Raw genomic sequence first — 53,632 nt, forward strand, 5'->3', positions numbered from 1 at the left:
GCGCGGCCGGGCCGATCGGGTCCGTGGGTGCGGCTTGTGGGGCCTCCAGTAAGGGAGTTGGGGAGCGCGGGGCGCTCCCGGCGGGTCCGCTGCGCTCCCCCGCCTGACGGTCCTTCCGGCTGCGCCTCCAGTCCCTTGGGGCCCGCTGGCGCGGGCCGGGCTGGCTACGAGATGGGGGGTCGCTCGTTCGTGTGGGTTCTAGTGTACCGCGTGCATCGGGTTGATGCAGCATGTACCGTTGGCGGAAAAACGGGACACCCCCCAACCACCCGGGAACCTCCCCGGAATTCCGAGAGGAACGACCGCAGATGACCGGTCACCACGAATCTACCGGACCCGATCCGGCGCTGAGCAGCGATTCTCTGCGCCGGGTGACGCAGTACCAGACTGCGGCCGTGAACGCCCGGCTGCGCGTGTTCGCGCTCCTGGAGGCGCAGGGCGTGCCCGCGAGCGAGGCTGACGACCTGGTGGCCGCGCTGGAGGCCGGGGCGGTCGCCGGGGCGCAGTGCCAGGTGGTGGAGCTGGACGGCATGGCGCCGCGCCCTCGTCGCCCTGAGTTCGAGGACGGCTGGGACAAGGGTGTGACGGCCGTGAGCGAGGCTCTGGTGGGCATCGCGGACCGGGAGTGGTTCCGGCGCGGCGGCCGGTCGGCCGGGGCCGCTGAACTGGCCGTACACATCGCGGACGTGAGGCAGCGTGAGCGCGCCGACCTGGTGCGGCTGGAGAGGTACGTCCGGGAAGCCGTACTGCCGGCCACGTACCCGCACACAACCAGGCACCGCCAGGTCCTGGAGGCGCTGGGCGAGGCCGGCGGTCTGTGCACGGCCCGGACGGTCAACAGCGATGGGGACTACGTCGTCTGCACGCTCGATGCCGGTCACTACGACCCGGACGATAAGCCGCCCTTCAAGGACGGAAAGCCCGGCGGCTGGCACAAGGCGGATGCGTCGATCTGGAACGACATGGGCGCGGCCTGCATTCCGCACGCGGCCCTCTGAAAGACCGCAGAAATTCAACTCCAGGGGAGGCACGGAATGTCAGCGATTCGGCTCAAGGAACACCAGGTAGATCAGCGGTCCGCGTTTAGGAAGTGGGTGGGATTCCCTGCAAGGTCATCTGTGCCCCCGCAGGGTGCCCGGGGAACGATCGTGTCAGCGACCGGTTCGGGTAAGACGATCACGGCCGCCGCGTGCGCGCTGGAGAGCTTCGCGGACGGCCGGATCCTCGTGACCGTGCCGACCCTGGACCTGCTCGCGCAGACCGCCCAGGCGTGGCGCCTGGTGGGCCACCGGGCCCCGATGGTCGCGGTGTGCTCGCTGGAGAACGACGCGGTGCTGAACGAGCTGGGTGTGCGCACCACCACGAACCCGATCCAGCTCGCTCTGTGGGCCGGGCACGGGCCCGTCATCGTGTTCGCCACGTACGCCTCTCTCGTGGACCGTGAGGACATCGACGCTCCCGTGGGCCAGCGGAGGGTTCGCGGGCCGCTGGAGGCCGCTCTGGCGGGCGGGGAGCGCCTCTACGGGCAGCGCATGGACGGCTTCGACCTCGCGATCGTGGATGAGGCCCATGGAACCGCTGGTGATCTTGGTCGTCCGTGGGCGGCGATTCACGACAACGCTCGTATCCCGTCGGACTTCCGGCTCTACCTCACCGCCACCCCGCGCATCCTCGCCGCGGCCCGCCCGCAGAAGGGCGCGGACGGCCAGGAGGCGGAGATCGCGACCATGTCGGACGACCCGGAGGGAACCTACGGCGCGTGGCTCGCAGAGCTCGGTCTGAGCGAGGCCATCGAGCGGGAAATCCTTGCCGGATTCGAGATCGACGTGCTGGAGATTCGCGATCCCTCGCCGGTTCTCGGGGAGTCGGAGGAGGCGCAGCGGGGCCGGCGCCTGGCCCTGTTGCAGACCGCGCTCCTGGAGCACGCGGCGGCGTACAACCTGCGTACGGTCATGACGTTCCACCAGAAGGTTGAAGAGGCCCGCGCGTTCGCTGACAAGCTGCCGGAGACGGCTGCCGCGCTGTACCTGAACGACGCCTCCGACGCCGATCTGGCCGCCGCCGACAAGCTCCCCGCGTCGTCCATCGACGCGGAGTTCTACGAGCTGGAGGCCGGCCGCCACGTACCTCCGGACCGGGTCTGGTCGGCGTGGCTGTGCGGCGACCACCTCGTAGCCGAACGCCGGGAAGCGCTGCGCCAGTTCGCCAACGGCATCGACGCGGCCGGGCGCCGGGTGCACCGGGCGTTCCTCGCCAGCGTTCGCGTTCTCGGGGAGGGCGTGGACATCACCGGCGAGCGGGGAGTCGACTCGATCTGCTTCGCGGACACCCGCGGCTCCCAGGTGGAGATCGTGCAGAACATCGGCCGCGCGCTCAGGTTGAACCGCGACGGCTCCACGAAGGTGGCGCGGATCATCGTTCCGGTGTTCCTGGAGCCCAACGAGGACCCCACCGACATGGTCGCCAGCGCCTCGTTTCGCCCCCTTGTTGCTGTCCTCCAGGGTCTGCGCTCGCATGATGACCGACTCGTTGAGCAGCTCGCTTCCCGTGCGCTCACGAGCGGCAAGCGCAAGGTGCACGTCCAGCGTGACGAAGACGGGCAGATCGTCGGGGCCGGCGGCGCGGGCGACGGCGAGGACCAGGAGGACGACGACACCCAGGCCGCCGCCGAAGCCGCCCTGCTCCACTTCTCCAGCCCGCGCGACGCGGCGACGATCGCGGCGTTCCTGCGGACCCGGGTCTACCGGCCGGAGTCCTTGGTGTGGCTGGAGGGCTACCAGGCCCTGATCCGTTGGCGGGCGGAGAACGAGATCACCGGCGTGCACGCCGTGCCCTACGACGTCGAGGTCGAAGTGGGGGTCACGAAGTCGTTTCCGCTTGGTCGATGGGTGCATCAGCAGCGGAAGGCTCTGCGGGCGGGTGAGCTGGAGGAGCGGCGCAAGACGCTGCTGGACGCCCCGGAGGCCGGGATGGTGTGGGAGCCGGGCGAGGAGGCGTGGGAGAGCAAGCTCGCCGCGCTCCGGTCCTACCGCCGGGCCACCGGGCACCTCGCGCCCCGTCAGGACGCGGTGTGGGGCGAGGGCGAGGCGATGGTGCCCGTCGGCCAGCACCTCGCCAACCTCCGCCGCAAGGGCGGCCTCGGGAAGGACCCGGACCGGGCGGCGAAGCGCGCGCAGCAGCTCACCGAGATCGACCCGGACTGGGACTGCCCGTGGCCGCTTAACTGGCAGCGGCACTACCGGGTGCTCGCCGATCTGGTCGACGCCGACGGCGTGCTGCCCTACATCGCGGGCGGCGTCATGCACGACGGCGATGACATCGGCACCTGGAGGTGGCGTCAGCAGGAGCCGGGTACCTGGGCGCAGCTCCTGCCCGAGCAGCGCGAGCGGCTGACCGCCCTGGGCATCCGCGGCGCCACCCTCCCCCTGACCGCCGCCGCCCCGGCGGAGCTCCCCGCAGCGCCGGCCGACGCGGCCAAGGGCCCGAGGAAGGCCGGGAGCAAGGCGGAGGCGGCCTTCCAGCGGGGCCTGGCGGCTCTGGCGCAGTGGGTGGAGCGGGAAGGCGCGGACCGGCCCGTGCCGCGCGGGCACAGCGAGACGATCGTGGTCGACGGCGAGGCGGAGCCGGTGACCGTGAAGCTGGGCGTGTGGAATTCGAACGTCAAATCGAGGCGGGACAAGCTCAGCGCCGACCAGCTCGCCGCCCTCGCCGCGCTGGGCGTCGACTGGGCAGGAGCGGTCCGGGTCGCCCAGGACGCTCCGGCGCAGCCCGCCGCCGTGCAGGCCGCACCGCCTCAGCGTGACCACCACGATGAGTGCGACAAGACGCTCTACGCGGGCGGTACATGTACCTGCGACCTCATCGAGCAGTACGGGCCGCCCTCCGAGCGCGACGACTACTGACCGCTCCCCCGCTCCGACCGGACCCCGGGCTCGCCAAGGCCCGGGGTCTCGTGCTGTCGGTGGGCCGGCTGTCCGGCGCCGGATGTCTGTGAGGACCTGCAACGCCGGGTGCAACACGCGGGCCGTCCCGGCTCATTTCGGGTGTTCCCGCAGGTCAGATGTGAAACGCAGGGCGTTGCGCGCGGTGGTGTTGCACCGGGTGTTGCAGCCAGAACGGGCGAAGTGACACCGGCTCAGCCCCCGCTCGGTGCGACGCTCTCCGGGGCGGGTGCGGCCTCCAGGCGGTCCAGCCGTTCGTAGAGGGCGCGCACGAGGCGGGCGCGGTTCTGGACGCAGTGCACGGTGCCCTCCAGCGGCGCGGACAGCCGACCTTCCGCCTCGCGCAGGACGACGTCGGCGAGCGCCCGGCGCCCGCTGCTCTTGGGCAGCTGGTCGGCGCGGCGGCGGACGTCGGAGGCGACGGCGCGGGCGTGGCCGGTCAGCTGGAGGCCGATCTGCTCGTAGTCGCGTTCGGCGAGCGTGTCCTCGCCGGTCCACGCGAGCACGGCCTTGACGAGGCTCTCGTACGGTTCGCGGTCGAGCGGGAGCTCCGCCTCGATCAGCCCGTCGGGGTCGTACAGGACCGTGTGGCTGCTGGTATGCATGGCGGGCCTCGCTGCTGGGGCGTCTTCGCGCGGGTGGCCGGCGGTCACCGCTGGGTGTCCTCGCCGCCGTCGGCCCCGTCGTCCTGGTCCTCGTTCTGCTGGGCGAGGAACCGGGCGAAGCCGCGGTCCGCGCGGGCCAGCAGGGCCGGGGAGGGAACGCCGTAGGCGGGCGGCTGAAGGCCGCGGCCCTCCGGGGCCGGGGCGGTGGAGTCGGTGTGTGCACGCATGGGGACCCGCCTCTCCGGCTGGTGGTCCGTCGGTGCCGTCGACGCTACGCAGCTACGGGCGGCGCCCTCAACGAAGTTGCGGAGAATTGCGGAGGTTCACTCCAGGGCGTCGATCGCGGCCCGGATGAGCGTGCGGGCCCCGTCTCCGTACACGGCCATCTCCGCGAGGCCGGTGAACGCCTTGGCGTAGTCGGCGAGCTCGCGCGGCTGCTTCACCTTGATCTCCGCCGTCAGGGTCTCCACCACGACCTGGGTGTCGTCGTGGAGGTAGAACGCCTCCAGCGGCCACACGGTGCGCTGCGCGGTGAACGGGATGATCCCGAGCGAGACCGAGGCGAGCGGCATCACGGCCAGGAGGTGGCGCAGCTGCCCGCGCATGGCGTCGGGGTCGGCGGTGCGGTAGCGCAGGACGGATTCCTCCATGAGGACGACGTAGCGGTGGCCGCCCTCGTAGAGGAACCGGGAGCGGGCGACCCGGGCGGCGACGGCTTCGGCGACGTCGTTCGGCGTGCCCTGGAAGGTCGTGATCTGCCCCATGAGGGCGGTGGCGAACGCCGGGGTCTGGAAGAAGCCCGGCGGGACGTTGGAGACGTAGACCCGGCAGACGCGGGTCTGCTCGTGCAGGGCGTACCAGCCCTCTTGGACGGTACGCATCCCGTTGCGGTGCAGGCGGCGCCACTCCAGGTACATGGAGTCGACGGCGCGGGCGGTGGCGATCAGGTCCTCGGTCTGGTCGTCGGCGCCGCACGCCGCACACCAGGTGCGGATGTCCGCGTCCGAGGGCGGGGCCTCGCCCTTCTGGATCCTGGTCGTCTTCGCCGGATGCCAGCCGCACCGGGCGGAGAGTTCCTTCCCGGTGAGGCCGGCGTCCCTGCGCAGGTGCTGCAGCCGCACGGCGAGCGCCTCGCGGGCTGCTTGTGCGCTGGAGGATGGAGAGGCGGTCATGTGGCTGCTCAGGGGCCTAGACGGTGTACTTCTCGTGCGGGATGCCGCGCTCCCAGACCGTCTCGAACGCCGACGCGCACAGGCTCACCGCGGCCGGGTCCTCGGTGAGTTCACAGCCGGGGTCGACCCAGTCGCCGTCGCCGCTGAAGAAGTGGAACATCACCAGGCGGTCGTCGATCAGCCAGAAGTCGTTGCCCGGCAGGGCGATGTCCGAGGCGTTGCGGCGGGGCAGCCAGCGGACCTGTTCGCCGGCGCCCACGTTCAGCACGGTGGCGGCGTGCTCCCACCGGATGTAGTCGGTGACCGGCTCGGAGACGATCCGGGCGCGCCGCATCACCACTCCCCTGGCCAGGGTCTCCCTGACCAGTCCGAGCCACTCGGGCCACCAGCGGGCCGTGGGGTCCAGGTCGATCTGACCGGTCCGGGCGAACAGCTCGATCTCTTCGGCCTCATCGCCGACGCCGTAGCGGTCGCGCATCTCCAGGTGCACCGCGCTGTGCTGAGCGCCCCTCAGCAGTTCAGCGAAGTCCGGCACGCTGCTCTGCGACATTGCACGCCTCCCTCAGAATCGACGCCATCCGGACGGGGATACGGATCACCGTCTCGTGCGGCGGAATGCCCGCCGCGTGGCCGGGCACCCACTCGGTCCCGCCGACCATCGCCTTCAACAACGCTTCGGCTTCCTCGCCTTGAAGGATCAGGTCGGCGCTCTCTTCTTCCACCCACACCGTCGGCGATCCACCGCCTCCGGTGTTCGGGTCGATCCCGACGAACCGTAACGTCATGGCGCTCTCCCGTGTCGAGTCGGTTGCGCTTAGTTGCGCCGACCGTCCCGCGCCCCGGCCCCCTCGGTCAAGACCAGGGCCGGATCTGTCCCCCGTACGGTCAGCAGCGCGCCGAAAGCGACAGCCGGGTGGGCCGGACGGGTGGCCGACGGGTCCACGGCGTGCCGGGGCCGGCGGGCTGCCGGTTGTGCCGTTCAGCGGACCGATCGGCCCGCGCACGGGGTCACGTCTGCGAGGCACAGCATGGGACGTCACAAGCAGCACAAGCCACGCCGCTCACGGGGCGAGAGCGACCGCCCGGCCACGGAGTGGTTCGGCACCGCGTTCCACTCCACCGAGGGGATGCAGCACCTGGACGTTCGCCAGTCCGGCAACGGCATCCTGATCACCTCCTCCCCTGCCGAGATCGACGGCGTTCCGGCAGCCTGGCCGCTGCGCCTGCGCAACGACGTCGACGGCGGGCTGAACGAGGTGGGCGCGGCCCTCGCGGCCGGGCGCGGCCACGTCTTCGGTGTGACCGAGAGCCCCGGCCACAAGACTGTCCTGGCGTTCATGCCCGACCACCCGGAGGAAGGCGTCGGCACGCTGGCCCGGGTCCGCACCCCTGAGGACCCGGACGGCGACGTCGTCTTCGAGCGGAGCGCGGAACGGCCGATGGGCCTGTGGGCGGAAGCAGGGGAGAGCCTCCTGCGGATCGTGCCGGTGCTCGGTCCGGACGCACCGCCGGCGGACGACCTCGAGGACTGCCGCCTGTGCCCCGGCTGCTACCGGCCCGTCTACGAGAGCTCTTCCTCGCACACCCTGATCGGCGCCGGTCCGATGCCGGTGATCGGGCTGTGCAGGCTGTGCGCCGAAGGCACCACGCTGCGCTCGCTGCGCCAGGCCGACGTGCCCGTCGACCCGCAGCAGCGCGTCGTCCTGGAGACCGTGGCCGCCGCCATGGCGTAGCCGGGCCGCCCCCGGGCAAGCCCTCCCGCACCGAAGGGCTTGCCCGGCTCGGACGTCAGCGGCCGGCGGGCTCGGGGTAGCGCTCGCGGCGAACGTACGGGTCGTCGACGCCGATCTCGTACCAGGGATCGCCCCGCTGGAGCCTGGGCAGGGTGTTCGCCCACACCGCCACGGCGATGCCCTCCACGTCGGCGGCGAGCGCCTGGAGGCGGTTGTCGAGGAGGTGCTCCGCCTTTCCTGCCAAGACGACATGCAGCCGCGGGAAGGTCTTCGAGCGGGTGTAGCGGTGGCGCTGCCAGAACGGGAACGTGCCGCCGATCGTGCCGCGGGCGCCTTCCCAGACGCGGTGCCCGGCGTAGCGCTCGTAGTCCCAAACCTCACGTGCGAGCCGGGCCTGGGGCATGGTGCCGTTGTCGAGTTCGAAGAGGCGCACCTCGCTGGTCTTGGTCGGCCACGCGAGGACGGCGTCGGTGTTGAAGCTGAGGCCGGTCTCCTTGATGGCGTGGTTGACCTCCACCTGCCAGCCGGTCAGATGGTCCCGGCCGCCGAAGGCGAGGATCGTGTCCGTCACCGCGACCCCGTGCGGACCGAACCCGGCCTTCACCGCCTTCGCTCCGGTGCCGGCCTTCGGTCGGAGAGGCAGCTCGTTGCCGTCAGCCAGAGCCTTCTGCCCCGCCACCGTCAGGTTCCAGATCGGATGCTTGCCCGCCTTGCCGTTCGTCTCCGCCAGGCCGAGCTCCGCCAGCTTCTTCATCGCCCTGCGCACGTACGACCGACCATCCGCATCCTCCGCCGTGATCACCGAAGCCATCTGCCGAACCGTCGCTATCCGCACACACCCCAGCATCCGCAGCGCATCGGCCCGTACCTTCCCGGCCGTGGGAGTGGACTTCTTCCCCTTCGCCGACGTCTCAGGGAAAGGGAGAGAGGTGTCGGCGTGCTGGAGGGCACCCTGACGGGCGGTGTGAGCTGCGGTGATGGGCACGACGTTGGAATCGTTCGCGGCACCGTTCACGGCACTGGATTCCGGGTCGCCCGGAAGGTGCTCAGCACCCCTTGTCCAGGTCGGAAGCGGCTCCGGGTCGGGCTGCCGGGCGCTGCTGTTGTACGTCATGACGTGGCTCCTCACGCAGGTGGCGCGGGGGGCCGAATGGAATCCCCCCTCACTTGCTAGAGGTGTCGAGAAAGCCAACGGTGTGACGAATCACTGATCACCGTTACCGAGCCGTGATCATCCGGCGGGCGCCGCGCAGAGCTCGGAGACGATCGCGAACGACGTCGTCACCATCGGCACCGACATGGCCGGCGGCATCACCGCGTGCGTGGTCTGGCCGTGCACCAGACGGTTGCGGATCTTACGGCCGTCATCAAGGTACTCCGCCTGCCGGGCGGTCAGGATGCCCGCGTCGGCACCCTGCTTGATGAGCTGGTGCAGCGGCTTCTTGCCCGCGTCCGGGATCCGGTCGCGCAGCACGATCTCCACCGCGATCAGGGAGTGCATGACCGCCACGGTGGAGAACTCGTAGCAGTAGTACGACTGGCGCAGCAGCTCGCGGGCCGTACGAAGGACCGTCGCCGCAGCCTCGGGCACACCGTCGGGCACGACCAGGTCCTCAACGAGGTCGTGCATGTCGGCGTAGCCGGTGACGAAGTAGTGGGCCCGGTCGTCCGGGACCGGGAACGGCAGCCGCTGCGTGGTCATCCCCGCAGTCTCCCAGTGGCATGTCCCAGGCGGCAGCGCCTTTTCCCAGGTCGTCGCGCAGCGTGCCGGGACGGAGATTTCTCCCCCATCGAAATGGGCGGTATGTCGCACGTAGCCAACGTGGTCAAGGGAAAACGCGGCGCGGTGGCTACGAGGCAGTGCTCACCGTCGGTGCCCGGACTCTGTCCACAGGGCCGCAATTAGAGGCTCCTCTTGAGGCCGCCGCGATCAGCGTGGCGGGCCATCGATGAGGAGTTGTCATGCAGCAGAGCCCCGCCGATGCATTGTTCGAGCCGCTGACCGAGGAAGCAGTGGCGAGTGCCTTCAGGTATCTCCGGGCGATCCAGGCCGGTGACGCCCGGATAGCCGGCGAGCTCATCTTCGCCGAACCGCACATGTCAGCCCTCCTCACCGGCATCGCCGAAGGGATCGTCGAGGCGGGCACCTCTCTGCCCGGCCCGGACGACGACGCACCGACATGGGACTCCTTCGCCCTGGAGGCTCTCGGCAAGGTCTTCCTGTACGGCCTGTGCAACTGGCAGCAGGCCGGACCGGACGCCGCCCCGGGCATCGCCCAGACGATCCTCGTCTTCATCGCGGAGGTCCTCGTCGAACGCGAAAGCCGCGACAACATCGCCCACGCCCTGAACACCTACGAGTCGTGCGCGAGGGGCCGCCTGCTCCTGGACGCGCGGGCCGGCATCGTCCGCGGCCTGCCCGGTGGACACCACCGCCCCGTGACGCGCGCCAGGTGAGCCCCGCGCTCACCGCCCCGCGCCTCCCCCGCCAGCAATCACATCCTGCGGCCCTCCGATCAGCGAGACGGCCCGTACATGAGGAGCCACCTATGCCCGACACCACCACCATGCCGCTCGCCCCGATGACCCCGCACGCGGCCATCAGCGCCTTCAACTACCTCCGGGCCGTCCAGGCCGACGACGTCGACGCGGCCCGCGAGTTCGCCGGCGCCGAACCGCGGATGCCCGAGCTGCTCGTCGACGTCGTCACCCGGATCGTCGTCCCGGTCACCGCGCTGCCCGGTCCGCAGGCGGGCGAGCCGTGCGCGGACACGTTCGCCCTGGAGGCCCTCGGGCGCGTCTTCGTGACCTCGCTGCGGGTCTGGGCGCAGGCCGGGCCGGACGCGGCGGAGGGCATCGCCCGCGCGGTCATCGACTTCGCCGCGCAGTTCCTCACCGAGGACCACGAGGACGTCGCCGATGTCCTGCGCCAGCTGGAGGCCGTCGGCGTGGGCCAGGCCCTCGATGCGCACCCCGCACCGGCCGGTGCGCACCCGGTGCGCCTCACCGCCGTGTAGTGCGCACCGGGCCCGCCGGTGGTGCGCATCCGGTGCGCGCGCCACCGGGGGGAGGCGCGCGCGATGCGCACCGTGGACCGCGCCGCGCGCATCCGGTGCGCGCACCTCCCCGGAGGTGCGGTGCTCCGTGCGCACCGTGCATCGCGCCGCGCGCATCCGGTGCACCGCACCTCCCGGACGGTGCGGTGCACCCCGCGCGCCGCGCGGATCGAGTGCGCGCATCCGTCACGGTTCACCGTCCGCAGGCGGGAGCGGGCTCCTATATCACACAGCCCCTTGACTTTTGTCTGATCGAAAGCCGAGACCGGCTCTGACAAGGGGAAACGCTCCGCTATCCAACGTGGTCAAGGGGAAACGTGCGCCCGCCCCGACCTGGACAAGGGGTCACCGACCTCCCGCCTGGAGGTGGACAAGGGGTCGGGCCCGCCGATGCGTACGACCCGGGCGGTGCGCACCGGGTGGAGTCCGGAGCATCGGGTGCCGGACATCGTGGTGCGCGCGAGAGTGCCGGGCATCGTCGCGAGGCGCACCGGGTGCGGTGGCGGACATCGTGGTGCGCACCAGAGTGGCGTCCATCGTCATCCGGTGCGCACCACGGTGGAGTCCACTGGGCGGGCTCCACTGAGTGGACGCCACTGAGTGGGCTCCACCCGGTGGCGTGCATCGCCACCGGGTGCAGGACATCGTGAGTTCCACTCGGTGGACGATGCCGGGCATCGTCACCGCAGCCAGGCGTTGGAGTGCCGTACCCGGGACAGGGCGCGGGCATCGCGGCGCGCGGCCGCGTTGCCGATCCGGCTCTGCCGGGAGCGGGGCCGGCGCGACTCCCCGGCGGCGAGGCGGCGCTTGGCGGCGTCCTGGAGCCGCTCCCGCTGATCTTCCAGCTGCTTCTTCTTGGCTGCCTTCGACTTCGGTGTCCGGGGCCGCTTCCAGATCGGTTGCCAGCCCGCGGGCTTCTCGGGCTCGGGCTCCTGGTCCTCATGGAGCGCGGCGGCTATCTCCTCACTGGCTGCGCGGGCTCGGGCGAGGACGTCCTTCGGCTCCGGGATCTCGGGGGTCTCCGGTGTGGTCATGCGAGTCCTCCTGTGGGTGTCCGGCCAGGCGTCGGCTGCACGCCGGGCGGCGGGGTGTGTGACGGTGCCGGCGGGGTGGGCCGCTGCCGGGCGGCGCGGGCGGCGGAGCGGGCGGCGGCGCGCTCCCGGACTGTGTCCTGGAGCTTGGCGGCCATCTGGGCGACGGCCTCGATCGTGGCGCGGGTCTGCTCCAGCGCGGCAGCCTCGGTTCCTTGCTGCTGCTCCTGGGCGCGGTTGGCCTCCCGGTCCGGGCGCAACGGAAGCAGGCCGGACCTCGAGGTGCCGGGCACGGCGACGGTGTGCGGGCGGGCTCGGGAGCCCAGGCGCTCCGCACGGCGCGCCGCGTGCATCCGGGCCTTCAACGCGTCGGCGGCGAGGCGGGCCCGCGCGTAGAGAGGAAGCGTCCGGTTGCGGGTCAGCGGGCGCAGCACGGCCTGGTCGCTGGTGTCGCGCGGGTACAGGGCGTGCAGGTCGGCGGTCATCATCAGGCCCCGGGCGACGGGGCGGGTGTAGTCGTCGACCACGGTCTGCACGATCGTCTCGTCCAGGCCCGGCTGGTGGGGTCGGCCGCGCAGGACGTAGGAGAGGTAGCGGCGCGCTTCGGCGAGCAGGTGGTGGCGTTTGAACGCCCCGCGCATCACGTACACCACGGCGACGACGTCGACGGCCGCCAGGGCGACGTCGATGACCGGCCGCACCCGCGCCCACACCGCGGCGGCCGCCGCTCGCGCCCGCTGCGCCAGCCGGTTGATGACGTCGGCGCCGAAGGCGTCGATGGCCGACTCCCGCCACCGCTGGCGCAGTTCGGACAGCGGCCGTGGCTCCTTGCGCTTGGGCGGGCGTGTCCGGTCGGCGGCCCGGCAGGCCAGCCCGTAGGCGGCTTTCTCCCCCGGCTCGTGCCCGTGCTCTTCCACGTACTCGGCTGTGAGGACGAACATCGCTTCCTCGATCTGCTGACGGCGCGTGGACTGCCAGCCGATGAGCCGCTGGTCGATGCCCGCGATCTCCATGACGGGACGGCGGCCGGGTGTCACCTCGCGCGGCTCCCAGGCCCACCCGAGCCGGGCGGACACCTCTTCCATGAAGAACAGGAGGTACAGGGTGTCGGCGGCGACGATATGCGACAGCAGCGTGTCCGCCGACAGGTTGCCCCACGTGCCCTTGGCGTCCGGCCGGCGGGCGCGGATCGACACCACCGCATGATCGTGCAGCAGCGGCTTCGATTCCTCAGCTCTGGACTCGTAGTGCCGGAACACTGCGACGATCAGCCCGTCGCGGACCGGTGTGCGGTGCTTGCCGCCGCTCCCCGACCGGATCTGCGCGACCGACTCCCCCAGCCACTCCAGCGTCTTGTCCACGGCGATGTCCTGGCACAGCTCCAGCACCCGCCGTTCTTCGTCACCCATCAGCGCCCACGCGATGTGCGCCGTCGGCGGCGGCCGGAACACCAGGTCCATGCCCAGCCAGGGGACGCGTTCCTTGGCCTTCTCCGTCTTCGGCGACCGGTTGTGCTCGATGGGCCTGCCCAGCACGCCCGCCCGCCGGGCCTTCGCCGGATCGTCGCCCGCCTCCAGGCGCTCGCGCTCGATCCGGTCGGCGTCCGGGTGCCGGCCTTCCCCCAGGAGCAGTTCGGCCTGCCGCTCGCTCACCACGTCCCCGGCCGTGAGGCCGACCGCCTCCAGGCCCCGGCCCCGCCAGATCCCGGGCGGGACGCCGGCCTCGTCCTGGGCGTCGCGCAGCGCCGTGCCTGCGGGGCGGTGGCCGTCACCGACCATCACGCCGCGGAAGAGGTAGCGCACTCCGTCACCCGGACGGAGCGCCGATTTGCTGATCACCGGGCCATGGAACACCGGTCATGACCTGCATAAAAGCGCGATCCGGGGTCCTTCCCGCCGGGCGGGAGGCCATCACCAAGTCTTTACCGGAGCGCCCGCCAGGCGGGCTGTCCCGGCAGCCCGAGACGGTAAGCCGCCGACGTGTGCACAGTGCGCCGCATGAAAACGAATCTTCTCCACGAAGACCTCTGCCCGCTGTGCCGTCGCCCGCTCACGCGTCGCCCAAGGGTCGTCGTCCGCTCGGCTGGCGTGCCGTACCCCACACGGACCGACTACCTGCCCCACTGCACCCGCTGCACCAACGACCCGGTCATCGAGCAGAAGTGGAACGACCTGATGAACGACCGCGACGGGAGCTGACGGCGGCCGTGCGAATGCTGCGCACCGACAGCACCCCCCACTACGACATCCGCCTCCAGCCGACTCTCACGCCATCCAACGCGCACCAGCGCACCACTCCCCGGACCGTCAACTGCCGCTGAGCACACCAAGTCACCGACGCCCTTCAACACGAACAGCCACCACCGCCCCCGGCCGACCGGCCGGGGGCTTCGTGCGTCCTGGAGGTTCACCGTGCCCACGTACGAGACCCTGCCGCGCTTCGCCGCCGACCTGGACCGCCTCACCCCGGAACAACGCCGCAAGTTCCGCCAGACCGTGGCGGCCTTCGTCGAGGACCTGCGCGCCGGAGGACGCTTCCGCGCCGGCCTCCGCATCAAGCGCGTTCAACGGGCGACCGGGATCTACGAACTCACCTGGTCCATGGGCACCGGCCCCGCAGGGCGCGCCACGTGGCAATACGGACCAGCACGCCGCCCCGACACCCCGCACGTGATCTGGCGTCGCATCGGCACCCACGACATCCTCACCGGGCCCTGACGGCTTCGGGAACGCGGAAGGCCGGCCCCGGTGGTCTGGGGCCGGCCTTCGTCATCGACCTCGGAGGTCACTCCGCCTTCGGGAGCCTGATCGCCACGGCCCTGTCGATCTGCTGGAGCAGCGAGCCGATCTCCTGGATGAGCGGGACGGCGATGTCCGGCTGTGCTTCGACGGCCCGGCGTGCTGCCGACTTGTTCACCTTCTTCGCCGCCTCCTGGAGGGAGACGAGGGTGTTCTGCAGTCGCTCGATGTCCTTCGTCGCAAGGGGGTCCGCCTTGCTATTGCTGGGCTTCTGGCTCGACTCCCCATTTGGGGAGTCGTCGCCGAGCGAGCTGATGTCGGGGACACCGTCGTTCTTCTCGTCGGCGTCGGGCTTCTTCTCCGGCGCCTCCAGGAGCTCGCGGACGCGACGGCCAACGTCGGCGGGCTTGGCGTCCTTCGGGAGGAAGCCGAGGTCGCCCACCACCTTCTCCACGAGCTCCCCTGTGACGCGGGGGCTGCATCGGGCGATGGTGTCGTAGACCGTGATCGCGACCTTGTCGTTCGTCTGGCGGCGCAGCTCGGTCATCGCGCGGACGTGGGACTCCGGCGGCTTGTGCCCGAGGTTGGCGAGAGCTTCGCCGACGCGCCATTCGTCGATGAGCCGGTAGAGCTGGGATTCGGAGACCTCCCAGGTGTCCCAGACCCATGCCGCGTAGTTGGGGTTCTCCTCGCGGTGCAGCTTGGCCACGCTCATGGTCTCGAACGACTTGCCCGCGATCCAGAAGGCGTTGCGGAGGTTGTCGACCCCGGCCTTGCAGGCTTCGAGGTCCGCGCGCTCCTGGTCGGACAGCTCGTCTTCGCTGTGAGGCTGGTACGGCGCGGGGATCAAGGCGAGGGATGTGCCGGGCAGTGGCTTGACCACCACGCTCGCCGCACCGGCCGCTGCCGCCAGACCTCCGCCGAAGAGGCCGCCTGCGCCCTGGCCTTGCTGGGCTTCTTCGTCGACGTCGAACAGGCCCATCAGGCCCTCCTCCTGGTGTGGTCGAAGATTTCCTGGTTCAGCTCCCGCATCTCCTTGGCCAGCGGGACGATCGTGTCCGGGACGACGTCGGCCGACGTCGCGCGGCCGGCCTTCACGTCGTAGGTGGTCGCGGTCGTCGGGAGCAGGTCGGCGTACTCGCCGAACAGCAGGCCCTTCTTGCGGGCGTTGCGGGCGGGCACCTCTCGGTAGCCCACGATCGTCTCCAGGATCGGCGTGCCCTCGCCCAGAGCCGTGCGGATGTCTTCGTAGACGGCCGCGTGCATCAGCGTCGCCGCGCGGTTCGAGCCGTAGAGGAAGGCGCCGGCCATCTGGAGGTGAGGGTTCACCTGGGTCTTCACAAGCTTGAAGTTCTTGCTGATGCGCTCCATGCCGCGGACCGAGGAATCGTCGGAGCGGGTGGGCACGATGAGGTACTTCGCGGCGGCGAGCACCAGCTGCTCCAGGGAGTCCTTCTCCGGGGCGCTGTCGAAGATGATGCGGTCGTAGAGAGCCGCGATCGGGGCCAGGGCCTGCGCGAGCGACATGACGACGCCTGCGCCTTCCTGGAGCGTGCGCAGCATCAGGAGTCCGTCGATCTCGCCGACCTTGGGCCCGCCAGGCATCACGTCCAGGTTCGGGCGTACTTCCCGGATCGGCCGGAGCGGGGTGCGATCGTGTATGGCGCTGTAGAGACCCTCACCGTCTATGACGGACGGGCCCTCCGGGTGGATTCCGCGGTTGAACCGCTTGATGCCGAGGTCGTCGTCATCCTGCCCGGTCACGCAGATGAGGAGGGTCCGCTCCCCGGCAGCCGCGGATTCGCCGGCGAGGTGCGCGGCCACCGTGCTCTTGCCGACGCCGCCCTTCCCTGTGCCGACGACGGTACTTCCCTCGGGGGGTTCGATCGGCTGCGCTGCGCTTGGGTTCAGCACGGGGGGTGCCCTTCCTTGTTACTCATGCGTGGGCCGCACCGTGCGCGGCAGGGGCATCTTGGCACACCCAGAACCCTTGCCAGGACTGGCTTGCGAGCATCGCTCCCCATTTGGGGAGTCCATTTCCGGGCTCATGATCCATCGAGTGCCGGACGGCGCGGAGTTGACGGCTCTGACTCCAGAAACGAAAAAAGCCCTGCCTCCGGCACGGGGCCGGAGGCAGGGCTTCGGGTGGAGCAGAGGTCAGGTCGCCCAGGTCGCGGGCGCACCGTCTTCGTCGGGGTTGGGGAGGCCGGCGGCGGTCGCCGGGGCGGCGGGGTGTCGCAGGGCGGTGATCGGGATGGCGCCGGGCTCGGTGCTGGGTGCCCAGACCATGCGCCAGGTGTCGTCCCACTCGCATCCGCAGCCGTGTTCGGGGTGCGGGTGCCGTAAGAAGGCGCCGTGGGTGTGGACGGCGCGCGGGATGCGGGGGATGAGGACCGCCGGGTCGTCGCCAGGGTAGAGGTGCAGGTTCCGCCAGCCGTGGGTCCGGGACATGTACGCGGCGGCGGCCTCGATGGCGTCGGCCCACCGCTGGTGCCCGAGGACCAGGAAGCCGACCGGGTAAAGGTCATCGTCGGCTCCGTCGATCCCGGCGACGAACAGGCCCTGGTGGGCGATGAACCCGTGGTCGGCCGCGCCGTCGGCGCAGGGCGTCCAGAGCTGTTCGGCGGGGTGCGTGGTGCCGTCGTCGCTCTCGCTGGTCTCGATCTCGTACAGGGCCGGGGTGGTCATGCGCTCACCCCCGCGACGGCGGCGTCCAGGAGCGCGACGGCGTCGGCCTCGTACGGGTCGACGAACAGCTGATGGTCGCTGACGTCGAACGGCGCGTACCGCGCGGAGACGCGGAAGCCGGGCACCGCGGTGGTCTCCCGGCCCTCCAGCGTGGCGGTGAGCCGGTCGTAGTCCTGCTGAGCGTGCCGGGTCTGGGTGTACGGCCCGAGGCGCAGCAGGGTGTAGCCGTCGAGGCTGTCGTCGCGCTTGCGGGCCTCGATGTAGAGGGCGTAGTGCGCGAGCTCCATCCCGACGTCATCGGGCAGGGCGAGGTTCGCGGCGGCGTGGGTGAGCATCGCGTAGCCGGGCTGCCAGACACCGAGGATCGCGCTGGTGTCGCAGCGGAGCCAGCCGCGTTCGGTGTAGCCGAGCCGGCGGCCGTGGAGGTAGCCCGCGGCGTGCGGGGTGTCGGGGTGGACCAGGGCCACGGCGATCATCTCGGGGCCGTGGTCGTCGCCGGGCCGGGTGTGCGCGCGCTCCACGAACGGGCCGACCCGCACGGCGATGTCCTGGGAGCCGCCGGGCGTCCAGGGCTGCGGGTTGCGTACGGCGGTGAGCATCGCGCGGAACTGGTCGACGACGGCCTGGTCCTCGGGGGAGAGGGCGCCGGGGGCGGTCCCGCAGCGGCGGAAGGTGGGGCGCTTCATCGGGTGGGCTCCTGTTCGGGGGTGCGGTTGGCCGTCGACGGGGCGGGGCTCAGGTAGCGGGCGGCGGTGTTCACGAACTGGTCGTGCGCGACCTTCGCGGCCTCGCGGGCGGCGGTGAGGTCTTCGGTGGTGGCGTACGCGTCCCGGATCGCGTAGGTGAGCGTGATCATGCGGTCGGCGGCGGCGCGCACGGCCTGGTCCTCGAAGAGGACGCGCAGGGCGACCAGCGGGCGGGTGACCGCGCTGCGGGTCATGTGGCTCTCGCCGCGCAGGGTCTCGATCCGCTCGGAGCTGGCGCCCGTGAGGACGGCGTCGCCGCGCCTCCACATCGCCGTGCGGTGGTCGCTGGCGGCGCAGGCCAGCGCGGTGACGGCTTCCAGCCGGTCGCGGCGGATCGCCTCGCCGTGGCTGACGCGCACCGACCGTTCGGCGGCGCGCTCCGCGAAGCGACCGCTGACGATCGCGCCCAGCAGGGTGGCGACGATGGTGAGTGCGGCGGTGATGAGGGTGGCTAACACGCGGGGCCTCTCGGTGTGCTGATGGGTGGTGAGAACGGGGAAGCGCCGCACCCCGGCCTTCCGGTCGGGGTGCGGCGCTTCGGGGCTCGCTGCGGTGTGGCTCAGGAGGTCGTGGCCGCGCGGAGGATGTCGGCGTGGTCGAACGCAAGTCGTTCCGGCAGGGCGTCCAGGGGCCACCAGCGGGCGGTGCGGGCGTCGTCCCCGGCGGCGATGGGAGTGCCGGCGGGGACGACGGCGAGGTAGGCGTCGGTGCTGTACCTGCCGCGCGGGTCGCGGCCCGGCTGGTCCCAGGTGCCGATCGTGCGCAGCTGGTCGGGGTCGACGCGGACTCCGGTCTCCTCCAGGAGTTCCCGGGCGGCCGCCATGCGGCTGGTCTCTCCTTCGTCCTGGTGGCCACCCGGCAAAGCCCAGGCGCCCTCGAACGGCGGCCAGTCGCGCTCGATCAGCAGGACGTTGCCGTCGGGAGTCAGGGCGACCACGTCGGCGGTGTAGCGGGTGGTCTCGGTCTCGGTCATGTGCACCTCTCGGTGAAGTGGATCAGTGGGTGGTGGTGTCGGTGACCACGAGGAACTGGTCGGTGCGGAGGTCCATCACGACCTCCGCCTGCGTGCCCTGAGCGCGCTGGGCAGCGGCGTACGCTTCGGCCGGCCAGGAGCCGCGGGGGCCTCCAGCGGGGAAGCGCTCCAGGACGGTGCGGGAGGGCGCGACGGTGGCCATCAGGCGTCACCGCCGTTCACGCGCTCGTCGATGTCGATGAGGGTGGCGATGGCGTCGGGGTTGTCGGCCAGGCCGACCCACCGGCCGCTCGCGGTGAAGACGGGGACCTGGTCGTGGTCTCCGTCGAAGATGACGACGTAGTCGGCGTACCTGTCGATGACCATGTCGCTCAGGACCGGGATGAGCGCGGTGTCCAGGACCTCCAGGCCGTCGACGGTGAGGTGGGCGTCCTCGCCGGGCACCTGCGGCTGGACCAGGGTGCCGGTGACGCGCAGCAGGTCGCCGGGCTGTATCCCGGTGAGCAGCGCGTGGGTGATCCGGGGGTCGCCGCTGGTGCAGGAGACGACCGTGTCGGGCGCGTCGTCGGCGAGGGTGTCGATGTCGGCGGGCCGGACGATCAGGTCGAAGGTGGCGGTGTCCGAGCGGCGGCCGGGGGTGGGGATGGCGTCGACCCAGCCGTCGACGGCGCAGTGCTTGGTGTCCATCAGTTGGCCTCCGCCAGGGTCTTGGTGGAGCGGGAGCGGGAGCGGGAGCGGGGGGTGCGCTGCGCGAGCACCAGGAGCTCGCAGTTGCGCTTCTGCTCAGCGGGCGTGAGCGGCCGGGCCTTCGCGGTGCCGTGGCGGTGCCAGAGCGGAGAGGCCGGCGGTTCGGGGTAGGCGAGCGTGTGGTCGACGTCGCGGTCGGTGCTGCTCATGGGGACCTCCGGGGGGAGGGGTCAGGCGTGGGTGGCGCGCTTGGTGCTCTTGGACTGGGTGTCGGAGGCGAACCTGCCGAGGCGGGCCTCAACGGGGTTCGCGGCGATCCAGTCCTCAGCGCACGCCTTGTGGACGGGCTCCCCGGCGTGGGAGCGCATCGGCGTGGGCTTGTCGCACAGCACGCAGGGGCGGTCCTGCCAGCGGTCGTAGTGCTGGCTGTCGCGCCATTCGAGGAGCGCGCCGGGAGCCGGGACCAGGCCCGGCTCGAACGGCTTCTTCTTGTCTCCGGTGCGGGTCACGGCCGGAAGTCGGGCAGCTGCTGGAACACGCGCTCCAGCAGGTCCGGGGTCGGCTTCCACGGCACGACCTGCCCGCGCGCGGGGACGGGCAGGGGCAATTCCTGGACGTCGGCGAGCACCAGGTGCCAGGAGTCCGGGTGCGCCCACTGCGAGCAGAGTGGCGCTCCCTCGAGGTCCTGGTGGCAGTCGGTGATCCGGGCGACGCCGACGACCGCTCCGGTGACCAGCTGGCGGTCGCGGATCGTGCGGCCGATCAGCGGGACGCGCAGGGCGGGCCGGTCGACGGTCTGGCTCGTGTGCAGCAGCACCCAGCCGGTCCGCCACCGGGCGGGCCGGTTCTCCACCGTCTTGGCTCCGGCGAGGATGCAGGCCGCGTACGGCTGCCGGATGCTGATGCCGCGGATCCAGTCGCCCTCGGGCAGGGTCGCGATGCTCATGCGGCCCGCCCCCACACGCTGGTGCCCGGACGCCCGGCCCGGCGGCCGTTGATGGACGGCACGGTGACGTGCTGCGCCGTTGCGAAGGCCGCGCGGCCGGAGTGCTTGCCGTCGTAGAGGGCGGCATCGGCGGCCCTCTGGAGCACGGTCAGGTCGCGGGAGCCGACCGAGGCCGGGGCCGCGGCGCCGACCGAGGCGGCGACGTCGACGGTGCGGCCGTCGTCCAGGGTGACCGGGGTGTGCAGCATCCGGACCAACTGTGCGAGGCGCTGTTCGCGGCGGTCGGAGGGCAGCTCCAGGACCACGGCGAACTCATCGCCCCCGAGCCTGCCGACGGACGCGTGCGGGCCCGCCCAGGCGGTGAGCCGGGCTCCGATCGCGGCGAGGACCGTGTCCCCGGCCGCGTGGCCCATGCCGTCATTGATCTGCTTGAAGTGGTCGGCGTCGACCATGACCACGGTCACCTTGTCGCCGTGGCGGGCCAGGAGCCGGCGGGCGCGGGCGGTGTAGGCGTCGCGGCGCAGCAGGCCGGTCAGCGGGTCCTTCCGAGTGGCCGCGAGTTTGCGGTGCAGCGCCAGGGCGTGCACGGTCCAGCCGGTGAGCGGCAGGGCGGCGGTGGTGATCAGGAGGGTGCGCGGGCCGATCCGGCCCTGTACGCGCAGAACGGAGTCCATACTGAGGATCTCCCTCTCGTCTCGTACGGGTTGGGTGGGCCCGGGGCAGCCGTCGAAGCCGCCAAGCAGAGCGGCTGTCCCGGGGCAGAGCTACATCTCGAAGGGCTTGGAGTTGAGCCAGCTGTACGGGCTCCTCCAGGGGCCGGCCGTCGCGGCGGGCCAGTCGAGCTCCCAGCCGGGCCGGTATCCGCAGGCGCACCAGCCGCCCGGACCTCCGTGGGGAATCTCGCGTCCGGCTTCGGCGGCGGCGCGCGCCGCGTCGTAGACCTCGTGCGCGGCCTTCACGGCGGCGCTGCGGCTGTCCGCCCAGCCAGTGAAGACGTGCACGCCTTCCAGGCCGGGTGTCTCGGTGCTCCGTATAGGGACGTCGACCTCGTAGTACGGGGGCTGGGTCATGACGTCCATCTCCTCTCGTGATCGCGGCGGTTGAGGGACCACTGCGACCGCCCCGGTCCCGGCGGTGAGCCGGGGCCGGGGCAGCACGGAGGTCCGTCAGCCTCGGATCGCTTCGAGGGCCTGCTCTTCGAGGTCGGCGCGCCCGTCGGGGTCGTCGTCCTGGTCGTCCTGGTCGTCGTCGTTGTTCGGGCCGTGGACGGTGCAGACGATGTCCTCGTCGTCGTCCAGGTCGCCGTTCAGCGCGCGAAACAGGCAGGTGACGCTGTAGGCGGGCACCCAGGCGTAGCCGGTGCATTCGTCGTCGTCCGGGCACGGCACCATCACGTCGAACCCGACGTCGCCCTCGCCGTCCACGTCGGTGCGCAGGGCGAGGGTGAGGTACATCTGACCGAGGCGGATTTCCGCGACGCGGTCGCCGCCGGCGACGTTCGAGCCGGGCTTCCACCGCCACAGCGGCAGGATCTCCTCGCCGAAGGTCCGGCGTACGAGGTTCAGTTCGCCCAGGCCGTCGCTGCCGTCCAGTCCGAGGTCGGCTTGCCGCGTCCCGCTCAGGCGCTCCAGGAACGGCAGCAGCCGGTAGAGGCTGTCGGAGAAGACGACCTCGGGGAAGCCCTCCGCCTTGAGGGTCCGATGGGAGTCGACCATGTCCTGGCGCTGCTTGACGACTACGTCCTCCGGCACCGTGCGGTTGGCCGGCCTCGGGCCCTGCCGCTCGATGCAGACGCTGCCGGGCGTGGTGACCATGACCGCGATGGGGAGCATGTCGTGCCGCTTGGCGGCGGCGACCAGCGGCTCCCTGGCTGCTGCCGTGACGTTGGTCGCGTCGACGACGGTGAACAGCCGGCGGCGCATCCTCGCCTCCAGGAACAGGTGCAGGGCGGCGACCGCGTCGCCGGTCGCGTCCTGGTCGCCCGCGTCGTCGCTGACGACCTCGCGCAGCTCGTCCAGGGACAGGACCTGAGAGGCGGGCCAGGTGCGCGCGATCGTGGACTTCCCAGCGCCGGACGGGCCGATGAGGACCACGAGGCTGTGCTCGGGCATCTCCGGGTAGATCAGCTCGGTCATGCGAGATCTCCTTGCGGGTGAGGGTGCCGGGCAGCCCGGATGAGGCGCTGCCCGGCGTGGGAGGTGAGCTGTACGGCGGCTTCGCGCAGCGCCGTCAGCGGACGATCATGTGGTTGGGGTGGCCGTTGTTCATGTGGTCCACGCACTGCGGGCAGTCCTGACGCGGGCCGAGCCCGGCGTGGGCCTCGCGGCTGGCGTACGCGTGGAACCAGCACTGCGTGCACTGCCCCCGGGGAGGATTCGTTGCCTTGGCGCTCGCCATCTCAGATGTCTCCCTGCGGGTGAAGGGAGCGGGCAGCCCAGATGAGGCGCTGGCCGGCGTTGTCGGTGATCAGGGCGGCGGCTTCGTGCAGTGGGCAGGAGGCGTCTCCGTCGCGGTCCGGCTCGATCTGCTCGGCACGGCGCGCGGCGGCGGTGAGCAGCTGCGCGACGGCCGCGATGAAGCCGCCGGGCGGGTCGGTGTCCTCGATGAGCTCGCGCAGGATCGCGGCGAGCTCCTCCTGGTCGACGTCGTCGGCGCTGAGGTCGTCCTCGATCTGCTGGAGGGCCAGCGAGGCGATCCCGACTGAGGCGCGAACGCGTTCCAGTCGCGTACGGGTCCGGCCGGTCACCGGGTGGTGGCCTTGGTCGTGGCGATGAGCGCGGCGACGGTCTCCCAGCCGTGGTGCCAGGAGTTGTCGAGGTGGAAGGCGCCGTTCATGCCGAAGTCGGCCAGCTTGTAGAAGTTGGTCTTGCCGGTCTTGTCGGCGAGCTTCTCCAGAACCCCGTGGCCGGGCACCCGGCGGTCCGCGATGTAGTGCGTGCCGAACGACAGGGCGAGCGCGGCCGCGGCTGCTCCGGGGTGGACCCGGATGCCCAGCGCGCGGGCTCCGAGTCCGGCGACGATCGCCTGCGTGGCCGTGTAGGTGAGGCAGTGGTGCAGGCACGCCTTGCGGCCGTCGGCGCTGCCGTGGGTGGTCTTCTCCTTGGTGGCCGGGTCCTCGTAGGTGACCGGGACGTCGTCGGAGGCGCCCTTTACGCGGGCGCAGAAGTCGTTCTGGACCCAGAAGTCGCCGATCGCGCTGGCGGCGCGGGTCAGTCCGAGCAGGGCGGCGAAGGCGGCGGGACGATGCATGCTGGAGTTCTCCTGATCTCGACATGGGTGAAGGGGAGCGGGGCGGCCGGCCTCTTGCCGATGCTGCGGTCGCCCCGCGGAGGTGCTGTCGCCCCGGCCGGTTCGGCCGGGGCGATGGTCTGTGCGGTGTGGCGGTTACTTCCGGGGCGGGTGCGGCTGGACCAGGAAGCGGGTGCCGGTGCCGCTGTACGCGGGCGCGGCCTGGAGGAAGTGGCCCTCGGTCCGTACGAGTTCGAACATCGTCTGCTTGATGAAGTCGTCGTCGCGCTGGAGGTCGACGCGGTCCTCGAGGAAGTCGGTCAGGTGCACGGGGTGCGGTGAGGTGCCGTGCGGGCGCTTGCTCTGCAGGCGGCTGCGCACGATCTGCGCGGCGGCGTCGTCGTCGGGGATCGCCGGGACGCCTCGGTTGATCGCGCGGCAGTGGGCGGCGTGCGCGTTGGCGAGGTCGGCGGCTTCCGGTTCCGTCAGCCGGACGCGGCGGTCGTTGCGGGCCGCGCGGTAGGTGCAGCCGAGGCACGCGGCGGCGTAGGAGGAGCTGCGGTCGCTAGCGGAGGTGTAGACGAGGACGATCGCGCCCTCCAGCGGTCCGAGGGTGTTGCGGTAGCGCTGGACGACGGTGGTTCCCGGCGGCGTCCACAGGGCCGGGTCCTGCACGTCGGAGCGGCGGGCGAAGAGGCTGCTGAGCATCGTGACTTCTCCTTCGGGAGGGTCGTTGATCAGGCGGCCAGCCGGTGGGTCACCGGGGCCGTGGAGGCGAAGTAGGTGTCGGGGCTGGGCTCGTAGCCCCTGGCGCAGGGGTCGCAGCAGCCCTGGGTGCGCAGCGGGAGGCAGAAGTAGTAGCGCCTCTTGCACGCCGGGCACGTGGACCTCGCGGCCATCGCCCGGTCCAGCGCCCATTCCTGCGCGAGCGTCGGCGTGCGCTTCGGCCGGGCGAGTTCCACGCTGTAGAGCCAGGCCCGGGTGGGGTGGTTGCACGACTGGTCCGGCCGGTATGAGCACCCCTTGCAGCGCAGGACCGCGACCGGGCCGTGCCCGCCGGGGCTCAGGCCGCGCTCGCGTAACTGCCGCCGGGTGACCAGGCCCTCGGGACAGGTGCGCCGGTCGAACTCTTCCAAGGTCGCGGTGCTGCGCGGCACCCGCTTGACCTCGCGGCGGCGCCTCTTCCGGGGGCGGGGCATCACCTGCTCCAGGTACCGGGGAGCCGGGCGGGACGCTGCGGGTAGCGGGGGCCGGGGCGCTGCGGGCGGGGCCGGCCGATCCGGCGGCGCGGGCGGGGAATGAGCACGAGCGGTTCCTCCTGATGTCGGTGGACAGCAAGCGCCGCGCCCCGCCGACGTCGTGCTGTGTCGGCGGGGCGCGAGGTGGCCGGTCGGCCTGTCCAGCCCTCGCCCACCCGGGAACGGGGTGGGCGAGGACCAGGCGGAGCGACCGGAAGTCAGTCCCGGAACGGGCAGCCGCTGTGCGGGTGCTGTTCGGCGGCCGGGGCCGGGGGCTGAACGGGGACGTGAATTTCGGGCTTGACGGTGACCTTCGCGGGGCGCCCGGCGACGACGCGGCGGCGCAGGGTCAGGCCGCGCATCGCGAACGCGGACAGGAACGTCCAGGCGAGGACGGCGAGCCCGGCCGCGATGGGGCGGCTGGCTGCCGGGGTGGTCGTCCAGACCATGAACACGGTGGCCGCGCCCCACGCGGTCCACATCGCGCGCACGCCGTTGTTCCGGGAGAGGTAGCCGAGGACCAGGCCGACGATGCCGGTGAGCAGCCACAGCGTGTAGACGGTGGATCCTTCGACGGCGAGGCCGGCGGAGTGCTGCGCGATGTACGTGCGCACCGGCTGGTCGACGACGGCGGCCACGCCGCTGGAGGTGTCGACGCCGACCTGCACCTTGGGCACGGCGGTGAGCAGCTGGTGCAGGGCCTGGAGGACGACCTCGCCGGCGGCCTTGGCCATCAGGACGACGAAGGACACTCCGGCCGCCATCAGGACGGCCCGGATCCAGGGGGCCATGTGCCGCGGGCCGTCCTCGGGGGCGCTGAGGACGTCCTCCCACATCTCGTAGAGAACGCCGTCGATGTCCCAGGCCCTGGTCCACCAGTCGCGCAGCCCGTCGCGCAGCGCGGCGAACCGCGGCGGCTTGGGCGGTGCCTTCGGGAAGGGCACGGGGAGGTAGGCGAGCTCCTGGCGGTTCTGGCCGGGGGTGTTGTCGTTGGACTGCACGGGGCAACTCCTTGTTGTCGATGCGGTGTTCACGGAGCGTGCGAGTGGGCCAAGCTGTGTGCGACAGGACCGGAGAGGGGAGGCGGCTGCGATGGGGTGGTTCACCCGCGATGAGCCGGAGGAAGTCGTCTTCGAAGAGGTCGTGGACACGGACGGGACGATCTGGCCCGCGTTCACCGACGACGACGGTGTGCTGTGGATCGACGTGGAAGAGGACGTCGAGGTGACGATCAACGGGGCGATCGTCGACGGGCAGATCCGGGGTGCCGAGGTCGACGGCGACGGCCGGATCTGGATCGACTACGACTGACCGCGAGGCCGGACGGCCTGTCCCGCACCCGAAGCCCGGCACGAGTGGCGGGGTGTCGGATACGAGGCAGGGCGCCCGGGTCAGCGAACGTCGTTGCGGGTGCGGGAGAACATCCCGCGCTGGTTGCTGGTGTTGTTGATCTGCGTGTTCTGCACGACGGGCGCCTCGTACACGTTGTTCGTGACGGCGCTGCGGGCCTTGTTGATCGCGCCGCCGATCGCCGTGGCGACCATGGCGACGCCCGCGAACGGCAGGGTGACCATGAGAACGCCGTAGAGCGTGACGGAGGCCAGGCCCTGGAGCACGAGCCAGGCCCCGCAGCCGATGCCGGTGATGCCGGCGCCGACGCCGATGGAGGCGACCGCGATCCCGGCCGCCCACGCGGGGACGATCCGCTTGTCGTCCTGATGGACGGGCGGGGTGTCGCCGTACGCGGGCAGCGGGGTGTCGTCGCGGAAGGACGTCGGCATGTGCCGCACCGGCGTCTCGGGCTGGAAAGACCGGGCGATGATCCGCTCGGCTTCGGCCTTGGCTTCGGCGTCGGTGAGCGGGCGGGTGATGTGGTCGAAGTCCACGGTGATCTCCGTTTCGGGGCAGACGCGGGGCGCCCTCCCCGCCGGGTGGGCAGGGAGGGCGCAGGGGCGGGGGAGCGGGCGGGACTACTGCTGCCGGTCGGCGGCGGCCTCGAGCGCGCCGGGCGTCAGGTACTGCCAGTGCGGCAGCGGCCGACGGCCCTCGGAGCGGACCACCAGGCCGTTGCGGCGGCCGGTGCGCAGCAGCTCGTTGACGAGCGCGCGGGCCTCGGGGCTGGCCGCCAGGACGTCGGCGGCGTCGTCGACCAGGAGCACCAGGGGGCGGTTCATCGTCGTGTTCTCCTTCTCGTTCGGCGGGGTCGGGCGGGGCTGGTCAGAAGCTGCTGATCCATCCGGTGACGGAGGAGACGGCGCTGGTGATCGTGGGGGCGATGCCGGTGCTGGCGAGGAAGAAGCCGAACAGGGCGACGGCGATGCCCGGCATGATCCGCTGGTAGCCGGTGCGCACGAGGATGAAGACGATGATGCCGAGGAGCAGGACCAGGGAGATCGACAGGGCCACGGGTATCGGTTTCCTTCGGTGAGTGGGTGGTGGGTGCGGGTCAGCTGTCGGCGAGCTGCCAGTGGCCGCGCTTGCGCGAGATGGCCAGGCCCTTCGCCTTGAGCTGGGTGCAGGCGTTGCTGACGCTGGAGGGCTGGAAGCCGGGCAGCGCGGCGCGCAGGTCCTTGAGCTGCTGGGGCCCGTCGGCGAGCAGTTCGAGGATCTGGTCCTGGAGGCCGGGCTCCTCACCGAGGTCGGGACCGCTGTCCCCGAACGGGATGCCGAACGGCGCGTCGAACGGAGCAGGTGCCTCATCGGCGTCGGCGTCGGCGTCGGCGGCCGGGGGGCCGGCCGTGGGCTTGCTGTCGGGTGCGTCGGAGAACGCCTGGGCGAGGGTCTCGCAGTCGGCGTACGGGTTGGTGTGCCGCACGCCGTAGATCGCGGCCCCGGCCTGCGCGGCCTTGGCCTCGCCCTCGGTCAGTCCGTTCGCCGGCTCGTCGCCGTACAGGGCGATCAGGTCGGGGTAGACGCCGTCGACCTTCTTCGCGAAGAACGTGCGCATGAACTTGGCGCGCCCGTCGAGGAACATGTACGCCATGCCCGCGGTGGACTCGCCGTCCTCGTCGTCCTTGCCGGAGAACAGGGCTTCGATCTGCCCGTCCTCGTAGATCCGGGCGGGGATGTTCTCCATCTGGAAGCCGGTCGGGGCGATGCCGTCCAGGCCCATCTCCTTGGTGGAGGAGGAGGCGGTGCGCATGAGGAACAGGGCACCGACCTTGCCCTGCTGGCGGATCGCGTCGTCGTCACCGAGGTCCTTGAGGTGCAGGGACTGCACGGCGAGCCGGATGCCGATGCCGACCTTGCGGCCGGTCTTCTGGATGTCGGCGATGAGGTAGGCGGTGGCCTTGCGCATCGCTTCGTCCGGGTGGGACAGCAGCCGGTTGATCTCGTCCAGCGTGATGTTGATGAGCGGCCACGGCCGCCCGAGGGCGAAGTCCCCGCGGCCCATCGCGTTGCTGACGTGCTCGCGGTACTTCATGACCGCGTGCGCGGCCGTGAGCATCAGCAGCGTTTCCACCGGGCCCTTGGCGAACCAGTCGACCCGGCCTTCCGCCTCGGGCAGCGACATGCCGCCCTGGACGTCGCCGACCCAGGAGACGACGCCGGAGCGCTTCTCCGAGGCGAGGATCAGGTTCTGCAGGACGGACTTGCCCGCGCCGGTGACGCCGGCGGTGATGCCGCGCAGTGCGCCCAGTTCGGGGTCCCACAGCCGCATCCGGGCGGGCTTGCCGTCGTGGCAGACGCCGATGGTGATACGGCCCTTGGAGTCCATCGTCAGGTCTTCGACGGTGGCCTTGCGGACCTTCATCAGCGGGTTCGTCTTGTAGATGGAGACGACGCCCTGTCGGATGCCGTCGGTCTCGATGACCAGCCGGGAGGGGTCGTCGATGCCGAACGCGGAGCAGATCGCCCGGTGCGGCAGGTGGATCTCCTTTCCCGGCGGGGCGGCGACATGCAGCACGATGCGGTGCGGTTCGGCCCGGTAGTTGACCAGGTCAACGCCGGGGGCGGCCTTGCCTGGGGCGGAGACCGCGCTATCCCACAGGCCCCGGATGCCTTCGGCTACAGCCTCAACGTCCTCGGAGGTGGGGCGGGCGACCAGCCGCATCCGGCCGGGCCCGGAGCCCTGCACCGGGCGGATCTTGACGGTGCCGACCGGGAAGTCGAACGCGGCGGCCAGCTGCACCTCGGTGAAGGTGGGCACCGCCTTCCCGGCCTGGGCGACGACGACGGCCTCGAAGTCGGGCCGGTCCGCGCGGAACGGCGCGATGGACACCAGGCGAGTGCCGTCGCCGGTGGCCTGCGCCCACTTCGCGGCGAGGAACTCGGTGTACGTCAGCTCCCGGGCGGGGCCGGCCTGCGCCTGGTGCTCGGTGAGCTCCAGGACCAGGCCGGCGCTGCGGGTGAGCGGCGCCATCCAGCCCATCAGGGACGCCCACGCGGCGGGGGCGACGACTTCCCACCAGTTGAAGCCGGGGGTGATCAGGTTCGCCACGTAGGTGCTGGCGGCCGTCAGGAACGGGATGGCCCGCTGCGCCCGGGTCAGCATGCCGAGGCCCTGGTCGGGGTCCTTGGTCTTCGCGTACAGCCAGGCGAGGGTGCCCAGTCCGATGCCGCCGGAGGCGAGGTAGGACCAGGCGCTGTCGTCCAGCTGGGGGCCGACGGCCATTCCGGCGGCGGCGAGGGCGTAGGAGGTGCGTTCGGCCAGGACGCGCCGGTAGATGACGTGGCTCGGGACGCTCTTGGTGGTGTCGGCGGTCGGCGCCGCCTGGTCGATGGTGCTCAACACAGCCTCCGTTCGAGGGCAGGGGCAGCAGGGGCCGCGCCCGGTGTGGGCGCGGTCCCTGCTGCGGTGGGGGTGGGGTGGGTCAGCTGCGGCGGCCGGAGCGCCGGTAGAAGCCGGGCTTGGCCTGCCGGACTCCGGAGCCGTTGGAGGCTTCGTAGCCGGGGCGGTACTCCCGCTCGTGCGCGCCGTTGAAGCCGCGGGCGTCGGTGTCGACGGCGTCGGCGGCGTTGACCATCTCGCCGGATGCCTCCGCGACGCCGGTGAGGGCGGTGGAGGTGTCCTCGATCATCGAGGTGAACTGGGGCTCGACTTCGGCCTGGCCGCACATCTCCGACAGGCGCATGGCCGCGTTGGCGTTGGCCTGCATGTGAGAGCGGAGCAGGTGCATGCCCTCCTTGAGGAAGAGGGCGGAGGCGGCGAGCTTGGCGGTCCGGCCCGCGAGGGCGAGGAAGCCGTTGCCGTTGCTGGCGCCGCCGCCGGTGCTGGCGACGCCGTTGTTCATGCCCGGAATGGCGGGGAGGTTGTCGCTCACGTGCTGATCTCCTCTCAGTTCTCGTTGTGGACGCGGGCGGCGGGCACGAGCAGGCCGGCGTCCTCGGTCGCCTGCACCAGGGGCCGGTAGGCGTCGAACATCGCGTTCTCCGCGCTCTCGGAGAGCTCCGCGGCCGTCAGGGACTTGATGGCCATCTCGTCGGCCTTGCGGGCCAGGAGCTCCATGGACTCCGCCAGCTTCGCCATCGCGGCGCCGGTCAGGCGCCCGATGACGTTGTGCGTGGAGCGCAGGTCGGCGGCGAGTTCGTCCAGCTCGTACCGGATCTGCCGCGCCTTCACGGAGAGCTTGTTGCAGGTCTCGTGCGCCTTGAACGACTGCACGGTGAGTTCCTCGAGGACGTCGAGCGTGTCGTCGAGGGTGACCTCGGTCTCGTGCTGCGCGTCCATGTCCGCGACGCTGCCGCTGCCCCACTTCGTCAGCCAGGCGTCACTCACGCTGTTCTCCTTCGTGCTCGGGGGACCGGCCGCGGGGGTGCCCGCGCCGGACGTGGACGGGCCGGACCCCGGGGAGTCGGCCCGCTCAACCGTGATCGGATCAGCCGGAGCGGACACCGCCGTCGCCATGCCCATCGCCTCGAACGGCGACAGGCGCGGTGTGCCGGTGCCCGGCACCGTGCCGCCGCCCGGCGGGGCCGGGGCGGTGACGGCCCCGGCGACCGCAGCGGCCGGGGCCGATGCAGCTGCCGGAGGACCGGTCGGTCCCGGAGTCGTGGGCGGTGTGGTCGTGCCGGTCGTCGGCGCCGGGCGGGGCGCGGGGACCGTGGTGGTCCGCATCCGGGCGCGCTTGCGGGCCCGTGCCTTGGCCGTGGACCAGGGCGTGCGGCGGGTCGGCGCCTTCGCGGCCGGGCCGGCCGGTGCCTTCGCGGCGGGCCCGGCGGGCGTGGTGCTGCCGGGCTTGGGGGTCTTGGTCTTCGGGCCGGTCTTCTTCTTCGGCTTCCTGACCTTGACCTTCGTGACGACCGGCGGGCCCATCTTCTTGCGGCGGCGCCTGAGCCGCTTCTCAGCGGTCTCGTGCACCGCCTCGCCGAAGGTGGTCCGGCCCCGGGCCGCGGACTTCATCGCCCCGAGGACCTTTCGGCTGTACTCCTTGCGGAAGCGCCGGCACTTGCGGCAGCGGCAGTCCTGCTTCACCGAGGACGCGAACGTGCCGTGCGCGATGCCCGGCGTGAGCGTGAGCTTCTTGCCCTTGCGGGACTTCCCGCCCGGCGTCTTGGGCACCGAGGCCGGGCCGGTCCCGCCCTTGCCGGAGCGGGTCTTGCCCTTCCCGCGCTTGCTGCCGGGTGCCGTGGTGCCCGCGCCGCTGCTGCCCTTCCCCTTCGGCTTCGTCTTGGGGCCGGTGCCGGAGGTGGTGGTGCCGGGCTTCTTGCGCAGGATCCCGGACGGGCCGGTCGTACCGCGCGGCGACTTCTTCGTCCCGCCCTTCGGGCCGGTCCCCGTGCCCTTGCCGGTGCCGGGGCCCTTCGAGCTGGTCGTGCCGGGCGTGGTCTTCCCGCCCGTGCCCTTGCCGGTGCCGGGGCTCTTGGTGCCGGGGCCCGTCGTCTTGCCGGTTCCCGTCCCGGAGCCCGGTCCGCGCTTCTTGGCCGGACCGCCGCCCGAACCGCCGGCCCCGGCCCCGGTGCTGCCGGGGCCGCGCTTGCGGTTCGTGGTGGAGCCGCCGCCGGAGGAGCCGGACCCGCCGCCGCTGCTGGGGCCGCGGTTCTTCCTGCCGCCTCCGCCGCCGCTGGAGCCTCCCGAACCGCCCGATCCACCGGACGATCCGGGGCCGCGGTTCTTCTTGAGGCTGTGGCCGCCACCCTGCGAGTTGCGCTTGAGCGGGGTGATCCCGGAGCCGTTCTTGGGCGAGGTGGTGCGGCCTCCGCCGCCCGAGCCGGAGCCCGGACCGCGTCCGCGCCCGCCGCCCGAGCCGCCGCCGGAACCGCTGGGCGACCGGGTCGTCGACCCGCCGCGCCCCCGGCCTCCCGAGCCGCCGAACGACCCGCTGCCGCCTCGCCCGGACCTGCCCGGACCAGCGCCGCCGGAGCGGCCTCCCGGGCCGCCAGGACCGCGCTGGAGGGACTTGCGGCCGTACTCGTGGCTGGGCTGCACCTGCTTCTTCGAACCGCCCCCGGAGGAGCCGTCCTTGGCGGTGCTCGCGGTCTTCGCGACCGCCTCACGCTGCTCCCGGTTGGCCCGGCCCGTCGCGACGGCGGAGTGGATGCCGCGCATGGCCGCCAGCGACACCGCGAGGATCGCCGCCAGGGACAGCGAGCCCAGGCGCGGCGCGGCGGCCGGCTGCCCGGCCTCGGACCGGAACGTCGCCGGGACCATCGCGCCCGCCGGAGCGGGGGCCGTGGCGGTCCCCGAGTCGGCGGTGAACGGGGCCCCGAGACCGGGTTCGGGCAGGGCCGCGATCGTGTCCAGAGGAGAGGTTCGCGTCGCGGGTGCAAACGCTTCGGGGGCGTCTGCGGGTGCCGGGGAGACGTCGGCGGGGGCCGCGAACGGCACGTCGGCCGGGGCCGGACCGGGCGTCTCCGCAGGGGGTTCAGCAGGGGCCGTGTAGCCCACGCGGGGGAAGTGGATCAAGTTGTTGGGGCCGTCGTCGTCGGCCATGACGTCTCCCTCTCGGAGTTGACAGACGGTCACCGCCTGGGGCACCCTCGCGCGCGCACGACACGCGCGCGCCTTGGGGTGCTCCAGGCGGTGGGGAGGAGGCGGTGAAGAAGAAGAACTTCGTCACCCTCCGTTGTTCTTGTAGAAGTCGTGCAGCGTGGCGGTGAGCTTGCGCCACACGTCCGGCTTGCCGTCGCGTTCGGCCTGGCGGGCCAGGGTCCGGCACGCGTCGTACCAGACCCCGGCCCGCTCCTTCTCGGTCTCCGCCTCCGCGATCCGCCCGTTCCAGTGCTTCGCCCGGTTTTGCGTCTGCCGAGGCGTCGTCACCCCTGCTCTCCCTTCGCGAAGTAGTCGTTGATCGAGCTGGTCGGCCGCTCACCACCGGCCGCCATCGGCCACTGGTTCCAGGGGTTGTCCGGGGTCACGAACTCCGCCGGCCTCGCCTGCGGGACCGCGCCCGGGGCCTGCTCCTGGGGGGTGTTGAGCGCGGTCACCGTCTTGTTCAGCGAGCTCGCGACGGCCGCGCCGACGGCGGCCTGGCGGCCGTTCTTGCGCTCCAGCTTCTTGGCCTCCGCGACCGCCCGGCGCTGCGGGAGCTCCAGGACCTCGTTGACGTAGGTCGCGTACAGGGCCTCCGCCTTGCTTGCGGCCTCGCCGGACGCCTTCTGCATGGCCCTGAGCTGCCGCGACACCTTCCAGGCGCGGAGCTTCTTGGCCATCCAGCGGTCGCCCTCGATCGGCGTCTGCTCCAGGCGCCGGCGCACGATGTCGGCGATCTGCCCGTACTGCTGGGCATCGCGAACGTGCTGGTCGCGGACGGTGGCGGTGAAGGCCCGGAGGCCCTCATCCGTGAACAGTGCGTTGATATCCATGAGGTGGGGATCTCCTTCTCGGGGCGGGGGTGATCTGGGAGGCTTTGTCGTGGCGTTTCGGCGCCTTCACCGCGCTCCCGAGGCGCTGACTTCGTCTCGGGGGCCGGTGGAACCGTCGAACTCGCGGTTCGTGCAGGTCACTGCTCCGGGCGGTATCCGCCGGCGAGCAGCTCGGCTGCCTCCTGGCGGTACTCGGAGGCGGTGCCGGGGGAGGTGACCGCCAGCTCGTGCTGGATGTCGGCCAGCGGCAGCCGGTCGGCGTCGCCGCCGACCGCGAGGATCATCCGGGCGACCCTGCGGACCGCCCGTTCGCGCGGCTTGAGCTTCGCGACGTCCTCGGCTTCGACCGCGCGCCGCTCGATTTCGGCGGCGACCCGGCGCGTTTCGGCAGCAGCCCGCTCGGCTTCGGCGGCCTCCTTCTGGGAGCGCGCGATGTCGGCGAGAGCGTCCGCCTGGCGGCGGTCCTCCTCAGCCTTCTTGCGGTTGGCTTCGGCAGTGGCGCGCCGCGTTTCGGCAGCAACCCGCTCCGTTTCGGCAGCGACCCGATCGGCTTCGGCAGCGGCCTTGCGGGCTTCGGCGATGGCCTGGGTCTCGACCGCCTGGGCCTCCGCCGCGGCGACCCGGTCGGCCTCCGCCGCGAGCTTCCGCTTCTCGGCTGCCTGGCGCTCCAGCTCGGCTGCGCGCAGGTCCGCTTCCGCCTCAGCCTCGCGCTCCTGGGCCTCCTTGCGCGCCGCCTCAGCCTCGCGGGTGCGGGCTTCGGCGATCACCGCGTTGTCGAGGGCCTGTTCCTCCAGCTCAGCGGCCCGCTCTGCGGCGCTGACCTGGGCACGAGCGTGAGCGCGGGCCTGGCCGGTCTGGCCGTCGATCTCCGCCCGGACCGTCTCCACCTCGCCCTTGGCGCGCAGGCGCTCGGACTCGGCCTTGGACTGGGCGACCTCGCTGCGGGTCTCCGCGTCCAGGCGCCGCCGCTCGGCTTCCTCCTCACGCTCCTGAGCTGCCCGTTCCTGCTCATCGGGCATGGCCAGGGCCTGGGCGACGGTGTAGCCGTACGGGGCCATCTTCATCGGCAGCAGCTCATCCTCGCTGGCCTTGGAGATGTCACCGCCCTCGTACTTGCGCTTGAGCCACTGCTCGTAGGCGATGAGCTCCTGGTCGCGGCGGATCATCTCCGGGTAGGAGGTGACGCCCCACAGCCGCATCCGGCGGAAGATCCGGGCCGTCGCGACGGGGGCGAGCACCCACCGCAGCCACGGGATCGAGTCGCGTTCGGCCTGGTCGGGCCGGACGATGCGGTCGATCGCGGTACGCCCGAGCTCCACCACCGTGATGAAGAGGATCGGGACGACGCCGTGGGCGCCGGCGGCGACGTAGTCCAGCAGCTTCCAGGCCCCTTCCGGGGCGCCGGAGGCGGCGTTGAGGACGACTGTCGCGCTGGTCAGCAGCCACACCGGGTAGCGAATCCAGCTGATGGGGCGCTTGAGCCAGGCCATCAGGAGGTCGACGGCGATCATGACCATGATGCCGACGTCGACGCCGACCGCGAACAGCTGGCCCTTGCCGAGCGACTCGAAGCGGAGCTGCTCGAACGCGAAGACCGCGACGTGCTCGAAGGAGAGGTACAGGCCGATGCCCGCGAGCACGAGCGCGGCGATCACGATCGCACCGGCCGCCCACTTCTGAGTTCCGGTCAGCGGGCCCGGGGAGTGCTTCGTTCCGGTTCCGCTTTCCGTCTCCGAAACGAACTCAGCCGCGTCCGAAACGGTGCTGGGTGTCTGCGAAACCGGCGTGGACGTTCCCGAAACGGCGGCCGGTGAAGCCGAGTCGGAGTCGGGTTCAGCCGCGGTGCGCGGCCAGTCGGTGATGGTCATGAGTGCCTCCGGAGGGGGTCGTTCAGGGCGTACGCGAAACGGCGGGGGCTGCTCCCGAAACGCGGTGAGGCGTTCCCGAAGCGGCTCTTGGTGCGGATGGTTGCTTGCGAACCGGACACCGGCTCTACCCGCTCCGGGCGCGCGAAAAGGCCGGCTGCCCGGGGGGTGGGCGGCCGTACTCGCGAAGTGCTGCGGGGCGGTCTCGAAACTGGGAACGGCTCCCGCCGGGCGGGCGCGAAGTCAGCTCGTGTGGAGCTGCGCGCCGTGGCGCCGGAGGTCGTCGGTGGTGATGCCGTAGATCCGGCACTTGTCGATCAACGGCTTGAGCGCGGTGCCGCCGGCGAGCGCCTCGGGCGATCCCACGCCGAACAGCTTCTCGGTGTTCAGCAGGTCGTTGATCGCGGTCGCGGTGCGGGCGGCGTGCCGCTCGACACGGCCCTCGCCCACCCACTCCTCCGCGATGACGTGGAGGGTGGTGCGCCAGCTGCCGTTGTAGTCGTCGGGGTCGATCGGCGGGATGTCGCTGCCGAAGATCGCGAACGCGGCGGCCTTGGCGGCGGCTTCCGTGCCGGGCTGGAGCGGGGTGATCGTCGTGGCCATGGGGGCTCCCTCGACTGTCGGTCCGGGCTGTCCGGCTCCCCGTCACCGCCCGTCCCGGCCGCCGTGGTGCAGCGGTCGGTGCGAGGCGGATCAGGCAACCGTCAGAACGGATCAGGCAGAACGACGGCGGGCGGCCCGGCGCTTCATGCGGCGGCGCTCGGGCTCGGACAGCCCGCCCCACACACCGGCGGTCTCGCCCCGCTCCAGCGCGCCCTGGAGGCAGCTCTCCATCAGCGGGCAGCGACGGCAGACAGCCTTGGCTTCCTCGACCTGGAGCAGGGCCGGGCCCGTGTCGCCGATCGGGAAGAACAGCTCGGGGTCTTCGTTCTCGCACGCCGGGCGGGGCCGGGCAGGTGCGACGGCGGTGGAAACGGCGCCGTAGTACGGGGTGCGTACGATGGAGCGGTTCATCAGGGCCTCCCAGAAGGTCCAGTGCAGGAGATAGCCCCGGGGCGGCCACCCCGGGGCTGTTCTGTGTCGGCGGCCGTACGGCCGGAGCGGGGGAGCTCCCGGCGCTCTCCGCCGGCCCCGGCCGGGAAGGCACGGGGACGACGGGCAGGGCCGGGGTCAGCGCTGCTGGTTGGACTGCCGGATGTTCATCGGCGGTTGGCTTCCGACCGCTGGTTCTGCTCTCGGTTCTTCTGCGAGAGCGCCTCGCGTTCGGCGTCGGTGAGGCTGGTGATCACGCCGCCACCTCCCAACCGGCCTGCGCCAGGGTCAGGTTGGGCAGGAGCGCCAGGGCGACGTCGACTCGGGCGGCGTCCTCGGGCTCGTAACCCTTGGAGTCGTCCTCGCGCTCGATGTCGTCGATGACTCCGGCCCGCGGCTGCGCCGTGGTGCGTGTCATGCTGTGCTGCATCAGGTCCTCCAGTCAGGTCCTGGACAGCTCCCGGGCCGCAATCCCAAGGGCTGTCGCGATCACTCCCCAATTGGGGAGCTGACTGCTTGTACGAGCAGCCAAGGCCCCGGCCACCCCTCTGCGGGGTGGCCGGGGCCTTGGTCGTTCGTCCAGAGCGGGTCAGCTCGCGCGGCGCCCGGGGGTCAGCTTCTTGAGAGGCACCGGCGGTGCGCCCAGCGGCACTTCACCGTCCGGCAGCTGCGCGCGCCGGGTGTCGGCGTCGCGAACCGCGGACTCGGTTGACGCCCACTTCATCTCGCGCAGCAGCCACATCGGTCGACCGTCACCGTGCTCGTCATCCGCCGGCGCCTGCTTCTGCGCGGCGATCTGGCTGACGGCCGGGGCCAGCGCGACCTTCGGCTTCCGCAGCACGGTGGTCTTGCGGCGGTGAACCGTCTCCGAGTTGCCGTCCTCCAGGCGCTCCTGCCACTTCTTGACCGTCACGTCGACGGTGACCAGGCGGTTGCTGCCCAGGCGGCAGCGGACGGACGCGTCCTTGTTTGCGAGGCCGGTGTCGTGCGGCACGACCTTGGGCTTGTGGGTCTGGAGGCCGGTGATCGGCACCCACGTCTTGCAGTCGGGGCAGATCAGCGACGCGCAGGCCGGGCGCAGGTCGTACTGGTGGGGCTTGAGGGTGGAGATGACGAGCGCCGGGCGGGCGTTGACGGTGCGGGAGCGGGTCCGGCTCCGGCGGGTCCGGGCGGTGCGCTCAATGGTCGAAGCAGACATCTGGACTCCTCATGGACGGAGTGGCAGGGAGCGCGTCGCGAATGTGCTCTCTGCCCTCCAGGCCGCACGGCAAGAGGCCGGCGTCCCGCAGGACAGACAGCGCACAGCGCTGCGACGTGCACGCAGATGTCGCGGCCGTCAGGCTCCGGAGGAGTTCGATGGTGCTCTCGCGCCCTCGGATTCCCAGCGAGCTGAGGAGGGCTACTCCGGCCGCCCCGAGGGGCGGACGACTACTGCGGTGGTGCGACTACTCGGTGTTCCGTGAGGCTCACCGTCTTACATACATCAGGTTGCCTCAGGTACCCTCAGGTGTCAAGCGGTATAGTGAGGCACCTAGACGGAAAAGAAGGAGGCGAGGCGACATGCCAGGGCAACCGAGGGCCGACAACCGGCCGCCGTACGCGCGCATCGCGGGTCACTACCGCGACCTCATTAGTTCCGGGGAGCTCGCGCCGGGCGACCTGCTGCCCAGCATCCGGGCCCTGGCAGATCAGTGGAACGTCAGCACTGCAACGGCCGACCGCGCCATGAAGCTGCTGCGCGACGAAAAGCTGGTCAACGGCATCCCTGGCGTCGGCACCGAAGTCATGGCACGGCCCGTGTCGCTCGCCTCGGGGTCCGAACGTCACGACCGCAGCAGCAAGACGAAATCGTCGTGGGGCGTGGGGGAGAAGTCCTCCGGCCACACCGCTGGCACGGTGCCGGCCCCCGAGGACGTCGCGCATGTGCTCGGCATCGACCCTGGTGACGACGTGATTCGCCGGAGCCGCGTCTACCGGGACGCTCACGGGATCGTCTCCCACTCAACGTCCTGGATCCCGGCGGAGTTCGCCCAGGTGCTGCCCGAGCTCGCACGCAGCGAGCGCCTCAAGGGCGGGCTGTCGCTGGACCTCATCGCCGAAGCCACCGGGCGCCAGGTCGAGCAGCGCATAGATGAGGAGACCGCTCGCATCGCCACGAAGGAGGACCTGGAGCTCCTGGAGCTGGACGCCGAAACCGTCGCAGCAATCCTGGTGCTGACCGCCAGGTTCCTGGACGTCGACGGCCAACTCCTCGAGTACGGCGTAGACCTGGGTGCTCCTGGCCGCACGCGGCGCACCACGTCCGAGGTGCTGCGATGAACGCCGGCGAGGCCGTCCTCCTGGACGACACCCTCGTCAACTGCCTCGAAGCGCGCCTCGGTGAACTCCTTCGAGCCGAGCGCGCCGACACCCTCACCCTGGAAGGACGATTCGAGATCAGCCGCATCTCCGCAGCCTTGTCCGGCCGGCCGGGACCTGCGCCCCGCGCAATCCTCATGACCGGCCTGCAGGGCGCTGGCAAAACGACCCTCGCCCGCGCCCTGGAGGAGGCCGGCTTCCGGCGTCTGTGCCCTGACGAGGAGATGTTCCGCCGCTACGGACACTACGGTCGCGACTTCCCCCGCGGCGAGTTCCGTGTCCGAGAGGCGCCCGTCCTCAAGGACATCGCCCTGGAGGTACAGCAGCTCCTGGCGGCCGGACACGAGGTCGTAGTCGACCACGGGTTCTGGACGCGGGAAGAGCGTGCCTTGTGGGCGGCGACCGTCATGGAAGCCGGCGGCGAGCCCGTGCTGATCTACCTGCCTGCACCGCACGAGGTGCGCTGGGACAGGATCCAGAAGCGCAACGCGAAGTCTCTGGTCGACCCGAACAGCATCGCGTTCAGCGAGGAAGACCTGCTTCGACACGCGAACCGCTTCGAGGCGCCCACCGATGACGAACCGCACATCGTCTACGCCGGAGACCCGAGCGCCACGTTGGCGGCAGTGGACCGTGCTCTGCCTCGTCCCGACGGCGGCCGCCATTGAGTACCTCCCAGTCACCTCACGGAGCGCTTCCGTTACATGACGGTGCTCAAAGGCAGGCGCTGCGCCTAGTGACGAGTGCTGGTGACATCTGGAATGTCACCGCCACTTGTCACCTCCGCGCGATCAAGGCGCCGTGCGATGCTCGGCCGCGGAAGGGCCGGCCTCCGCTCGGGCATCACCCTGTCGGGCAGGTTGCGCCGCTGGACCGTACGGGGAAGGGGAACGGCGATGGATGAGCGTCCCGACTGGGCACGCCGGATGGTTGAGGAGCGCGCGGCGCGCGACTGGTCGCAGGTCGACGCGGTCCGCGCACTGATGGCCCGCCTCCCTGACGACCAGGTCGTGAGCGAGCAGGACCTGCTCCGGCAGTGGAAGCGCTGGGAGGCAGGCGACGCCCAGCCCGTGAAGTACAGGTCCGTCATCGCTCAGACCTTCGGCACGACCACCGGCGCGTTCTTCCCCGAGAAGTCCCGCCGGGACGGACGCTCGGAAATCTTGCAGGTCAGCGGTATGGACACCGTCGACATCATCGCCCGGCTGCGCGCCTCGGATGTGGACGTCGCGACGCTGGACGCGCTGCGGATCACGGCGGACCGGCTGTGCTGCGAGTACGCGTACCTGCCCGCCGACCAACTGCTCCTGGAGGGCAAGGCGTGGCTCGCCCGCGTCGTCGGCCTCCAACACCAGCGGGTCAGCCTGGCGCAGCACCGCGAGATCATCGCGCTCGCCGGGAAGCTGTCGCTCCTGGTGGGCTGTGTCGAGTACGACTCCGGTCGGCCCCGCGACGCGGAGGCCACCCGGCAGGCCGCGCTGATGCTCGGTCAGGAGGCCGGGGAACTGAGCGTGCAGGGCTGGGCGCACGAGATGAGGGCCTGGTTCGCGCTGACCCGGGGCGACTACCGCGGCGTCATCGCGGCCGCGGAGGCCGGCATCGCCGTGGCGCCGACCGAGAGCGTCGCCGCGCAGCTGTACGCGCAGAAAGCCAAGGCGTGGGCGCGGCTGGGCGACCGGTCGCAGACCGAAGTCGCGCTGGACAAGGGACGCCAGATCCTCGAACTCCAGCCGTACCCCGAGAACATCGAGAACCATTTCGTGGTCGACCCCGCGAAATACGACTTCTACCGCATGGACGCGCTTAGGAAGTCGGGCGAGAACCGGCTCGCGGAGCAGCTGGCCAATGAGGTCATCCGGGCGGGTACGGATTTCGACGGGACGGAACGGTCACCCATGCGGATCGCGGAGGCCCGCGTCACGCTCGGCGTGGTCGCCGCGCGCGAGGGGGACCTGGACACCGCGCTCGCTTACGGGGAGCGGGCCCTGACCGGGGAGCGGAAGTCGTTGCCGTCGCTCGCGATGGTGGCCGCCGACCTCGGGCAGGCCCTCCAGACGCACTACGGACACGCCTCCGAGGCGCAGGAGTTCGTCACCCATCTTCGCGAACTGCGGGGTGGCCAATGAGCTTCCCGTTCGGCGGGCAACTTTCCGATTACGTACCGCGTCGCGGTCTCGGCATTCCGGGCCTCTCGGACTCTGCACGAATTCGCCCCGCAAATATGTCGGGTCGTGCAGTTAGGCTGTGCCCAGCAGTGATCCAAAACGACGAGCACCCCGCGACCGGGCCTGGTCTACGGGGTGGCTCGAACGGGGCAACGCTCCGTTGGCGACGCACCTGGAATGGAGGTGATCGCGGGATGAAGGCTACCCGCACGCGCGGAACTACACGCGCCGCTACGCCGTTGATCTTCTGCGATCACGCCATCCGGACCGTGTCCGCGCATGCTGACGCCAGCCACCGGATTCAGGGGGTTGGGATGACCTAGCCGGCCATCGGCCGCGCGCGCCAACAGAGGTGGACTCGCCATCCCCTTCGGCCCCGCGCGGCCCGTCTACCGCCTGGAACTCCAGAGCGGTCCGCTCAGATCTCGGTCCTACCCGACTCTGAGCCGCGGCTTATCAAGCCGCTGCATTCCCACCGGCCCCTCATCAGGGCCGCCATTGCAACACCCGCGGGCCCCGGCCAAGGGGCTTCGCGGTCGCAGTACCGAAGTACCGCTTCACCGTTCCGAGGCCCGGCCAAGGGCTTTCGGAACACCAGCACCAAGTCCGTCGACAGAACAGGAGATCCGCCTCTGGCCTTCGTACCGCCACCCACCACATGAGCCGTTGCGGTCGCGCCCCGATCAGGGGGCCCGTCTGCGTTGATCCATATGAAGGCTGGTATCGCCATAGTGCACGAGCACCGCAGGTCTTGTCAGGTCGACCACGACCAGGCCAGTACCCCCTCTGGGGTGATTGCCGCAGGTTGTGGTGTCCCCTCTGACGGGATTGTGACGTACATCACACCCCTCGACTGTCACACGGATGCCGCCGGGTCGGCGGTCCGCCCGGCCTCGGGAGTCCCGGAAACGAGGTCGGCCGCCGCGCTGATCCACCCCGCCCGGGACGTCATCCACAACTTCGTCGACGACGTCCTCGAGGGGGCCGTCCCGTGTGGCGGGACGGGTTCGAAGGTTGTTGCCCGCCGTGCGGGAGCGATGGGGGTGATCGGGGCTCACCGGACTCTGTCCACAGGGCTCCCGTTGCAGGCTCGGCGGGTGGATCACGAAACAGCAGTTCCGGCGGCTCCGGGCGGGGGTGTCCGCTTTGGCGCATACACCAGCCTGATGACGACACAGACGACCTCGGTCCTCGCGATGACCGCCGCTCCGGTCGTGGCGGTGGGCCGATGAGCGCCGTGGCGGCGTCGGCCGCCGTGCTCCCGCGTCCTCGTACGCACTTCGCCGGCGGGGCCTCGCGCCGTCGGCTGCGGTCGGTCCCGGCGCAGGCCGGTCCGGTCGCGCGGCTGGAGCTGGGCAACCCGCTCCAGCTGACGAAGACGATGCGGGCCCGGCTGCTCGCCGCGGTGCGCGCGCTGGTGACGTCCCCGGCGCTGGCCGGTACGTCCGACGGCACGCGGCTCGCGTCGGTCGTGCTGACCGCGAAGGCGGATGCGCGCAAGGACTTCGAGACGTCGATCTGGGCGGAGGAGCTCGGCCGGTGGCTGGGGGTCTCCCAGTCGACGGTCGCGCACACCGTGCTGCCCGAGCTGCGCGGCGCGGGGTTCCTCGGCTCGAACGTCGCGACGAACGCCATCGGGTGGGCGACGGGCCTGGAGTGCTGGGTGATCCCGATGTACCGGGCGCAGCAGGCCGGCGACCGGCGGCACGCCCTGGCGCTGTCCCGCTCGGAGCTGGCGGTGCTGCTGAGCCTGATCACCGTGCTGTTCGGTCCGGGGTGGGAGCCGAAGGACAAGCCGCCGATCCCGGCCGGGCTGCTCGCCGGTCGTACGGGCCGGGGTGCTGCGACGGACCGGCTCGGGCTGCTGCTGATGGTGCTGACGACGGGTTCGGCGGGCTGGCTGCAGCTGTGCCCGGGGTCGGTCGACACCGAGCGTGGGCGTCCGGCTGCGACGGTCGCGCGGCTGCTGGGCTGCACGGCGGCGGCCGGGGCGAAGGTGCTGGGGCGCCTCCAGGAGTACGGCGTCGCGGACGTGGTGCGCAAGGAGACCGGCTCGGGCCTGAACGCGCAGTCGCGGGTGCGTCTGGTGCCGGTCGCCAAGGCCCACGGTGTGGCCGTGCGGGAGGCCCGCCGGGGCGCGAAGTCCGTGTTTTCAGACCTCGCCGGTACTGCATCCGGAGATCTTGAGTCCGGCGAGACGGGCGGGACCCTTGTGGTTACTGGGATCGAGGGTGCCGGGCAGGACGGGATCGGCGGATCGGCAGACCTCGCCGCTACTGCACAGCACCACGCTCTCCACGCTTCTGGGGTTACTCCTGGTGGGTCTCTCGCGCTCTCTGGTGGCTTTTCCGGCGAAGGCCGTGGTGGGAACCACGGTCTGCCGGACCGCGCGTGCGTGCGCGAGGACGGCGGCCCGCTCCGCGGGGAACAGCAGGAGAAGTCCCCGGTCGTCGAAGGCGTGAAGGGCAGCGCCGGGCCGGTGGCCGGTGCTCCGGTGCGGGTCGTGGACGGTGCGGGCCAGGGCAGGCAGCAGCGGGGGAGGGTGCCTCTGCCGCCGGAGGATCTGCGGGCCGTCCTGGCTCCGGTCGACCTGGTGTGGGCGCGCCTGGAGCGTCCGGCCGCCCGGAAGCTGGTGGAGGCCGCGGCCCGTGGCGAGCTGGCCCGGGTGGTCGGGTTCGCCGGGCGTACGGACGCTCCGCAGGTCCTCGCCGACCGGGTCGCCCGGCGCCTGGAGGACCAGATGCGGCTGTACGGGCCGATCAAGGACCCGGTGGGCTGGCTGATCGGCCTGGCCCTGCCCCAGCGTCAGCGGTGCGGCGACGTCCGGTGCGACGACCGGGTGCTGCTCGACTCCGGGCAGGACTGCCCGCGCTGCGAGGAGAAGCAGGCCGACCGCCGCGACCAGCGCCGTGCGGTCGCGGCCGCCGTCGACGCGGCGATGCCGCACGCCTCCGAGACCGAGCGCCGTGCGGCGACCGAGCAGCAGCTGCACCAGGACGTCACCGCCCAGGCGTGGATCCGCGAGCACCGGTGGGCACAGGTCCGCGAGCAGCAGGCCGCCGCAGCTCAGGCCCGTGCCGAAGCCGCGGCCGCGCAGCCGGCCGTCGACGTCCCGGCCGCGCCGATGGCGCCGGTTGTGCTGCCCGCGCCGCGTCCGCTCGCCGCGCCCGACCCGGTCGACGGCGACGACCAGGAGCAGGAGCTCGTCCTCGAGGACCTGACCCGTGAGCAGGTCCGGGCCTGGCGGGTGCGGGGGTTGAAGGACCACAGCGTGGTCCTGGACCACATCGACCAGTACGGCGAACCGTCGGCCCGGCGTCTGTTCAGCAACCAGGTGGTCGACCAGGCGCAGCACCACTCCCGGCTCGGGCACCTGGACCTCGGCTACGCGACCTGGGGGCAGGCATGAGCGAGGGCGAGGTGTCCGGGGTCGACCTGGCCCGGGTCGCGCTGCGGGCCGCGATGGAGCAGGCCCGGAAGAACGGCGCCGGCCAGAAGGCGAAGAAGAAACCGCGGGCCGTTACGTCGGTGCGGCGCGACGGGCGTGAGCCGTTGGGCCTGGGCGCGGCGATCGGTGCGCTGGTCACCGAGCGGGCGTGGGAGCTCCCGGCCGCCGGCGCGACGCTGCGGGAGCGGTGGGCGGCCATCGCCCCCGAGCTCGCCGGGCACGTCGCCGCCGTGGCGTACGACCCGGACTCCGGACAGCTCACGGTGTGCCCGGAGTCGTCGGCGTGGGCGACGAAGGCCCGCCTGGAGCAGACCCGCGTCATCGCGGCCGCCAACAAGGCGGCGGGCCGCACCGTCGTACGTGCCCTGCGGGTCCTGGCGCCCGGTGCCGTCCCCGCGCCCGGTCCGGCCGACGTCGCTCCGGCAGATCCGGCCCCGGTCGCACCAGCCGGTCCGGCGAAGTCCAGGGAGACGGCGTGTGAGGGCTATCGCCGCGCGCTCGCCGCGCACCAGGAGGTCGCCGTGCCGTCCCGCGTGGACCCGGGGATCGCGGAGGCGGTGGAGCGGCAGAACCGGGCGATGCGCGAGCTGTCCCGCAGGGCGTTCCCTGAGACCGACGTCGTTCCGGACGATGCGCCGGCCCCGATCACGGCGGCTCGTGCCCAGCGACGTCACCAGGCCGACGTCTCCCACGCTGCGGCTCTGCGTCGGGCACGAGCGGAGCGCGCGGCGAGGGAGGCCGGGACCGCGGCCGTGCTGCCGCAGCCGGCTCGGCTCCAGGAGTCGGCGTGAACGGAATTGACTGGATCTCCTCCCTGCTCTGCTGGTCAAGGGTCACCATCGTCGAATGGACACTCAACCGGCCCGCTACTACGCCTACTTCACCGACGCCGACGCAGCTGAGGGCGAAGACGACGAACTGGAGGTGCTGGTCGAATCCTGGGACGCGGACGGCAGGGCCCTCATCCTGGACCAGGCGGAAGGCCGCCTCGTGGTCGCCAAGGACCGGCCGGGCTTCCTTCGGGTGGAGCGATACAACCAGCCACAGGTCCGCGGCGTACTGCCGGGCGGGAACTGGAGGCTACGGGCGAAGGAGGGGCCGTCGTCCCACAGCCGCGTCGGCTCCCCGGTCATCGCGTTCCTCGTCTACGACGGGTACGTCCGGCCCGTCACGAACCTTCCCTCCCCCAACGGGAGGTGGACGACCACGTCGGCGCGGTACGACCTCTTCCAGTCGGACTGACCAGCCTTCCAACCTGACCGCGGCGCCCTTGCTCAGCAGGGGCGCCGCGCGTCGTTTCCACCCTCCAAACGCACTCCGTACGGTATTCGTACGGTGAAAGTACGCGATCCTTACGGTTCATGGGGTAGAGTGTGGGTCAGGAGGTGTTCCATGTCCGAGATGTTCGATGCGGTCGACGCGCTGGTCGCGTCCCGCTCTGCTCTGCCGTCGGCGGAGGAGCGCAAGCGGCTGCGGGTCGCCCATGGCCTGACGCTGGACGATGTCGCCGGTGCTCTCCATGTGCGGCGGGCGACGGTGTCCGCCTGGGAGTCGACGAAGAAGCCGACCGAGCCGCGCGGCCCGGAGCGTGAGGCGTACGCGCGACTGCTCAAGCAGCTCGCGGAGCTCTACCCGGCCCCGGTGCCCGCCACATTCACCGGCGTGCCCGACCCGGCGGAAGCCCGTCCTCTGTCCACAGGTTCGGCGTCCGAGGCTGCGGTCATGACTGCAACCGAGAACACCCAGACCCCCGCCCCGGCACCCGTCGCCGCTGCTCCAGCCGCCGCGTCCCGCCCGGCGAGCACCACCAGGCCGTCGACGTCCCGCCGCCCCGGCGCGAAGAAGGCGGCCCCGGCCGGAACCCCGGCGGGCGACACCGACCCGCGGTTCGAGAACGGACCGTTGGCCGTCGTCGACGTCGAGGACGGGAAGGTGCTGGCGTACTGCACCGGCGGCCTGGTCCTGGACGTGCCCGCCAAGTCCCTGCCGTCCTTGGTGGACTGGACGCTCAAGGAGGCGAAGCTCGGTCAGCCGAAGCTGTCCGGCCCGGGACGGCCCGCCGATCCGCTGCTCGTGCTCACCGAGGCCGCCCTGGAGCGCTACGGCCTCCCGGTCTCGTTCACGGCGGAGGAGAAGGACGCCGGTCGGATCCCGGAGAGCCACAAGGTCATCAAGCAGCTGGTGCGCGCCGACTGGAAGCTCACCAAGAGGGGCTTCGGGCCGTGGGCGCGGATCTACCGTCCGGCCAAGGGCTCGGACCGCCAGTGCGTGCAGCTGTGCATCCCGTCGTGGAACGCGCTGGACGCCCGGTTCTGGGGTGACGCCGCGCAGCTTCCGCCGGCGGAGCTCGCCCGCGTCCTGGGCGTCTACGCGTCGCGGGTGATGACGCCGCGCGGCTCCACCGCCGTCACCGGCCTGGAGCTGATGACCGCGCTGCACCCGCCGACCCACGCCGTGCGGGATGAGGAGACCGGTGTCCTGCGGCAGGCGGAGACCAAGACGCCCGGGTCGCTGGGCAGCGACCCGGTGGACTGCGCGCCGTGCGAGGCCCCGGACGGGCACCCGGTGGTCACTGCGCTGGATCTGCCGCGCTTCCACGTGCGGGGACCGGCGGAGAAGCTGTTCGAGGAGGCGTACGACTGGGCGCGGCCGATGACCGATGCCGAGTGCACCCTGCGCTACCTGGTCGGCCTGGACGTGAACATGGCCTTCGCCGCCGGCGCGAACGGGCTGAACGTCGGCCTCGGCGAGCCGACGCACGTCAAGGGCCTCGCGTTCGACCCGAAGCTGCCCGGCTCATGGCTGGTCGACCTGTCCCACGTCGACCTGTCGAAGGTGAAGGTCGGCAAGGAGTGGGTGGAGCTGGACAGCTCGCTGCTGCCCTCCCCGTTCACGCCGAAGGGCGACCGCCCCACCGGCCCGGCCTGGTACGCGACGCCCACCGTCGCCTACGCCCAGGAGCTCGGCTACGACGTCGCGCCGATCGAGGCGTGGGTGCGGTACGACAACGGCCGCTACCTGGACGGCTGGTACGGGCGGCTGCGCGACGCCTACCTGGCGACGATGGCCGACCTCGGCGTCGACGCCGACCTGTCGCCGGAGGACTTCCTCGCGGCGATGGACGGCTACAAGGAGCGCGACCCGGAGCTGACGATCGTCGTCTCGGCGATCAAGGCGACGGTCAAGGGCGGCCTGGGCAAGCTGCGCGAGCGGCCCCGCGGCGAGGGCTGGCGGCCGGGCGAGCGGTGGCGTGCCCTGGAGCGCCCCACGTGGCGGCCGGACATCCGGGCGGCGGTCATCTCCCGCACCCGGATCAACCTGCACCGCAAGATCGTCAAGCACGCGGCGTTCACCGGGCAGTACCCGATCGCGATCCTGTCCGACTGCGTCGTCTACGCCGCCTCCGGACCGTCGCCGCTGGACTTCCTGCCCTACCGGGAGGGCAAGCCGCTGCCCGGCGGCTTCAAGCTCGGCATCAACCCCGGCCTGGTCAAGCACGAGGGCACCCAGTCGGTCCTGTGGGGCGAGGAGGTCCGGGACAAGTTCAACGCGCCGGAGCTCAACCTCGCCCGGTCCATCAAGGACGGCACCGTCACCGACGCCGACAACGGCGAGTAGGGGAGTAGGCAGGCGATGAGCATGTTCGGGGACGGCCTGGACAAGGCGGTGCAGAAGGCGTTCACCCGCCCGGCACCCAAGTCCGCGGGCCCGCAGATGCGGTACATGGTCAAGCAGCTCGGTGGCACGAAGGCGGTCGCCGAACTGCTCGGCATGTCCCAGCGGCAGGTGGAGCGGTACGTGGCGGGCAAGGCAAAGAAGCCGCGCGCCGACCTCGCCGCGCGCCTGGAGCGCGAGGTGACCAAGCGGTGGCAGCCGCAGATTCGGGCCAAGGCACGGCAGAAGGCGGCGACGACCGGAGGCATCGTCATCGACACCCGCGCACGCATGGGCTACACCGCGCCGATCGGCTCCACGGACCAGGACCGCATCCGGCACCTGACCGTCGCCCTGCCGCCCGTCTACGCCGCCCGCCTCTTCGACGCCCAGGCCGCCGGCGCCAGTGACGACCGCCTGCGGGAGATCGCGGCCGAAGCACTCAAGGAGGTGTACTTCCAGGACGGCGGCCGCCGCGCCGGAAGCCTGGACGAAGTCCGCATGCTCGATGTCGAACACCTGGAGTTCGACCTGTAGCAGCCGCGCCCCGAACAGGCTGCGAGCCCGGACCAACTGGTCCGGGCTCGCTCGCGTATCCGCCAGGGTCGACTCAGCGGGGCAGCGGCAGGACGTCCTGGATGACCAGCTGCCGCCCGTACGGCGTGGCCATGGGCTTCATCTGGACGCCGGTGCGCAGCGGCTTCACCGAAAAGCGGAAGCCCTTGGTCGGGCCGTGGCAGATGAACCCCGTGGGCGTGGGAATCCCGATGCCGTCCGGGGACACCGTGAAGCCCAGCCCGGCGTAGAAGTCCGTCAGCTCCGGCTCGTGCGTGACGAGCAGTACGGCACTGCCCAGCTTCCCGGCCGAATGTGAACTGACTGCACGTTCCGCGTCGGTGACCAGGGCACGCGCGATCCCCTTGCCGCGCCACTGGTCGACGACGGCGAGGGAGTCCAGGCAGCCGACCAGACCAGCGATGATGTGCGCGTTGGGCGAGCCGATGAGCATGGGATGGGTGAAGGCCCACGTGGCCGGCAGCGCGAGCATGCCGCCGACCAGCGCGCCGGACGACGTCTCCTCCACCACCCGCGCGTACGTCTGCAGCCCTGGGTCCAGGCTCTGATTGATCACCTCGGACAGCGCTCGCCAGGAGCCGTCGGGGTTGTCCGGATCAGCCAGCCGGATCACCGGCTCCAGCGCGGCGCGGTCGGCGCGGGCCGCGTCCCTGAGCACGACGCCGTCCGGCAGTTCCGGAGCCCTCACCGGAAGAATCTCTCCCGGCTGCGCCCCGGCTCGGTGGCCGGCCGCCCCGGAGTACATGCGCTCGCCCAGCACGACGCCCGAGATCTGATGCTCCGCCTCGCGGCGCGCCGGGTTCCCTGACCGCCGGGCACCCTTGCGTGCCCCGTTCCGTTTCCCCACGGTGTCCCTCCCCTTGTCACCGGCAACCTCCCCTGCTGGGCCCCCTGCATAACACCCGGCGCTGACAGCCGACTTGGCGACGGGAGCGCGGCCGTTGTCCACAGGCGGATCGTGGTCCCTGGAGGTATGAGCGATCACGAGCAGCAGCAGCCGGCCCCGCGCCGCGGCAAGGTCCTGGAGGCCCTCGCGCGGGCGGAACGGAAGGTCTTCACCCGGCCCGCGCCGAAGTCAGCAAATGCACAGGTGAAATTCCTTCTCACGCGGGCGAAGGGGTCGACCAAGGCCCTGGCGGAGCGTCTGGGCGTCTCGCGCCGGACGGTGGAGCGCTACCGGGCCGGGAAGCTGACGAACCCGCAGAAGCGGCTCCAGGCCGCCCTGGTGGAGGAGACGGAATCCGAGTGGCAACCGCAGGTCAGGGCGCAAGCGCGCGCGCAGGCGTCCACCTCCAGGGGGATGATGGTGGAGGTGACGGCGTACTTCGGATTCACCTGCACGGGCAGCTCGGACGATGGCCGCGAGCGGCAGATCACCACGGACATCTCGCCCACGTACGTGAAGCAGATCCTGGAGCTTCAGGAGGCCGGTGCGACGGAGGAGGATCTGCATCCGATCGTCGCGGAGGCCATCACGGAGTCGTATTTCACGGAATGGGGCACACGGGCCGATGGCCTCCGCGCGGACTTCACGTCAGTGTCGTCAATTTCTTTCCGGTTCTGACCCGCCGGAATTCTGAGCCTGCTATAAACCAAATCTGCGGGCCGCCGTACAGCACTCTGGCGGCGGCCCGCACCGAATCCGCACGATGAATGCGAGACCGAAGATGACCCGGTTCCGGCCGCCCGGCGAGAGCACCCGCCGACCGCTCGCCCCGCGCGTCGCCGCGCCCCGTGAGCCGGTCGACCCGGCCCGGATCGGCCGCCGTGTCGTACGGCGCCGGGCGAAGGGCATGGACGCCGACGCCATCGCGGCGGCCCTCGAGGACGCACGCTTCGACGCCCGGCAGGCGTCCCGGCACGAGGACCTGGCCGACGACCTTCGAGGCCCGGCGGAGCTCGCGGAGTGGGAGCGCCTGGACCAGCTACTCGCCGCGGCCGCGCCGGGCACGGTCTACGACCCGGATACCGACGACATCGTCCAGGCCGAGCTCGCCGCCGACGCCGCGGCCGCCGCCGCCCGGGAAGCCGACCTGCGTGAAGCGATGCGGATCGCGGCCCGCGCCGACGAGCTCCAGGCGCTGCGCGAGCTCGGCACCCTGGAGCAGACCGAGCCCCGCACCGGCGACGAAGCCGTACGCGAGGAACTGACCCGGCGAGCCGGCGGGTACGTTCAGGCCGACGTCGACGGCTGGCTCGCGCGCGCCCTGGCCGCGCACCGCGGGCACTACCGCGATCCGGCGGCCCGCGGGGAAGCCGCCGGCCTTCTCACCGCGCCGGTCCTCGCACACGCCGCGCTGCTCGCCGAACTCGCCCGCCTGGTCCCCGACGCCGACGGCGACCAGCTGGCGTTCGCGGCCCACCTCGCCACCAGCGAGCCGGAGGCCGCCGGGGCGCTCGCCGCGCTCCTCACCCGCGTCGAAGGAACGCCACCGGGCCGACCGCCTGCGGGCCCAGACTCGGTGTCACGCTGACGGACAGTGACTGTCACGCTCCCTCGCGATGTCAGATCTTACGTGTCACGCTGCCTCGAATCTGTGCCTGTTTGTCCGTTTCTCGGGGCCGCAGGGCTCTCCAGAGGACGTTTTCGGGGGTGGAGCGTGACACTCAAGATCGGACCTCACGCGCACTTGTGAGTAATACGGAGCGTAGTTACGGGCTGGGTTCCGGCGGAGTGCTCCCGGGCCCGCCTGCCCAGCGATACCTTGGTAAGACGAGCCAGTTCTGCCCTCTGGAGTCCTCGATGAGCGAACAGCCGGCCCCCGCCGACACCACTGTCCGGCAGCAGCTGGAGCCCGCCGCCGCCGACGGACTGCGCGCGTACGCGGCCCGGACCCGCGAGAGCGCCGACCAGCTCGCCGCCGTCCTGGAGGACATCGCCGCCAACGGCCTGCCCGCGGTGGAGGACTGCACGCCGTGGGAGGACCTGCGCGAGGCTCACCTCGCCCGGCTCGCCGCCCAGCGCCCGGCCGTCGCCTGATGCCCGCACCGCACGGCCCGCGCCGCGCCCGGATCGCGTTCTCCGACTCCGCCGCCAAGCAGCTGGACGCCATCACCAGCGAAGCCGAGCTGCACGCCCTGGACCGCGCCCTGGTCGTCATCTCCGTCGACCCCGACGCCGGCGAACTCCTCCCCGGCGACAGCACCGGCCCGCGGCTGCGCCAGTACGTCGACGACGTCGAACGCGTCCGGCTCGTGTACTGGGTGACCGCGTTGAAGACCGTCGTCGTGGTCGCCTTCATCGAGGTCTGACCCGCGGCGTCCGGGACCAGGCCGACCGGCTGCTGCTCGCCGGAGTCGACGAGGCCGGCGCCGACCACGAGGACGGTCCGCAGCGGATCGGCGTCTTCGTCGTTTGGTGAGGGATCGGGTTCGCCGGTTGGTGAGGGATCGCTCGCGTAAGAGGAATACCTAGGACTGACTGACCAGATGACGAGCGCGCTCTCCGCACCCGCCGTAGGCGAGATACCGGTGGTAGAGGCTGCGCAAGACCTCGCTGACGCGGATGTTCGGTTGGCGGTTCTGGTGGGTGCGCAGCATTCGCACGGTCGGGCGGAGCTCACCAGCGTGCCCGTAGCGCCACGGCTCACATGATCCTTCCCGGCGCTGTGCGGCCTCCTGCGCCGCTCTGAGCGGTTCCGGGCTCCCCGTACAACGATCACGGGCCTCTCGGGCTCTCACAGCGGCGTACAGCGCTTCGCGGCGTCGGGTGTCTCCGCGGTTCGGCTCCTGCGCCGGTGATCTCGTCTCCCGGCCGCGAGCTCTGCTCTCAGAGGGGGGAGAGTTCAACCCGCACGTAGGTACTACAACTACTTACCTACATTGGGGTGCAAGAGACGGCCCGGCCCGGCCCGCTTGGGCGGCCCCGCCGGCCTCCCGGTGCGGGGCCCCGATGTGGACCTCCGGCACCACCCAGACCCTTGCACCCTTCTGCTTGCTGCACGAGCTGCTGCTCCTGGTGGTGAAGGGTGCAAGGGCAGCACAGGGGTGCAAGACCGGGTGCTGCCCCGGCCGCCCGGCTCGCGGTGCAGCACTCGCCCGACCCAGACGGCACACGGGTGCTGCACGGGTAGCAAGGCCGGCCTCACCAGGTGCAGCAACAGCGCAGCAGTCCGGCCCGGCCGCCGGCGGTTGTTCTGCTGCTCCAGAACAAGCCGGTTCACCTGGTGCTACCGCCCACCTGCTGCGCGGGACGTGCGGCGCGGACCGCGCGGTGGCTCGCGTTTGTTCTGCTGCTCCAGAACAAGGCGGTTTAGCTAGTGCTACCGGACAGGGCATGTAGAAGGCGCCGCACTCCTGGTGCGGCGCCTGGGACCTTCGGTGGGACGGTTCAGCCGGTGGCGGCCAGGTTGGCCATCTGGGCGGCGAACCGGGCCCGTCGCTGCTCGGTGAAGCGGCCGGGTTCGGCGGCCTTGATCTCCGGGACCTTCATGACGGGGGAGGACACCTTGCCGCCGGTCAGCAGCGGGTGGAGCTGGTAGAGCCCGTCTTCCAGGCTCCAGGCGAGTCCGCACTCGCGGAGCTCCTTGAAGCCGCGGTTCACCGTCGGCTTGCTCGCGCCCAGCTCGCGCGCCATCTCGTTCTGGCTGATCGAGGCGGTGCCGTTCTCCGGGTCGCTGAGGTACAGCAGCTCGTCCAGGACGCGGCGGCCGGCGGTGGAGACGTCGACCAGGGCCAGGAGGCGCAGCACGGCACGGGGAATCGTGACGGGGGCCTCTGTGGGAGGGCTGGGGACGTAAGAGCTGCTCACGGAGCCTCACCACTTCCGATCAGGTCGACGTGTAACGAGGATATGCCGCGCGAGGTCATGCGCTGGCCTTGCGAACCGGCCGCCTCTGGCGCAGCGTCACGACCTTCTCCTTGCGGCGGGCGGACTCCGCGGCCTTCTTCTCCACCTCGCGCGCCTGACGCCACTCGGTGGGGTAGTCGGAGTGCGGGATGAGGCAGGACGGGCCCTCCGCGCTGTTCCAGAGCGCCTGCCACTTCTCCTGCTCGCCCGAGGTGCCG

The 53,632-nt window shown here is 71.5% G+C and carries 64 protein-coding genes (1 of these 64 cut by a window edge); 19 read left to right on the plus strand and 45 right to left on the minus strand.

What is annotated here, in order from left to right:
* Positions 1-371: 371 nt before the first annotated feature.
* Positions 372-998: a hypothetical protein gene (locus OG385_RS37015; RefSeq protein WP_266862518.1), complete on the plus strand. Its 627-nt coding sequence runs from the start codon at positions 372-374 to the stop codon at positions 996-998.
* Positions 999-1,034: 36 nt separating this feature from the next.
* The gene (locus OG385_RS37020) at positions 1,035-3,902 is read left to right on the plus strand and encodes a DEAD/DEAH box helicase (protein WP_266862520.1); all 2,868 of its coding nucleotides are present in this window, start codon (positions 1,035-1,037) and stop codon (positions 3,900-3,902) included.
* A gap of 233 nt (positions 3,903-4,135) precedes the next feature.
* Here OG385_RS37020 and OG385_RS37025 read toward each other — a convergent pair whose 3' ends face one another.
* The 5 genes from OG385_RS37025 to OG385_RS37045 all read right to left on the minus strand — a co-directional run bounded on the left by OG385_RS37025 (position 4,136) and on the right by OG385_RS37045 (position 6,503).
* Positions 4,136-4,546: a DUF6415 family natural product biosynthesis protein gene (locus tag OG385_RS37025; protein WP_266862522.1), complete on the minus strand. Its 411-nt coding sequence runs from the start codon at positions 4,544-4,546 to the stop codon at positions 4,136-4,138.
* Between the two features lie 44 nt (positions 4,547-4,590).
* Positions 4,591-4,773, minus strand: a complete 183-nt coding sequence (locus OG385_RS37030) for a hypothetical protein (protein ID WP_266862523.1) — start codon at positions 4,771-4,773, stop codon at positions 4,591-4,593.
* Positions 4,774-4,869: 96 nt separating this feature from the next.
* Positions 4,870-5,718, minus strand: a complete 849-nt coding sequence (locus OG385_RS37035) for a helix-turn-helix transcriptional regulator (protein WP_266862525.1) — start codon at positions 5,716-5,718, stop codon at positions 4,870-4,872.
* Between the two features lie 16 nt (positions 5,719-5,734).
* Complete coding sequence (locus OG385_RS37040; protein ID WP_266862527.1) at positions 5,735-6,268, minus strand: DUF6879 family protein; 534 nt, start codon at positions 6,266-6,268, stop codon at positions 5,735-5,737.
* Positions 6,237-6,503 (minus strand): hypothetical protein, encoded by a 267-nt coding sequence (locus tag OG385_RS37045; RefSeq protein WP_266862529.1) that lies wholly within the window; start codon positions 6,501-6,503, stop codon positions 6,237-6,239. The genes OG385_RS37040 and OG385_RS37045 overlap by 32 nt, the downstream gene beginning before the upstream one ends.
* Before the next feature lie 243 nt (positions 6,504-6,746).
* Between OG385_RS37045 and OG385_RS37050 the strand changes: the two genes are divergently transcribed.
* Positions 6,747-7,451 (plus strand): hypothetical protein, encoded by a 705-nt coding sequence (locus OG385_RS37050; RefSeq protein ID WP_266862531.1) that lies wholly within the window; start codon positions 6,747-6,749, stop codon positions 7,449-7,451.
* A 55-nt stretch (positions 7,452-7,506) separates the two neighbouring features.
* Here the strand turns inward: OG385_RS37050 and OG385_RS37055 are convergent, their stop codons facing one another.
* Both OG385_RS37055 and OG385_RS37060 read right to left on the minus strand, forming a co-directional pair.
* A complete protein-coding gene (locus OG385_RS37055; protein ID WP_266862533.1) occupies positions 7,507-8,565 on the minus strand; it encodes a replication-relaxation family protein in 1,059 nt (352 codons plus the stop codon).
* A 117-nt stretch (positions 8,566-8,682) separates the two neighbouring features.
* Positions 8,683-9,153, minus strand: coding sequence for a hypothetical protein (locus OG385_RS37060; RefSeq protein ID WP_266862535.1), 471 nt, complete (start codon positions 9,151-9,153; stop codon positions 8,683-8,685).
* Positions 9,154-9,413: 260 nt separating this feature from the next.
* Between OG385_RS37060 and OG385_RS37065 the strand changes: the two genes are divergently transcribed.
* Both OG385_RS37065 and OG385_RS37070 read left to right on the plus strand, forming a co-directional pair.
* Positions 9,414-9,908: a hypothetical protein gene (locus OG385_RS37065; protein ID WP_266862537.1), complete on the plus strand. Its 495-nt coding sequence runs from the start codon at positions 9,414-9,416 to the stop codon at positions 9,906-9,908.
* A gap of 92 nt (positions 9,909-10,000) precedes the next feature.
* Positions 10,001-10,468 carry a hypothetical protein gene (locus tag OG385_RS37070; protein WP_266862539.1) on the plus strand — a complete coding sequence of 156 codons (468 nt, stop codon included), beginning with the start codon at positions 10,001-10,003 and terminating at the stop codon, positions 10,466-10,468.
* A 719-nt stretch (positions 10,469-11,187) separates the two neighbouring features.
* On the opposite strand, the gene OG385_RS37075 is transcribed toward OG385_RS37070, so the two are convergent.
* Both OG385_RS37075 and mobF read right to left on the minus strand, forming a co-directional pair.
* The gene (locus tag OG385_RS37075) at positions 11,188-11,541 is read right to left on the minus strand and encodes a hypothetical protein (protein WP_266862541.1); all 354 of its coding nucleotides are present in this window, start codon (positions 11,539-11,541) and stop codon (positions 11,188-11,190) included.
* Positions 11,538-13,316 carry a MobF family relaxase gene (mobF, locus tag OG385_RS37080; RefSeq protein ID WP_266862623.1) on the minus strand — a complete coding sequence of 593 codons (1,779 nt, stop codon included), beginning with the start codon at positions 13,314-13,316 and terminating at the stop codon, positions 11,538-11,540. The genes OG385_RS37075 and mobF overlap by 4 nt, the downstream gene beginning before the upstream one ends.
* A gap of 633 nt (positions 13,317-13,949) precedes the next feature.
* Between mobF and OG385_RS37085 the strand changes: the two genes are divergently transcribed.
* Positions 13,950-14,255: a hypothetical protein gene (locus OG385_RS37085; protein ID WP_266862543.1), complete on the plus strand. Its 306-nt coding sequence runs from the start codon at positions 13,950-13,952 to the stop codon at positions 14,253-14,255.
* A gap of 67 nt (positions 14,256-14,322) precedes the next feature.
* Here the strand turns inward: OG385_RS37085 and OG385_RS37090 are convergent, their stop codons facing one another.
* The 20 genes from OG385_RS37090 to OG385_RS37185 all read right to left on the minus strand — a co-directional run bounded on the left by OG385_RS37090 (position 14,323) and on the right by OG385_RS37185 (position 25,783).
* Entirely contained in the window at positions 14,323-15,258 is a 936-nt protein-coding gene (locus OG385_RS37090) for a hypothetical protein (RefSeq protein ID WP_266862545.1), read from the minus strand.
* Positions 15,258-16,190: a ParA family protein gene (locus tag OG385_RS37095; RefSeq protein ID WP_054219719.1), complete on the minus strand. Its 933-nt coding sequence runs from the start codon at positions 16,188-16,190 to the stop codon at positions 15,258-15,260. Before OG385_RS37095 ends, OG385_RS37090 begins: the two co-directional genes overlap by 1 nt.
* 243 nt (positions 16,191-16,433) lie before the next feature.
* The gene (locus OG385_RS37100; protein WP_266862548.1) at positions 16,434-16,964 is read right to left on the minus strand and encodes a hypothetical protein; all 531 of its coding nucleotides are present in this window, start codon (positions 16,962-16,964) and stop codon (positions 16,434-16,436) included.
* The gene (locus OG385_RS37105; RefSeq protein WP_266862550.1) at positions 16,961-17,650 is read right to left on the minus strand and encodes a hypothetical protein; all 690 of its coding nucleotides are present in this window, start codon (positions 17,648-17,650) and stop codon (positions 16,961-16,963) included. Before OG385_RS37105 ends, OG385_RS37100 begins: the two co-directional genes overlap by 4 nt.
* Positions 17,647-18,168 (minus strand): hypothetical protein, encoded by a 522-nt coding sequence (locus OG385_RS37110; RefSeq protein ID WP_266862552.1) that lies wholly within the window; start codon positions 18,166-18,168, stop codon positions 17,647-17,649. The genes OG385_RS37105 and OG385_RS37110 overlap by 4 nt, the downstream gene beginning before the upstream one ends.
* Before the next feature lie 101 nt (positions 18,169-18,269).
* Positions 18,270-18,683, minus strand: coding sequence for an NUDIX hydrolase (locus tag OG385_RS37115; RefSeq protein ID WP_266862554.1), 414 nt, complete (start codon positions 18,681-18,683; stop codon positions 18,270-18,272).
* Between the two features lie 22 nt (positions 18,684-18,705).
* Entirely contained in the window at positions 18,706-18,885 is a 180-nt protein-coding gene (locus tag OG385_RS37120; protein ID WP_266862555.1) for a hypothetical protein, read from the minus strand.
* Positions 18,885-19,370: a hypothetical protein gene (locus OG385_RS37125; RefSeq protein ID WP_266862557.1), complete on the minus strand. Its 486-nt coding sequence runs from the start codon at positions 19,368-19,370 to the stop codon at positions 18,885-18,887. The genes OG385_RS37120 and OG385_RS37125 overlap by 1 nt, the downstream gene beginning before the upstream one ends.
* Positions 19,370-19,579 (minus strand): hypothetical protein, encoded by a 210-nt coding sequence (locus OG385_RS37130; protein WP_266862559.1) that lies wholly within the window; start codon positions 19,577-19,579, stop codon positions 19,370-19,372. The genes OG385_RS37125 and OG385_RS37130 overlap by 1 nt, the downstream gene beginning before the upstream one ends.
* 21 nt (positions 19,580-19,600) lie before the next feature.
* Complete coding sequence (locus OG385_RS37135) at positions 19,601-19,879, minus strand: hypothetical protein (RefSeq protein ID WP_266862561.1); 279 nt, start codon at positions 19,877-19,879, stop codon at positions 19,601-19,603.
* Positions 19,876-20,316, minus strand: coding sequence for a hypothetical protein (locus OG385_RS37140; RefSeq protein WP_266862563.1), 441 nt, complete (start codon positions 20,314-20,316; stop codon positions 19,876-19,878). The genes OG385_RS37135 and OG385_RS37140 overlap by 4 nt, the downstream gene beginning before the upstream one ends.
* Positions 20,313-20,990 carry a GGDEF domain-containing protein gene (locus tag OG385_RS37145; RefSeq protein ID WP_266862565.1) on the minus strand — a complete coding sequence of 226 codons (678 nt, stop codon included), beginning with the start codon at positions 20,988-20,990 and terminating at the stop codon, positions 20,313-20,315. Before OG385_RS37145 ends, OG385_RS37140 begins: the two co-directional genes overlap by 4 nt.
* Before the next feature lie 90 nt (positions 20,991-21,080).
* Positions 21,081-21,395: a hypothetical protein gene (locus OG385_RS37150; RefSeq protein ID WP_266862567.1), complete on the minus strand. Its 315-nt coding sequence runs from the start codon at positions 21,393-21,395 to the stop codon at positions 21,081-21,083.
* An 87-nt stretch (positions 21,396-21,482) separates the two neighbouring features.
* The gene (locus OG385_RS37155; protein ID WP_266862568.1) at positions 21,483-22,451 is read right to left on the minus strand and encodes an ATP-binding protein; all 969 of its coding nucleotides are present in this window, start codon (positions 22,449-22,451) and stop codon (positions 21,483-21,485) included.
* Positions 22,452-22,545: 94 nt separating this feature from the next.
* Positions 22,546-22,713 (minus strand): pRL2-8, encoded by a 168-nt coding sequence (locus OG385_RS37160; protein WP_266862570.1) that lies wholly within the window; start codon positions 22,711-22,713, stop codon positions 22,546-22,548.
* A 1-nt stretch (position 22,714) separates the two neighbouring features.
* Entirely contained in the window at positions 22,715-23,062 is a 348-nt protein-coding gene (locus OG385_RS37165; protein WP_266862572.1) for a hypothetical protein, read from the minus strand.
* Entirely contained in the window at positions 23,059-23,565 is a 507-nt protein-coding gene (locus tag OG385_RS37170; protein WP_266862574.1) for a hypothetical protein, read from the minus strand. The genes OG385_RS37165 and OG385_RS37170 overlap by 4 nt, the downstream gene beginning before the upstream one ends.
* A gap of 135 nt (positions 23,566-23,700) precedes the next feature.
* Positions 23,701-24,252: a hypothetical protein gene (locus tag OG385_RS37175; protein WP_266862576.1), complete on the minus strand. Its 552-nt coding sequence runs from the start codon at positions 24,250-24,252 to the stop codon at positions 23,701-23,703.
* Between the two features lie 29 nt (positions 24,253-24,281).
* On the minus strand, positions 24,282-24,743 hold the full coding sequence (locus OG385_RS37180) for an RRQRL motif-containing zinc-binding protein (protein ID WP_266862578.1): 462 nt from the start codon (positions 24,741-24,743) through the stop codon (positions 24,282-24,284).
* Positions 24,744-25,000: 257 nt separating this feature from the next.
* On the minus strand, positions 25,001-25,783 hold the full coding sequence (locus OG385_RS37185; RefSeq protein ID WP_266862579.1) for a hypothetical protein: 783 nt from the start codon (positions 25,781-25,783) through the stop codon (positions 25,001-25,003).
* Positions 25,784-25,874: 91 nt separating this feature from the next.
* On the opposite strand from OG385_RS37185, the gene OG385_RS37190 reads away from it, so the two are divergent.
* A complete protein-coding gene (locus tag OG385_RS37190; protein ID WP_054219704.1) occupies positions 25,875-26,093 on the plus strand; it encodes a hypothetical protein in 219 nt (72 codons plus the stop codon).
* An 80-nt stretch (positions 26,094-26,173) separates the two neighbouring features.
* Here OG385_RS37190 and OG385_RS37195 read toward each other — a convergent pair whose 3' ends face one another.
* From OG385_RS37195 to OG385_RS37255, 13 genes are all read right to left on the minus strand, one after another.
* Positions 26,174-26,668, minus strand: a complete 495-nt coding sequence (locus tag OG385_RS37195) for a hypothetical protein (protein ID WP_266862581.1) — start codon at positions 26,666-26,668, stop codon at positions 26,174-26,176.
* Positions 26,669-26,752: 84 nt separating this feature from the next.
* Positions 26,753-26,956 carry a hypothetical protein gene (locus OG385_RS37200; RefSeq protein ID WP_266862583.1) on the minus strand — a complete coding sequence of 68 codons (204 nt, stop codon included), beginning with the start codon at positions 26,954-26,956 and terminating at the stop codon, positions 26,753-26,755.
* Between the two features lie 43 nt (positions 26,957-26,999).
* Entirely contained in the window at positions 27,000-27,188 is a 189-nt protein-coding gene (locus OG385_RS37205) for a hypothetical protein (protein ID WP_054219701.1), read from the minus strand.
* A gap of 40 nt (positions 27,189-27,228) precedes the next feature.
* Positions 27,229-29,514, minus strand: a complete 2,286-nt coding sequence (locus OG385_RS37210) for a hypothetical protein (RefSeq protein ID WP_266862584.1) — start codon at positions 29,512-29,514, stop codon at positions 27,229-27,231.
* An 82-nt stretch (positions 29,515-29,596) separates the two neighbouring features.
* Positions 29,597-30,046, minus strand: coding sequence for a conjugal transfer protein TraB (locus OG385_RS37215; RefSeq protein WP_266862586.1), 450 nt, complete (start codon positions 30,044-30,046; stop codon positions 29,597-29,599).
* A gap of 14 nt (positions 30,047-30,060) precedes the next feature.
* Complete coding sequence (locus tag OG385_RS37220) at positions 30,061-32,655, minus strand: hypothetical protein (RefSeq protein ID WP_266862587.1); 2,595 nt, start codon at positions 32,653-32,655, stop codon at positions 30,061-30,063.
* A 123-nt stretch (positions 32,656-32,778) separates the two neighbouring features.
* A complete protein-coding gene (locus tag OG385_RS37225) occupies positions 32,779-32,982 on the minus strand; it encodes a hypothetical protein (protein WP_119612063.1) in 204 nt (67 codons plus the stop codon).
* Positions 32,979-33,527, minus strand: coding sequence for a hypothetical protein (locus tag OG385_RS37230; protein ID WP_266862589.1), 549 nt, complete (start codon positions 33,525-33,527; stop codon positions 32,979-32,981). Before OG385_RS37230 ends, OG385_RS37225 begins: the two co-directional genes overlap by 4 nt.
* A gap of 137 nt (positions 33,528-33,664) precedes the next feature.
* Complete coding sequence (locus OG385_RS37235) at positions 33,665-35,395, minus strand: DUF2637 domain-containing protein (protein ID WP_266862591.1); 1,731 nt, start codon at positions 35,393-35,395, stop codon at positions 33,665-33,667.
* 240 nt (positions 35,396-35,635) lie between these two features.
* Positions 35,636-35,995 (minus strand): hypothetical protein, encoded by a 360-nt coding sequence (locus tag OG385_RS37240; RefSeq protein ID WP_266862593.1) that lies wholly within the window; start codon positions 35,993-35,995, stop codon positions 35,636-35,638.
* A gap of 111 nt (positions 35,996-36,106) precedes the next feature.
* On the minus strand, positions 36,107-36,406 hold the full coding sequence (locus OG385_RS37245) for a WhiB family transcriptional regulator (protein ID WP_266862594.1): 300 nt from the start codon (positions 36,404-36,406) through the stop codon (positions 36,107-36,109).
* Positions 36,407-36,677: 271 nt separating this feature from the next.
* The gene (locus OG385_RS37250; protein WP_266862596.1) at positions 36,678-36,842 is read right to left on the minus strand and encodes a hypothetical protein; all 165 of its coding nucleotides are present in this window, start codon (positions 36,840-36,842) and stop codon (positions 36,678-36,680) included.
* 171 nt (positions 36,843-37,013) lie between these two features.
* Entirely contained in the window at positions 37,014-37,622 is a 609-nt protein-coding gene (locus OG385_RS37255; protein WP_119612058.1) for a hypothetical protein, read from the minus strand.
* A 362-nt stretch (positions 37,623-37,984) separates the two neighbouring features.
* On the opposite strand from OG385_RS37255, the gene OG385_RS37260 reads away from it, so the two are divergent.
* From OG385_RS37260 to OG385_RS37295, 8 genes are all read left to right on the plus strand, one after another.
* Positions 37,985-38,743, plus strand: a complete 759-nt coding sequence (locus OG385_RS37260; RefSeq protein ID WP_266862598.1) for a GntR family transcriptional regulator — start codon at positions 37,985-37,987, stop codon at positions 38,741-38,743.
* Positions 38,740-39,450, plus strand: coding sequence for an ATP-binding protein (locus tag OG385_RS37265; protein ID WP_266862600.1), 711 nt, complete (start codon positions 38,740-38,742; stop codon positions 39,448-39,450). The genes OG385_RS37260 and OG385_RS37265 overlap by 4 nt, the downstream gene beginning before the upstream one ends.
* Before the next feature lie 228 nt (positions 39,451-39,678).
* Positions 39,679-40,908 (plus strand): XRE family transcriptional regulator, encoded by a 1,230-nt coding sequence (locus OG385_RS37270; RefSeq protein WP_266862602.1) that lies wholly within the window; start codon positions 39,679-39,681, stop codon positions 40,906-40,908.
* Positions 40,909-42,175: 1,267 nt separating this feature from the next.
* A complete protein-coding gene (locus tag OG385_RS37275; protein ID WP_266862603.1) occupies positions 42,176-44,356 on the plus strand; it encodes a hypothetical protein in 2,181 nt (726 codons plus the stop codon).
* Positions 44,353-45,186: a DciA family protein gene (locus tag OG385_RS37280; RefSeq protein WP_266862605.1), complete on the plus strand. Its 834-nt coding sequence runs from the start codon at positions 44,353-44,355 to the stop codon at positions 45,184-45,186. Before OG385_RS37275 ends, OG385_RS37280 begins: the two co-directional genes overlap by 4 nt.
* 55 nt (positions 45,187-45,241) lie before the next feature.
* Entirely contained in the window at positions 45,242-45,637 is a 396-nt protein-coding gene (locus OG385_RS37285) for a hypothetical protein (RefSeq protein ID WP_266862606.1), read from the plus strand.
* 150 nt (positions 45,638-45,787) lie between these two features.
* A complete protein-coding gene (locus OG385_RS37290) occupies positions 45,788-48,013 on the plus strand; it encodes a helix-turn-helix domain-containing protein (RefSeq protein ID WP_266862607.1) in 2,226 nt (741 codons plus the stop codon).
* Between the two features lie 15 nt (positions 48,014-48,028).
* Positions 48,029-48,586 (plus strand): XRE family transcriptional regulator, encoded by a 558-nt coding sequence (locus OG385_RS37295; protein ID WP_266862609.1) that lies wholly within the window; start codon positions 48,029-48,031, stop codon positions 48,584-48,586.
* Between the two features lie 73 nt (positions 48,587-48,659).
* On the opposite strand, the gene OG385_RS37300 is transcribed toward OG385_RS37295, so the two are convergent.
* Positions 48,660-49,472 carry a GNAT family N-acetyltransferase gene (locus tag OG385_RS37300; protein ID WP_266862611.1) on the minus strand — a complete coding sequence of 271 codons (813 nt, stop codon included), beginning with the start codon at positions 49,470-49,472 and terminating at the stop codon, positions 48,660-48,662.
* A 126-nt stretch (positions 49,473-49,598) separates the two neighbouring features.
* On the opposite strand from OG385_RS37300, the gene OG385_RS37305 reads away from it, so the two are divergent.
* From OG385_RS37305 to OG385_RS37320, 4 genes are all read left to right on the plus strand, one after another.
* Complete coding sequence (locus OG385_RS37305) at positions 49,599-50,189, plus strand: terminal protein (protein ID WP_266862613.1); 591 nt, start codon at positions 49,599-49,601, stop codon at positions 50,187-50,189.
* Between the two features lie 103 nt (positions 50,190-50,292).
* Positions 50,293-51,099 carry a hypothetical protein gene (locus OG385_RS37310; RefSeq protein WP_323183990.1) on the plus strand — a complete coding sequence of 269 codons (807 nt, stop codon included), beginning with the start codon at positions 50,293-50,295 and terminating at the stop codon, positions 51,097-51,099.
* Between the two features lie 269 nt (positions 51,100-51,368).
* Entirely contained in the window at positions 51,369-51,605 is a 237-nt protein-coding gene (locus OG385_RS37315) for a hypothetical protein (RefSeq protein WP_266862617.1), read from the plus strand.
* Entirely contained in the window at positions 51,605-51,877 is a 273-nt protein-coding gene (locus tag OG385_RS37320) for a hypothetical protein (RefSeq protein ID WP_266862619.1), read from the plus strand. The genes OG385_RS37315 and OG385_RS37320 overlap by 1 nt, the downstream gene beginning before the upstream one ends.
* A 1,078-nt stretch (positions 51,878-52,955) precedes the next feature.
* Here the strand turns inward: OG385_RS37320 and OG385_RS37325 are convergent.
* Both OG385_RS37325 and OG385_RS37330 read right to left on the minus strand, forming a co-directional pair.
* The gene (locus OG385_RS37325) at positions 52,956-53,375 is read right to left on the minus strand and encodes a helix-turn-helix domain-containing protein (protein WP_119612516.1); all 420 of its coding nucleotides are present in this window, start codon (positions 53,373-53,375) and stop codon (positions 52,956-52,958) included.
* Positions 53,376-53,430: 55 nt separating this feature from the next.
* Positions 53,431-53,632 carry the end of a hypothetical protein gene (locus tag OG385_RS37330; protein WP_119612515.1) on the minus strand. The gene runs 419 nt beyond the window's last position, so 202 of the gene's 621 nt are visible here — the last part of the coding sequence; its start codon lies off the right edge, out of view — the gene reads right to left on this strand; it ends in the stop codon at positions 53,431-53,433.

Source organism: Streptomyces sp. NBC_01306 (assembly GCF_026340465.1).
Lineage (GTDB): Bacteria > Actinomycetota > Actinomycetes > Streptomycetales > Streptomycetaceae > Streptomyces.

What these genes read in the sequence shown, in the direction of transcription:
- OG385_RS37020 (WP_266862520.1), top strand. Translation starts at nt 1,035, where the DNA reads ATGTCAGCGATTCGGCTCAAGGAACACCAGGTAGATCAGCGGTCCGCG.
- OG385_RS37025 (WP_266862522.1), bottom strand. Translation starts at nt 4,546, where the DNA reads ATGCATACCAGCAGCCACACGGTCCTGTACGACCCCGACGGGCTGATC.
- OG385_RS37030 (WP_266862523.1), bottom strand. Translation starts at nt 4,773, where the DNA reads ATGCGTGCACACACCGACTCCACCGCCCCGGCCCCGGAGGGCCGCGGC.
- OG385_RS37035 (WP_266862525.1), bottom strand. Translation starts at nt 5,718, where the DNA reads ATGACCGCCTCTCCATCCTCCAGCGCACAAGCAGCCCGCGAGGCGCTC.
- OG385_RS37040 (WP_266862527.1), bottom strand. Translation starts at nt 6,268, where the DNA reads ATGTCGCAGAGCAGCGTGCCGGACTTCGCTGAACTGCTGAGGGGCGCT.
- OG385_RS37045 (WP_266862529.1), bottom strand. Translation starts at nt 6,503, where the DNA reads ATGACGTTACGGTTCGTCGGGATCGACCCGAACACCGGAGGCGGTGGA.
- OG385_RS37050 (WP_266862531.1), top strand. Translation starts at nt 6,747, where the DNA reads ATGGGACGTCACAAGCAGCACAAGCCACGCCGCTCACGGGGCGAGAGC.
- OG385_RS37055 (WP_266862533.1), bottom strand. Translation starts at nt 8,565, where the DNA reads ATGACGTACAACAGCAGCGCCCGGCAGCCCGACCCGGAGCCGCTTCCG.
- OG385_RS37060 (WP_266862535.1), bottom strand. Translation starts at nt 9,153, where the DNA reads ATGACCACGCAGCGGCTGCCGTTCCCGGTCCCGGACGACCGGGCCCAC.
- OG385_RS37065 (WP_266862537.1), top strand. Translation starts at nt 9,414, where the DNA reads ATGCAGCAGAGCCCCGCCGATGCATTGTTCGAGCCGCTGACCGAGGAA.
- OG385_RS37070 (WP_266862539.1), top strand. Translation starts at nt 10,001, where the DNA reads ATGCCCGACACCACCACCATGCCGCTCGCCCCGATGACCCCGCACGCG.
- OG385_RS37075 (WP_266862541.1), bottom strand. Translation starts at nt 11,541, where the DNA reads ATGACCACACCGGAGACCCCCGAGATCCCGGAGCCGAAGGACGTCCTC.
- mobF (WP_266862623.1), bottom strand. Translation starts at nt 13,316, where the DNA reads ATGGTCGGTGACGGCCACCGCCCCGCAGGCACGGCGCTGCGCGACGCC.
- OG385_RS37090 (WP_266862545.1), bottom strand. Translation starts at nt 15,258, where the DNA reads ATGGGCCTGTTCGACGTCGACGAAGAAGCCCAGCAAGGCCAGGGCGCA.
- OG385_RS37100 (WP_266862548.1), bottom strand. Translation starts at nt 16,964, where the DNA reads ATGACCACCCCGGCCCTGTACGAGATCGAGACCAGCGAGAGCGACGAC.
- OG385_RS37105 (WP_266862550.1), bottom strand. Translation starts at nt 17,650, where the DNA reads ATGAAGCGCCCCACCTTCCGCCGCTGCGGGACCGCCCCCGGCGCCCTC.
- OG385_RS37115 (WP_266862554.1), bottom strand. Translation starts at nt 18,683, where the DNA reads ATGACCGAGACCGAGACCACCCGCTACACCGCCGACGTGGTCGCCCTG.
- OG385_RS37120 (WP_266862555.1), bottom strand. Translation starts at nt 18,885, where the DNA reads ATGGCCACCGTCGCGCCCTCCCGCACCGTCCTGGAGCGCTTCCCCGCT.
- OG385_RS37125 (WP_266862557.1), bottom strand. Translation starts at nt 19,370, where the DNA reads ATGGACACCAAGCACTGCGCCGTCGACGGCTGGGTCGACGCCATCCCC.
- OG385_RS37130 (WP_266862559.1), bottom strand. Translation starts at nt 19,579, where the DNA reads ATGAGCAGCACCGACCGCGACGTCGACCACACGCTCGCCTACCCCGAA.
- OG385_RS37140 (WP_266862563.1), bottom strand. Translation starts at nt 20,316, where the DNA reads ATGAGCATCGCGACCCTGCCCGAGGGCGACTGGATCCGCGGCATCAGC.
- OG385_RS37145 (WP_266862565.1), bottom strand. Translation starts at nt 20,990, where the DNA reads ATGGACTCCGTTCTGCGCGTACAGGGCCGGATCGGCCCGCGCACCCTC.
- OG385_RS37150 (WP_266862567.1), bottom strand. Translation starts at nt 21,395, where the DNA reads ATGGACGTCATGACCCAGCCCCCGTACTACGAGGTCGACGTCCCTATA.
- OG385_RS37155 (WP_266862568.1), bottom strand. Translation starts at nt 22,451, where the DNA reads ATGACCGAGCTGATCTACCCGGAGATGCCCGAGCACAGCCTCGTGGTC.
- OG385_RS37160 (WP_266862570.1), bottom strand. Translation starts at nt 22,713, where the DNA reads ATGGCGAGCGCCAAGGCAACGAATCCTCCCCGGGGGCAGTGCACGCAG.
- OG385_RS37170 (WP_266862574.1), bottom strand. Translation starts at nt 23,565, where the DNA reads ATGCATCGTCCCGCCGCCTTCGCCGCCCTGCTCGGACTGACCCGCGCC.
- OG385_RS37175 (WP_266862576.1), bottom strand. Translation starts at nt 24,252, where the DNA reads ATGCTCAGCAGCCTCTTCGCCCGCCGCTCCGACGTGCAGGACCCGGCC.
- OG385_RS37180 (WP_266862578.1), bottom strand. Translation starts at nt 24,743, where the DNA reads ATGCCCCGCCCCCGGAAGAGGCGCCGCCGCGAGGTCAAGCGGGTGCCG.
- OG385_RS37190 (WP_054219704.1), top strand. Translation starts at nt 25,875, where the DNA reads ATGGGGTGGTTCACCCGCGATGAGCCGGAGGAAGTCGTCTTCGAAGAG.
- OG385_RS37200 (WP_266862583.1), bottom strand. Translation starts at nt 26,956, where the DNA reads ATGAACCGCCCCCTGGTGCTCCTGGTCGACGACGCCGCCGACGTCCTG.
- OG385_RS37220 (WP_266862587.1), bottom strand. Translation starts at nt 32,655, where the DNA reads ATGGCCGACGACGACGGCCCCAACAACTTGATCCACTTCCCCCGCGTG.
- OG385_RS37230 (WP_266862589.1), bottom strand. Translation starts at nt 33,527, where the DNA reads ATGGATATCAACGCACTGTTCACGGATGAGGGCCTCCGGGCCTTCACC.
- OG385_RS37235 (WP_266862591.1), bottom strand. Translation starts at nt 35,395, where the DNA reads ATGACCATCACCGACTGGCCGCGCACCGCGGCTGAACCCGACTCCGAC.
- OG385_RS37240 (WP_266862593.1), bottom strand. Translation starts at nt 35,995, where the DNA reads ATGGCCACGACGATCACCCCGCTCCAGCCCGGCACGGAAGCCGCCGCC.
- OG385_RS37245 (WP_266862594.1), bottom strand. Translation starts at nt 36,406, where the DNA reads ATGAACCGCTCCATCGTACGCACCCCGTACTACGGCGCCGTTTCCACC.
- OG385_RS37250 (WP_266862596.1), bottom strand. Translation starts at nt 36,842, where the DNA reads ATGACACGCACCACGGCGCAGCCGCGGGCCGGAGTCATCGACGACATC.
- OG385_RS37255 (WP_119612058.1), bottom strand. Translation starts at nt 37,622, where the DNA reads ATGTCTGCTTCGACCATTGAGCGCACCGCCCGGACCCGCCGGAGCCGG.
- OG385_RS37260 (WP_266862598.1), top strand. Translation starts at nt 37,985, where the DNA reads ATGCCAGGGCAACCGAGGGCCGACAACCGGCCGCCGTACGCGCGCATC.
- OG385_RS37265 (WP_266862600.1), top strand. Translation starts at nt 38,740, where the DNA reads ATGAACGCCGGCGAGGCCGTCCTCCTGGACGACACCCTCGTCAACTGC.
- OG385_RS37270 (WP_266862602.1), top strand. Translation starts at nt 39,679, where the DNA reads ATGGATGAGCGTCCCGACTGGGCACGCCGGATGGTTGAGGAGCGCGCG.
- OG385_RS37275 (WP_266862603.1), top strand. Translation starts at nt 42,176, where the DNA reads ATGAGCGCCGTGGCGGCGTCGGCCGCCGTGCTCCCGCGTCCTCGTACG.
- OG385_RS37280 (WP_266862605.1), top strand. Translation starts at nt 44,353, where the DNA reads ATGAGCGAGGGCGAGGTGTCCGGGGTCGACCTGGCCCGGGTCGCGCTG.
- OG385_RS37285 (WP_266862606.1), top strand. Translation starts at nt 45,242, where the DNA reads ATGGACACTCAACCGGCCCGCTACTACGCCTACTTCACCGACGCCGAC.
- OG385_RS37290 (WP_266862607.1), top strand. Translation starts at nt 45,788, where the DNA reads ATGTCCGAGATGTTCGATGCGGTCGACGCGCTGGTCGCGTCCCGCTCT.
- OG385_RS37295 (WP_266862609.1), top strand. Translation starts at nt 48,029, where the DNA reads ATGAGCATGTTCGGGGACGGCCTGGACAAGGCGGTGCAGAAGGCGTTC.
- OG385_RS37305 (WP_266862613.1), top strand. Translation starts at nt 49,599, where the DNA reads ATGAGCGATCACGAGCAGCAGCAGCCGGCCCCGCGCCGCGGCAAGGTC.
- OG385_RS37310 (WP_323183990.1), top strand. Translation starts at nt 50,293, where the DNA reads ATGACCCGGTTCCGGCCGCCCGGCGAGAGCACCCGCCGACCGCTCGCC.
- OG385_RS37315 (WP_266862617.1), top strand. Translation starts at nt 51,369, where the DNA reads ATGAGCGAACAGCCGGCCCCCGCCGACACCACTGTCCGGCAGCAGCTG.
- OG385_RS37320 (WP_266862619.1), top strand. Translation starts at nt 51,605, where the DNA reads ATGCCCGCACCGCACGGCCCGCGCCGCGCCCGGATCGCGTTCTCCGAC.